The organism is Thioclava sp. PTB-PU3-1 (genome assembly GCF_055666785.1).
In genome coordinates this window covers 114,084-167,634 of the sequence record NZ_JBVNVL010000008.1, presented here as the reverse complement: position 1 = coordinate 167,634, position 53,551 = coordinate 114,084, and the positions used below count along the sequence as shown (strand labels likewise).

Annotated in this window: 47 protein-coding genes (1 of these 47 running past the window's edge); 13 read left to right on the top strand and 34 right to left on the bottom strand. The window is 64.6% G+C overall.

Annotation, left to right across the window (positions count from 1 at the left end; all coding sequences use genetic code 11):
• Positions 1-134 precede the first annotated feature (134 nt).
• From ACZ7GB_RS18240 to ACZ7GB_RS18205, 8 genes are all read right to left on the bottom strand, one after another.
• Positions 135-977, bottom strand: a complete 843-nt coding sequence (locus ACZ7GB_RS18240) for a dipeptide ABC transporter ATP-binding protein (protein ID WP_078520871.1) — start codon at positions 975-977, stop codon at positions 135-137.
• Positions 974-1,807 carry an ABC transporter ATP-binding protein gene (locus ACZ7GB_RS18235; protein ID WP_078520872.1) on the bottom strand — a complete coding sequence of 278 codons (834 nt, stop codon included), beginning with the start codon at positions 1,805-1,807 and terminating at the stop codon, positions 974-976. Before ACZ7GB_RS18235 ends, ACZ7GB_RS18240 begins: the two co-directional genes overlap by 4 nt.
• Positions 1,808-1,811: 4 nt before the next feature.
• On the bottom strand, positions 1,812-2,711 hold the full coding sequence (locus tag ACZ7GB_RS18230; RefSeq protein WP_078520873.1) for an ABC transporter permease subunit: 900 nt from the start codon (positions 2,709-2,711) through the stop codon (positions 1,812-1,814).
• Between the two features lie 5 nt (positions 2,712-2,716).
• Positions 2,717-3,724 (bottom strand): ABC transporter permease subunit, encoded by a 1,008-nt coding sequence (locus tag ACZ7GB_RS18225; RefSeq protein WP_078520874.1) that lies wholly within the window; start codon positions 3,722-3,724, stop codon positions 2,717-2,719.
• A gap of 160 nt (positions 3,725-3,884) precedes the next feature.
• Complete coding sequence (locus tag ACZ7GB_RS18220; protein ID WP_472159864.1) at positions 3,885-5,483, bottom strand: ABC transporter substrate-binding protein; 1,599 nt, start codon at positions 5,481-5,483, stop codon at positions 3,885-3,887.
• A 222-nt stretch (positions 5,484-5,705) separates the two neighbouring features.
• Positions 5,706-6,584 carry a transglutaminase family protein gene (locus tag ACZ7GB_RS18215; protein WP_472159863.1) on the bottom strand — a complete coding sequence of 293 codons (879 nt, stop codon included), beginning with the start codon at positions 6,582-6,584 and terminating at the stop codon, positions 5,706-5,708.
• A gap of 4 nt (positions 6,585-6,588) precedes the next feature.
• On the bottom strand, positions 6,589-9,024 hold the full coding sequence (locus ACZ7GB_RS18210; protein ID WP_472159861.1) for a circularly permuted type 2 ATP-grasp protein: 2,436 nt from the start codon (positions 9,022-9,024) through the stop codon (positions 6,589-6,591).
• A gap of 21 nt (positions 9,025-9,045) precedes the next feature.
• Complete coding sequence (locus ACZ7GB_RS18205) at positions 9,046-12,420, bottom strand: transglutaminase family protein (protein WP_472159860.1); 3,375 nt, start codon at positions 12,418-12,420, stop codon at positions 9,046-9,048.
• 231 nt (positions 12,421-12,651) lie between these two features.
• Between ACZ7GB_RS18205 and ACZ7GB_RS18200 the strand changes: the two genes are divergently transcribed.
• On the top strand, positions 12,652-13,653 hold the full coding sequence (locus ACZ7GB_RS18200; RefSeq protein WP_246831898.1) for a Fe(3+) ABC transporter substrate-binding protein: 1,002 nt from the start codon (positions 12,652-12,654) through the stop codon (positions 13,651-13,653).
• A gap of 87 nt (positions 13,654-13,740) precedes the next feature.
• Here ACZ7GB_RS18200 and ACZ7GB_RS18195 read toward each other — a convergent pair whose 3' ends face one another.
• A complete protein-coding gene (locus ACZ7GB_RS18195) occupies positions 13,741-14,514 on the bottom strand; it encodes a hypothetical protein (protein ID WP_078540622.1) in 774 nt (257 codons plus the stop codon).
• A 195-nt stretch (positions 14,515-14,709) separates the two neighbouring features.
• Between ACZ7GB_RS18195 and ACZ7GB_RS18190 the strand changes: the two genes are divergently transcribed.
• On the top strand, positions 14,710-15,645 hold the full coding sequence (locus tag ACZ7GB_RS18190; RefSeq protein ID WP_472159859.1) for a nucleoside hydrolase: 936 nt from the start codon (positions 14,710-14,712) through the stop codon (positions 15,643-15,645).
• Positions 15,646-15,762: 117 nt separating this feature from the next.
• On the opposite strand, the gene ACZ7GB_RS18185 is transcribed toward ACZ7GB_RS18190, so the two are convergent.
• Both ACZ7GB_RS18185 and ACZ7GB_RS18180 read right to left on the bottom strand, forming a co-directional pair.
• Complete coding sequence (locus ACZ7GB_RS18185; protein WP_078540620.1) at positions 15,763-16,368, bottom strand: peptidylprolyl isomerase; 606 nt, start codon at positions 16,366-16,368, stop codon at positions 15,763-15,765.
• Positions 16,361-16,867, bottom strand: coding sequence for a peptidylprolyl isomerase (locus tag ACZ7GB_RS18180; protein WP_078520883.1), 507 nt, complete (start codon positions 16,865-16,867; stop codon positions 16,361-16,363). Before ACZ7GB_RS18180 ends, ACZ7GB_RS18185 begins: the two co-directional genes overlap by 8 nt.
• Positions 16,868-17,048: 181 nt before the next feature.
• Here ACZ7GB_RS18180 and ACZ7GB_RS18175 point away from each other — a divergent pair, with 181 nt between their 5' ends.
• The 3 genes from ACZ7GB_RS18175 (at position 17,049) to ACZ7GB_RS18165 (ending at position 20,497) form a co-directional block, all read left to right on the top strand.
• Entirely contained in the window at positions 17,049-18,245 is a 1,197-nt protein-coding gene (locus tag ACZ7GB_RS18175) for a phosphoglycerate kinase (RefSeq protein ID WP_078570940.1), read from the top strand.
• 223 nt (positions 18,246-18,468) lie between these two features.
• Positions 18,469-19,362, top strand: coding sequence for a fructose bisphosphate aldolase (locus ACZ7GB_RS18170; RefSeq protein ID WP_472159857.1), 894 nt, complete (start codon positions 18,469-18,471; stop codon positions 19,360-19,362).
• 181 nt (positions 19,363-19,543) lie between these two features.
• Positions 19,544-20,497, top strand: a complete 954-nt coding sequence (locus ACZ7GB_RS18165; RefSeq protein WP_472159856.1) for a hypothetical protein — start codon at positions 19,544-19,546, stop codon at positions 20,495-20,497.
• Here ACZ7GB_RS18165 and ACZ7GB_RS18160 read toward each other — a convergent pair.
• Complete coding sequence (locus ACZ7GB_RS18160) at positions 20,459-21,403, bottom strand: glycosyltransferase family 92 protein (RefSeq protein ID WP_472159854.1); 945 nt, start codon at positions 21,401-21,403, stop codon at positions 20,459-20,461. The genes ACZ7GB_RS18165 and ACZ7GB_RS18160 overlap by 39 nt on opposite strands.
• 266 nt (positions 21,404-21,669) lie before the next feature.
• Between ACZ7GB_RS18160 and ACZ7GB_RS18155 the strand changes: the two genes are divergently transcribed.
• From ACZ7GB_RS18155 to ACZ7GB_RS18140, 4 genes are all read left to right on the top strand, one after another.
• Positions 21,670-21,966, top strand: a complete 297-nt coding sequence (locus ACZ7GB_RS18155) for an FtsB family cell division protein (protein ID WP_152844401.1) — start codon at positions 21,670-21,672, stop codon at positions 21,964-21,966.
• 182 nt (positions 21,967-22,148) lie between these two features.
• On the top strand, positions 22,149-23,174 hold the full coding sequence (gene pdhA, locus ACZ7GB_RS18150; RefSeq protein ID WP_078520888.1) for a pyruvate dehydrogenase (acetyl-transferring) E1 component subunit alpha: 1,026 nt from the start codon (positions 22,149-22,151) through the stop codon (positions 23,172-23,174).
• 14 nt (positions 23,175-23,188) lie between these two features.
• Positions 23,189-24,583 carry a pyruvate dehydrogenase complex E1 component subunit beta gene (locus tag ACZ7GB_RS18145; RefSeq protein WP_472159852.1) on the top strand — a complete coding sequence of 465 codons (1,395 nt, stop codon included), beginning with the start codon at positions 23,189-23,191 and terminating at the stop codon, positions 24,581-24,583.
• A 12-nt stretch (positions 24,584-24,595) separates the two neighbouring features.
• The gene (locus tag ACZ7GB_RS18140) at positions 24,596-25,966 is read left to right on the top strand and encodes a pyruvate dehydrogenase complex dihydrolipoamide acetyltransferase (protein ID WP_472159850.1); all 1,371 of its coding nucleotides are present in this window, start codon (positions 24,596-24,598) and stop codon (positions 25,964-25,966) included.
• A 72-nt stretch (positions 25,967-26,038) separates the two neighbouring features.
• Here ACZ7GB_RS18140 and ACZ7GB_RS18135 read toward each other — a convergent pair whose 3' ends face one another.
• From ACZ7GB_RS18135 to ACZ7GB_RS18060, 16 genes are all read right to left on the bottom strand, one after another.
• Positions 26,039-26,473: a DUF4174 domain-containing protein gene (locus ACZ7GB_RS18135; RefSeq protein WP_472159849.1), complete on the bottom strand. Its 435-nt coding sequence runs from the start codon at positions 26,471-26,473 to the stop codon at positions 26,039-26,041.
• Positions 26,474-26,599: 126 nt separating this feature from the next.
• Positions 26,600-27,406 (bottom strand): serine O-acetyltransferase, encoded by an 807-nt coding sequence (cysE, locus tag ACZ7GB_RS18130; RefSeq protein ID WP_078520891.1) that lies wholly within the window; start codon positions 27,404-27,406, stop codon positions 26,600-26,602.
• 29 nt (positions 27,407-27,435) lie between these two features.
• Complete coding sequence (locus ACZ7GB_RS18125) at positions 27,436-27,780, bottom strand: DUF7742 family protein (RefSeq protein ID WP_078605628.1); 345 nt, start codon at positions 27,778-27,780, stop codon at positions 27,436-27,438.
• A 1-nt stretch (position 27,781) separates the two neighbouring features.
• Positions 27,782-30,247 carry a phage tail protein gene (locus ACZ7GB_RS18120; protein WP_472159847.1) on the bottom strand — a complete coding sequence of 822 codons (2,466 nt, stop codon included), beginning with the start codon at positions 30,245-30,247 and terminating at the stop codon, positions 27,782-27,784.
• Positions 30,177-30,542, bottom strand: coding sequence for a hypothetical protein (locus tag ACZ7GB_RS18115; RefSeq protein WP_472159846.1), 366 nt, complete (start codon positions 30,540-30,542; stop codon positions 30,177-30,179). The genes ACZ7GB_RS18120 and ACZ7GB_RS18115 overlap by 71 nt, the downstream gene beginning before the upstream one ends.
• Positions 30,543-30,699: 157 nt before the next feature.
• A complete protein-coding gene (mltG, locus tag ACZ7GB_RS18110) occupies positions 30,700-31,866 on the bottom strand; it encodes an endolytic transglycosylase MltG (protein WP_472159844.1) in 1,167 nt (388 codons plus the stop codon).
• On the bottom strand, positions 31,866-33,128 hold the full coding sequence (gene fabF, locus ACZ7GB_RS18105) for a beta-ketoacyl-ACP synthase II (protein WP_472159843.1): 1,263 nt from the start codon (positions 33,126-33,128) through the stop codon (positions 31,866-31,868). The genes mltG and fabF overlap by 1 nt, the downstream gene beginning before the upstream one ends.
• Before the next feature lie 121 nt (positions 33,129-33,249).
• On the bottom strand, positions 33,250-34,659 hold the full coding sequence (locus ACZ7GB_RS18100) for a GGDEF domain-containing protein (RefSeq protein WP_472159841.1): 1,410 nt from the start codon (positions 34,657-34,659) through the stop codon (positions 33,250-33,252).
• Between the two features lie 121 nt (positions 34,660-34,780).
• A complete protein-coding gene (gene thpR, locus ACZ7GB_RS18095; RefSeq protein ID WP_472159839.1) occupies positions 34,781-35,353 on the bottom strand; it encodes an RNA 2',3'-cyclic phosphodiesterase in 573 nt (190 codons plus the stop codon).
• Positions 35,354-35,457: 104 nt separating this feature from the next.
• Positions 35,458-35,691 carry an acyl carrier protein gene (locus ACZ7GB_RS18090; RefSeq protein WP_075775036.1) on the bottom strand — a complete coding sequence of 78 codons (234 nt, stop codon included), beginning with the start codon at positions 35,689-35,691 and terminating at the stop codon, positions 35,458-35,460.
• A 215-nt stretch (positions 35,692-35,906) separates the two neighbouring features.
• Positions 35,907-36,644 (bottom strand): 3-oxoacyl-[acyl-carrier-protein] reductase, encoded by a 738-nt coding sequence (fabG, locus tag ACZ7GB_RS18085; RefSeq protein WP_078521048.1) that lies wholly within the window; start codon positions 36,642-36,644, stop codon positions 35,907-35,909.
• Positions 36,645-36,862: 218 nt separating this feature from the next.
• Positions 36,863-37,792, bottom strand: coding sequence for an ACP S-malonyltransferase (gene fabD, locus ACZ7GB_RS18080; RefSeq protein WP_472159838.1), 930 nt, complete (start codon positions 37,790-37,792; stop codon positions 36,863-36,865).
• 79 nt (positions 37,793-37,871) lie between these two features.
• Positions 37,872-38,426 (bottom strand): sugar O-acetyltransferase, encoded by a 555-nt coding sequence (locus ACZ7GB_RS18075; RefSeq protein WP_472159836.1) that lies wholly within the window; start codon positions 38,424-38,426, stop codon positions 37,872-37,874.
• Positions 38,427-38,507: 81 nt separating this feature from the next.
• Complete coding sequence (locus tag ACZ7GB_RS18070) at positions 38,508-38,939, bottom strand: glyoxalase superfamily protein (protein ID WP_472159835.1); 432 nt, start codon at positions 38,937-38,939, stop codon at positions 38,508-38,510.
• 281 nt (positions 38,940-39,220) lie between these two features.
• Complete coding sequence (gene glnA / locus ACZ7GB_RS18065; RefSeq protein WP_078520902.1) at positions 39,221-40,627, bottom strand: type I glutamate--ammonia ligase; 1,407 nt, start codon at positions 40,625-40,627, stop codon at positions 39,221-39,223.
• Positions 40,628-40,698: 71 nt separating this feature from the next.
• Positions 40,699-41,037 (bottom strand): P-II family nitrogen regulator, encoded by a 339-nt coding sequence (locus tag ACZ7GB_RS18060; RefSeq protein ID WP_075775041.1) that lies wholly within the window; start codon positions 41,035-41,037, stop codon positions 40,699-40,701.
• A 186-nt stretch (positions 41,038-41,223) separates the two neighbouring features.
• On the opposite strand from ACZ7GB_RS18060, the gene ACZ7GB_RS18055 reads away from it, so the two are divergent.
• The 3 genes from ACZ7GB_RS18055 (at position 41,224) to ACZ7GB_RS18045 (ending at position 45,950) form a co-directional block, all read left to right on the top strand.
• Positions 41,224-42,789, top strand: coding sequence for an NAD(P)H-hydrate dehydratase (locus ACZ7GB_RS18055; RefSeq protein ID WP_472159833.1), 1,566 nt, complete (start codon positions 41,224-41,226; stop codon positions 42,787-42,789).
• A gap of 162 nt (positions 42,790-42,951) precedes the next feature.
• The gene (locus ACZ7GB_RS18050; protein ID WP_078601262.1) at positions 42,952-44,649 is read left to right on the top strand and encodes a type I secretion system permease/ATPase; all 1,698 of its coding nucleotides are present in this window, start codon (positions 42,952-42,954) and stop codon (positions 44,647-44,649) included.
• On the top strand, positions 44,646-45,950 hold the full coding sequence (locus ACZ7GB_RS18045) for an HlyD family type I secretion periplasmic adaptor subunit (protein WP_472159831.1): 1,305 nt from the start codon (positions 44,646-44,648) through the stop codon (positions 45,948-45,950). The genes ACZ7GB_RS18050 and ACZ7GB_RS18045 overlap by 4 nt, the downstream gene beginning before the upstream one ends.
• A gap of 178 nt (positions 45,951-46,128) precedes the next feature.
• On the opposite strand, the gene ACZ7GB_RS18040 is transcribed toward ACZ7GB_RS18045, so the two are convergent.
• The 4 genes from ACZ7GB_RS18040 to ACZ7GB_RS18025 all read right to left on the bottom strand — a co-directional run bounded on the left by ACZ7GB_RS18040 (position 46,129) and on the right by ACZ7GB_RS18025 (position 51,137).
• Positions 46,129-46,734 carry a HupA family protein gene (locus ACZ7GB_RS18040; RefSeq protein WP_078520906.1) on the bottom strand — a complete coding sequence of 202 codons (606 nt, stop codon included), beginning with the start codon at positions 46,732-46,734 and terminating at the stop codon, positions 46,129-46,131.
• A gap of 26 nt (positions 46,735-46,760) precedes the next feature.
• The gene (locus ACZ7GB_RS18035) at positions 46,761-49,178 is read right to left on the bottom strand and encodes a calcium-binding protein (RefSeq protein ID WP_472159829.1); all 2,418 of its coding nucleotides are present in this window, start codon (positions 49,176-49,178) and stop codon (positions 46,761-46,763) included.
• Positions 49,179-49,462: 284 nt separating this feature from the next.
• Positions 49,463-50,863 carry a surface lipoprotein assembly modifier gene (locus ACZ7GB_RS18030; RefSeq protein WP_472159827.1) on the bottom strand — a complete coding sequence of 467 codons (1,401 nt, stop codon included), beginning with the start codon at positions 50,861-50,863 and terminating at the stop codon, positions 49,463-49,465.
• Between the two features lie 76 nt (positions 50,864-50,939).
• Positions 50,940-51,137, bottom strand: a complete 198-nt coding sequence (locus ACZ7GB_RS18025; protein WP_078550005.1) for a hypothetical protein — start codon at positions 51,135-51,137, stop codon at positions 50,940-50,942.
• A 215-nt stretch (positions 51,138-51,352) separates the two neighbouring features.
• On the opposite strand from ACZ7GB_RS18025, the gene ACZ7GB_RS18020 reads away from it, so the two are divergent.
• Positions 51,353-52,108 (top strand): Crp/Fnr family transcriptional regulator, encoded by a 756-nt coding sequence (locus tag ACZ7GB_RS18020; RefSeq protein ID WP_078520910.1) that lies wholly within the window; start codon positions 51,353-51,355, stop codon positions 52,106-52,108.
• Between the two features lie 6 nt (positions 52,109-52,114).
• On the opposite strand, the gene ACZ7GB_RS18015 is transcribed toward ACZ7GB_RS18020, so the two are convergent.
• Both ACZ7GB_RS18015 and ACZ7GB_RS18010 read right to left on the bottom strand, forming a co-directional pair.
• Positions 52,115-52,846 carry a Crp/Fnr family transcriptional regulator gene (locus ACZ7GB_RS18015; RefSeq protein WP_078605654.1) on the bottom strand — a complete coding sequence of 244 codons (732 nt, stop codon included), beginning with the start codon at positions 52,844-52,846 and terminating at the stop codon, positions 52,115-52,117.
• A gap of 211 nt (positions 52,847-53,057) precedes the next feature.
• Positions 53,058-53,551 carry the 3' portion of a Hint domain-containing protein gene (locus tag ACZ7GB_RS18010; protein WP_472159825.1) on the bottom strand. 46 nt of this gene lie beyond the right edge of the window, so only the last 494 of its 540 coding nucleotides appear in the window; its start codon lies off the right edge, out of view; its stop codon occupies positions 53,058-53,060.

Sequence of the window (53,551 nt, the reverse complement as noted above, 5' to 3'; positions counted from 1 at the left end):
TCGGGCGCGGCCCGGGCTGGTCGCCCGGGCCAACGTATGGGCTGCAACCCCCGCACAAAACGAAAAGGCCCGAGGCGCATCGCCCCGGGCCCATTTCCTAACTCCAAGCGCCCCCCTAAGAAGCCGCCCTGCCCTCAGCTCTCCGCAGCCAAGAACGCCTTGCGGCGCTCGACCCGCTCGCGGATCTTCTCGACATCGGCGATCGGCGTCGCCGCCAGCAGGGTCTTGGTATATTCGTGCTGCGGATTGGCGAAGATCTGATCGCGCGAGGCGTATTCCACCACCTCGCCCGCATTCATCACCATCACCTCATCCGCGAAATAGCGCACGACCGAGAGATCGTGGCTCACGAAGATATAGGACAGGTCGAACTCGTCCTGCAGGTCTTTGAGCAGGTTCAGCACCTGCGCCTGCACCGACAGATCGAGCGCCGAGACCGGCTCGTCCAGCACGAGGATCTGCGGGTTCAGCATCAGTGCGCGCGCAATCGCGATCCGCTGGCGCTGACCGCCCGAGAACATGTGCGGGTAGCGGTTGTAGTGCTGCCGCTCCAACCCGACCTTCTCCAGCATCTCCTCGGCGCGCTTGCGGCGCTCCTTGGCGGGGATGTCGGTGTTGATGATCAGCGGCTCGGTCAGAACCTCGCCCACCTTCTGGCGCGGGTTGAGCGACGAATAGGGGTTCTGGAAAACGATCTGAACCTTGGCGCGCAGCGCGGAGGTCACCTTGGTTTCCTTGATGTCGATCTTCTCGCCCTGAATATACAGGTCGCCCGAATTGGCCGGGTCGATCAGCGTCAGGATGCGCGCCAGCGTGGACTTGCCGCAGCCGGATTCGCCGACGATAGCCAGCGTCTTGCCCTGCTCGAGCGAGAACGAGATTCCGTGCAGCGCCCGGATCGTCTTCGCCCCGCGCAGAAACCCGCCCGAGACGATGTAGTCGCGCGTGATGTCGCGCCCTTCGAGGATCACACTCATTGCACGCCCTCCCAGCCATCGGCGACGGTCAGCAGACGGTCCCCGGTCGCGTTCTCCGGCAGCGCGGCCAGCAGCGCGCGGGTGTAGGGATGCTGCGGGTTCTCGAAGAGTGAGAGCACGTCGGCCTCCTCCAGTTTGCGGCCCTTGAACTGGACCGAGACGCGGTCGGCGGTCTCGGCCACGACGCCCATGTCATGGGTAATCATGATCAGCCCCATGCCGTATTCCTCCTGCAGGCTCATCAGCAGATCGAGGATCTGCTTCTGGATCGTCACATCGAGCGCGGTGGTCGGCTCGTCGGCGATCAGCAGGCGCGGCTTGCAGGCGATGGCCATCGCGATCATCACGCGCTGACACTGCCCGCCCGAGAGTTGGTGTGGGTAGCTGTTCAGCCGCCGCTCGGGATCGGGGATGCCCACCTGCTCGAACAGCTCCAGCGCGCGTTTGCGGGCATGCTTGCCCTTCAGGCCAAGGTGACGCGTCAGCACTTCCTCGACCTGGTAACCGCAGGTGAAGGAGGGGTTGAGCGAGGAGATTGGCTCCTGGAAGATCATCGAGATTTCTTTCCCGATGATCTGGCGACGTTCGCGGCCCGACATTTTCAGCATGTCGCGCCCGTCATAGGTAATCTCGTCGGCGGTGATCGTCGCCGTGGGCGGCAAAAGCCCCATCACCGCGAGCATCGAGACCGATTTGCCCGAGCCGGATTCGCCCACGATGGCGAGCACTTCGCGGCCCGAGACTTCGACATCGATCCCGTCCACGGCGCGGAAGGCGCCTTGGGCGGTGTCGAATTCGACGGTGAGATTGCGGATTTTCAGCAAGGACATTGGCTTAGCTCCGCTTCAGTTTCGGATCGAGCGCGTCGCGAAGGCCGTCGCCCATCAGGTTGATCGCCAGCACGGTCACGAGGATCGCGAGACCCGGGAATGTCACGACCCACCAGGCGCGCAGGATGAACTCGCGCGCTTCCGACAGCATCGTGCCCCATTCCGGGGTCGGCGGCTGTGCGCCCATGCCGAGGAAGCCAAGCGCCGCCACGTCGAGGATCGCGTTCGAGAAGCTCAGCGTGCCCTGCACGATCAGCGGCGCGAGGCAGTTCGGCAGCACCGTGCGGAACATGAGGCGCATATGGCCCGCGCCCGCGACCTGTGCGGCCATGACGTAATCGCGGTTTTTCTCCGACAGCACGGCCGCGCGGGTCAGGCGCGCGAAATGCGGCTGATAGACGATGGCGATGGCGATCATCGCGTTGATCAGCCCCGGGCCGAGCACCGCCACGAAGACGAGTGCCAAGAGCAGCGACGGGAAGGCGAGGATGATATCCATCACCCGCATGATCACGGTATCGACCCAGCCGCCGAACCAACCGGCGAGCAGGCCGAGGATCACCCCCACGGAGAGCGCGAGCAGCACGACCATCACGCCGATGAACAGCGAGAAGCGTGCGCCGAACAGAAGGCGCGAGAGGATATCGCGCCCGACCGCATCAGTGCCCATCAGGAAGGTGCCGTTGGCATCATGCGTCAGCGGCGTCGCCAGAAGCGCGTCGCGGAACTGCGTGTCGGGGTCGAAGGGCGAGATCAACGGTGCCGCAATCGCGGCCAGCGCGATCAGGGCGAACACCACCAGACCGATCACGGCCCCACGGTTTTCTTTGAAATAGAACCAGAACTCGGCGAATTGCGCGCGGCGCGTGCCGGCCGGAATATCGGTTTCGGTCACTTCGGACATGTCACTCACCTATGCCGGATACGCGGGTTAATCAGACCGTAGAGCAGGTCCACGATCAGGTTCACGAACATCACGATCAGCGCGATCATCAACAGCCCGCCCTGCACGGAGGGGTAGTCACGCCGCGAGATCGAATCGACCATCCATTTGCCGATGCCCGGCCAGGAAAAGATCGTCTCGGTCAGGATCGCGCCCGCCATCAGCATACCGACCTGCAGGCCGATCGTGGTGATCACCGGGATCATCGCATTGCGCAGCGCGTGGACGCCCACGACGCGGCGCGGCGGCATCCCCTTGGCGCGCGCGGTGCGCACGTAATCCTCGCCCAGCACTTCGAGCATCGCCGAGCGGGTCTGGCGCGCGATCACCGCGAGCGGGATCGTCGCCAGCACGACCGCCGGCAGGATCAGGTGGCTCAGCGCTGAGGTCAGCGCGCCGGATTGCCCCGACATCAGCGCGTCCCAGATCATGAAGCCCGTGCCATTGGGGAAGTAATACATCAGCGAGATGCGCCCCGAGACCGGCGTCCATTGCAGGATGCCCGAGAACAGGATGATCAGCAGCAGGCCCCACCAGAAGATCGGCATCGAATAGCCCACGAGCGCGGTGCCCATCGTCGCCTGATCGAACCACGAGCCGCGCTTGATCGCGGCCAGCACGCCGATCGGAACGCCGATCACGACGGCGAGGAACATCGCGCAGACGCCCAGCTCCAGCGTGGCCGGGAACAGCGCGAAGAACTCGCCCAGCACCGGCTTGTGGGTAACGAGGCTGTCGCCGAGATTGCCATGGGCGAGTTGCCAGATGAAATCGAGATATTGCTGCCAGAGCGGGCGGTCGAAGCCGAGCTGATGCGCCAGCTCGGCATGGCGTTCGGGGCTAAGCCCGCGCTCGCCTGCCATCAGCAGCACCGGGTCCCCGGGCAGCACCCGAACGAACCCGAAGGCCACGATCGTGATGCCGATCAGCGTGGGGATCAGCCAGAGGATCTTGCCGATTATGAAACGTAACATGTCACCGGTCCTGTTTGCGGTTCTCTTCGGAACCTGTTGGGAGCCCCTGCCCGCCGCACCCAGTTGCGCCAGCGGTCATCGGTCTCCGATGTTTGGCCCCTAAAAGTATTGCGAGGCGCCCGGTCTCCCGGACGCCCCAATCACGCGGGTATTCTCAGGATCACTCCGAGATGTCCACCCCGTAGAAGTCGTGACCGCCCAGCGGGCTCATCACGTAGCCGCTGACTTTGGTCGACATCGGCATGAACACGGTCGAGTGGGCGATGGTGTCCCACGGCGCCTGCTCTTTGAAGACTTCCTGAGCCTCTTTATAGAGCTTGGTACGCTCGGCCTGATCGCTCGATTGACGCGCCTTGGTAATCAGATCGTCGAATTTCTGATCGCACCAGAAGGCCCGGTTCGCACCGCTTTCAGCCGCCGAGCAGCCCAGCAGAACCGCGAGGAAGTTGTCCGGGTCGCCGTTGTCGCCGGTCCAGCCGAGGATCACCGCACCGTCACGGGTCGGATCTTTCGACTTCTTCAGATACTCGCCCCACTCGTAGGAGACGATGTTCGCGGTGACGCCGACCTTGGCGAGATCCGATTGCATCAGTTCCGCGGTGCGGCGTGCGTTCGGCATGTAGGGCCGCTGCACGGGCATCGCCCAGATGTTCATCTCGAGATCTTTGACGCCAGCCTCGTCGAGCATTTTCTTAGCCTGCTCAGGATCGTAGGCGTCGTCCTTGATGTCCTTGTTATAGGACCACATGGTCGGCGGGATCGGGTTCTTGGCAACCTGGCCAGCGCCCTGGAAGACCGCGTCGATGATCGCGTCCTTGTTGATCGCCATGTTCAGCGCCTTGCGGACTTCCGGCTTGTCGAACGGCGCCTGCGTGGTGTTGTAGGCGAGGTAAGCCACGTTCAGACCGGGCTGCTCGTCGACCTTGATGTTCGAGTCGTCCTTGAGCGCCTGAATGTCGGCCGGCGACGGGTACGGCATGATCTGGCATTCGCCCGCCTGCAGCTTCTGCATGCGCACCGCCGGATCGGGGGTGATCGCGAAGATCAGATCGTCGACCGGGGTCTTGCCCTTGAAATAATCCGGGTTCGCTTTGTAGCGGATCACGGCGTCCTTCTGGTAGGCCACGAAGGAGAAAGGACCGGTGCCGACCGGCACGTTGTTGATGTCGGCCTTGCGGTCTTCGCCGGCGAGCTTGTCGGCATATTCCTTCGACATGATCGACGCGAAGTCCATCGCGAGGTCGGCAAGGAACGGCGCGTTCGGCTCGGACAGGGTGAACTTCACCGTGTAATCGTCGACTTTCTCGATCGATTTGATGATCGTCGGCATGTCCATGCCGGCATAGTATTCATAGGAAACGCCCGGCGCGTAAGCGTAATAGGGGTTGTCCTTGTTGCCCTGACGGTCGAACGAGAAAATCACGTCATCGGCGTTGAAATCGCGGCTCGGGGTAAAGCCCTCGACCGAGTGGAATTTCACGCCCTTTCGCAGGTTGAACGTGTAGGTCAGGCCGTCGTCGGAGACGTCCCAGCTTTCTGCCAGGCCCGGTTCGATCTCGGTCGTGCCCGGCTTGAATTCGACGAGCTGGTCGTAGACCGGGTGCGACGAGGCGTCGAACGTCGTGCCCGAGGTATAGGGCGCGGGATCAAAGCCTTCCGGCGACGCTTCCGAGCAATAAACGAGCGTCTTGGCGCCGGCTCCGCCTGCGGTCATCATCACCGCGGCAGCCCCCGCCAAAAGCATCGAGCGAATGGTCATGGTCTGTCCTTCCTGTTGGTTGGTCTTTTCGTGAGTGCTGCCGCCCCCTCCGGTCGCACAGCCGCGACATCGTGGGACGGTTCAAACACAAACTGGTGAGGAGTAAATCGTGCTTTGATCACGTGGTCAATGAATGCCGCGACGTCGCGGGTCACGAGCCAGTGAAGCTTTCGTGCGAATCCTTCGGCGCGCCGCACGATGGCGCGCCGGGGTTGCGCAGGCTCAATCGAGCGGGATCACATCCACCGCCTGCGCGCTTTGCTGACCGCCTGCGCCGCGCATCGCCCCGCGCAGGGGCGGCACGTCGTCATAGTCGCGCCCGTAGCCGACGGTGATGTAATCCTCGCCCGCATATTGATTATTGGTCGGGTCGAACTCGACCCAGCCGGTCTCGGCGCCCGCCCAGGCGCGCACCCAGGCATGCATCGCGTCCGCGCCTTCCAGCCGGGGCTGGCCGGGCGGCGGATAGGTGCGCAGGAAGCCCGAGACATAGCCCGCAGGGATCCCCACCCCGCGCAGGCAGGAAATCATGATATGGCTGAAATCCTGACAGACCCCGTGGCGGTTCGCAAAAGCCTCGGCTGCGGGCGTGTTCACATCGGTCGCGCCCGCATCGAAGCGCATCTCACGATGCAACGCGCGGCCCACCGCCTCGATCGCGCCGCGCGCGGTCTGGCCTGGCTGCAACTGCGCCTGAGCGAACTCCGTCATCTCCTTCGTCGGCGCCGCACGGCGTGAGGCCGCGAGAAAATGATGCGGCGCGTTCGGCGCGAGGCTGCGGAACTGGGCGATCTCCTGCGCCAACTCCTCGCGCGGCGAGGACAGGTCCAGCCCCGGCTCCGCGAGCCCCCGGTCAATCTTGGCGGTGAGGGTCACGCCGATCTCGGCGATCGGCGCGTGCCAGACCGCCGAGGTCATCGTATTGCCGAAGAAATCGCGCGAGTCGTGGCGCTCATCGGGCGGCGGATCGAAGCTGAGCAGTCGCGACGTGACCGTTTGCATCCCCGCAATGTCCGAAGGCAGCACCCGCAGCAGCGTCCGCGCGTGATCGGAGGGCGCGTTATACCGGTAGCTCAGCTTTAACTTCACCTCGTAACGCATTCGCTTACCTCAGATATTTCTGCGACACGAGATCGGAGAGCCGGAACAGGTCCGACCGGATCTGCTGCAACATCTGGGGCGTGACCTCCTCGGGTTCGATCACCGAGAGCTGGGTGCGCAACGGCATCAGCGCGCGCAGCAGATCGCCCGGACGCCCGGCCACCTCGGCCTCGGGAAGCTCATCAAGAAGCCCCTTCAACCGATTGAGATGAAACAGAATTGCGCGCGGGTTGGCGGCGTCGAGCACCAGCAGGTCCAGCACCGTCTCCAGATTGGTGCGCACCCGGTAGCGGCGCTGGTGGGTGATGACGCTGTCGGCCACCTCCACCGCCAGATCGAGCGCACCTTCCGGCGCATCCTCGGCGGTGAAACGGATGAGCAGCGCGGCAATCCCGTCGGCGCGTTCCAGCGCCCGACCGATAGACAGGAAGCGCCAGCCCTCGAAACGATACATGTTCTCGTGCACGAGACCGGAGAACCCGGTGATCTTGCGCAAAAGTACCCCCATCGCGCGCGCCGTATCGTCGCCGGGGCGCGCGGTGCTCACCATCCCGCGGGCGGTCTTCGATAGGTCCTTCAGCGCGAGCCACCCATCGGTCGAGAAGCGGTCACGCACTTTCGACGCACAGGCCTGCGCCGCATCGAGCCGCTGCAAAAGTGCATCCGGCACGGGTTGCGAGATATCGAACCCGTGCGCGCCGAGGAACTCCGCCAGACGAGCCAACCGCGCGTCTTCCGGGCTGCCTGTCGCGGCGAGGCGTAGGTGATAGGCACGGATCACCCGGATCGAGTCCTCGCAGCGCTCGATATAGCGGCCGAGCCAGTAAAGGTTGTCGGCGGCCCGCGCGGGCAGCGTGCCGGGGATCTTGCGGCGGAAGGTGCCGGGCTGGCGCGGCGCCATGCTCGCCGAGGGCACCGGCTTGTCCGAGACAATCCAGACATCGGCCACGGCCCCACCCTGCTGCATCGACAGCGCGGTCGCATCGCCCTCCGGCCCGATCCGGGCATAGCCGCCCTTCATGAACTGCCAGCCCTGCGGCGTGCGCGCCGCAAACACCCGCACCGTCATCGGACAGGGCCGGACCGAGCCGCCGCCCTGACCGTCGTCATGCCATGCGGGTGTCGTGGACAGCGTCACCGCCTCCTGCCCCACCAGATGCCGCCCCTCGGCCTCCAGCCAATCCGCGATCGGCGCCTCCGCACCCGAGCGGAACTGCCCGCCCAGCGCGGTCGCGGCATCCAGATCGAAAGGCAGGTTCACCGCCATCGCGGGTCCGATCATCATGGTCTCGGCATTGGCGCGGACATGGGCGCGCTCGGACGCGCCGCCGCACCACCATGTCGCGATATTGGGCATGGCAAGGGGCTGCCCGGTCAGCACCCGCGAAATCTTCGGCAGGAAGGCCATCAGCGCACGGGTCTCCAGCACGCCTGCGCCCAGCGCGTTGACCATTGCGAGATTACCCTCGCGCACCGCCTCCATCAGGCCGGGCGTGCCGATCTGGGTGTCGGGGTCCATCTCGAGCGGATCGACGAAGCCCGCATCCATCCGCCGCCAGAGCGCGCCCAAGGGTTGCGGCCCCTCGATCGTGCGCACCATCGCCTCGCCATTCTGCACCAGCAGATCCTCGCCTTCGAGAAGCGACAGGCCGAGGTAGCGCGCGATATAGGTATGCTCGTAATAGCTGTCATTGGCCGGGCCCGGCGTCAGGATCGCGGCGCGGCGCATATCGCCCTCGCCCCGCCCCGCAAGCGTCTCCAGCGCGGCGCGGAAATCGCCAAAGAAGGTGGCGAGCTTGTGGATATGATCGCGCGGGAAGCTCTCGGGGAAGATGCGCCCCGTGGCCATCCGGTTCTCCAGCGCAAAACCCGCCCCCGAGGGCGCCTGTGTCCGATCCCCCAGCACGAACCACGACCCGTCCGGTGAGCGCCCTATCTCGAAGGCGAGGAAATGCAGGTAATTCCCCCCCTTGGGCTCCACCCCCACCATGGGACGCATCCAATGCGCGTTGCCTGCGATCAGTTCGGGCGGCAGATGCCCGTTCGAGACGAGATTTCCCGGCCCGTAGAGGTCGGCCATCACCGCCTCCAGGAGATCGGCGCGCTGTGCCAGCCCCTCGCAGATACCCGACCATTCGCTTTCATGCAGGACGACGGGGATATGGCTCAGCGGCCATTCGCGTTCGGCTAGAACGTCGTTGGAATATTGCCGGTAATAGACGCCCGCATCGCGCAGATATTGATTGGCGCGTTCGAAGCGCTGCGGAATCTCTCCCGGCTCGAGCTGCAGGAACTTCTCCACGAAGGGCCGCCAGACGCGCCGCATCGCACCGGAGCGTTCGAACAGCTCGTCGGCCACGCCCGGCACGGGCGCATAGCCCGCCAGAAGCGGGTGCTGTTCGAGCGGGCTCGCAGCGTCGGGCGTATCGGGGCTTTGCATCGGGTCTCCGTTAGGCTCGGATCAACTCAGCCCGACAGGACGTCGCAGGTCAAGCGTCAGGGGGAACTCCGGATGGGGGGTCTCCGGTTCCGGACGATAGGCCCCCGGTGTATGACCGTGCCCCTCGAAGCGCGCCAATCGGCGGGCTTCCGCCTCGTTGCCATTCACCGGGAAGGTGTCGTAGTTGCGTCCCCCCGGATGGGCCACGTGATAGACACAGCCCCCGATCGCCCTGCCCGTCCAGTCGTCATAGATATCGAAGGTCAGCGGCGCATTGACCGGCAGCGTCGGATGCAGCGCCTCGGCAGGTTGCCACGCCTTGAAGCGTACCCCGGCGACCGAGACACCGCTTTCCTGTGTCCGGGCGAGCGGCACGGGACGCCGGTTGCACATTACCTTGTAGCGGTCCTGATGGAGCGAGGTCATCTTCACCTGCAAACGCTCCACCGAGCTGTCGGTGTAGCGCACTGTGCCGCCAATGGCGCCGGTCTCTCCCAGCACATGCCACGGCTCGAGCGCCTGACGGATCTCGAGATGCACGCCTTCGGCCTCGATCTGACCGCAGAAGGGGAAGCGGAACTCCGATTGCGCCTCGAACCATTGCGGATCGAGATCGAAGCCGTGGCGACGCAGGTCGGCGAGAAGATCGGTGAAATCCTCCCAGAGGTAATGCGGCAGCATGAAGCGGTCATGCAGCACCGTCCCCCAGCGCACCGAACGCCCCTCTACCGGCGCATTCCAGCACCGCGCGATGATGGCGCGCAGCAGCAGTTGTTGCGCGAGCGACATGCGCGGGTCCGGCGGCATCTCGAAGCCGCGGAACTCGACGAGGCCAAGGCGACCGGTCGGCCCGTCGGGCGAATACATCTTGTCGATGCAGATCTCCGCCCGGTGGGTGTTGCCGGTGACATCGGTCAGCATGTTGCGCAGCAGCCGGTCCACCAGCCATGGCGGCGGGACGTTCCCGGCCTCGGGCGGATGGATCTGGCTCAGTGCGATTTCCAGCTCATAGAGCGTATCATGGCGCGCCTCGTCGATCCGGGGGGCCTGCGAGGTCGGGCCGATGAAGAGGCCCGAGAACAGGTAGGACAGCGACGGGTGCCGCTGCCAGATCAGGATCAGCGACTTCAGCAGATCGGGGCGGCGCAGGAAGGGGCTGTCGAGCAGCGTCTCCCCCCCGACCACGACATGGTTGCCGCCCCCCGTGCCGGTATGGCGCCCGTCGATCATGAACTTGTCGGCCCCCAGCCGGGACTGGCGGGCCTCCTCATAGATCGCCTCGGTGGTGGCGACGCAATCCTCCCAGCTATGAGCGGGATGGATATTCACCTCGATCACGCCGGGATCGGGCGCGACCCGGATCACGTTGAGGCGCGGATCATGCGGTGGGGCGTAGCCTTCGATATGGATCGGCAGGCCCATCGCCTTGGCGCTTTCCTCGGCGGCGGCGATCAGTTCGAGGTAATCCTCCAGATCCTCGGTCGGCGGCATGAAGACGCAAAGCCGCCCGTCGCGCGGCTCGACCGAGATCGCGGTGCGCACGACGCCGTCGATGGTATCGAGATCCTGCTCGACGATCCGCTGCCCCGGCTCGGCCGATTGCGCCTCGGAGACGGGCTGGCTGTGTTCCTCGGTGGGCTTGTCGACCAGCCCCTTCTCGGCAGCCTTTTCCATCTCGGCATGGAAGTCGGGCAAATCGCCTTTGGGCAGCGAGGTATCGGTGACGTAGTGATAGGGATATTGCGCGGGCGGCACATAGGGTAGCGCGCCCAGCGGCAGACGGAACCCCGCAGGGCTGTCCCCGGGGATCAGGAACAGCTTGCCGCGCCGGGTCTTCCACTTCTCCGAGCGCCAGCGATGGCCGGGCTGCGCCTTGGCCTGCCAGCGCTGCACCGGCAGGATGTAACCCGTGGGCGTCTCCAGCCCGCGATTGAAGACCCGCGCGAAACGCGCGCGATCCTCGGGGTTCTTCAGCTTGCTGTCCTCGGGCGTGACATTCTCCGGCAGATTGCCCTCTTTCAGCATCCATTCGGCCGGGTCTTCATAGGCGGGCTGGGCGTGATCGGGCTCGATCCCCAGATGTTCGGCAATGCCCCGCATCAGCGTGCCTGCCTCTTCCGGCCCCGCGCCGGTCTTGTCGCCCTCCTTGGCGATCAGATCCTCGTCGCGCCAAATCGGCTTGCCGTCGCGCCGCCAGTAGAGCGAGAAGGTCCAGCGCGGCAGGCTCTCGCCCGGATACCATTTGCCCTGCCCGTAATGCAGAAAACCGCCCGGCGCGAAGCGATCGCGCAGCCGCCGGATCAGCTCATCGGCCAGCGCACGCTTTTGCGGCCCCACGGCGGCGGTGTTCCACTCGTCGCTCTCGAAATCGTCGATCGAGACGAAGGTCGGCTCGCCCCCCATCGTCAGGCGCACATCGCCCGCTTTCAGGCTCTCATCCACCTTGCGCCCCAGCGCATTGAGCCGCTCCCATGCCTCGTCGGAAAACGGCTTGGTGATGCGCGGATGTTCGGCCACCCGGTCCACGGTCATGTCGAAGGCGAAACTTACCTCCGGGCTGCCGACCGAGGAAAAGCCCCCCGAGATCGGGGCGGCATTGCGGAAATGGGGTGTGGCCGCCAGCGGGATGTGGCTCTCGCCGGTCAGCAATCCGGATGTCGGGTCCAGACCTATCCAGCCCGCGCCGGGGATGAAGACCTCGCACCATGCGTGCAGATCGGTGAAGTCGTGATCGGTGCCAGACGGCCCATCCAACGCCTCCAGATCGGGTTTCAGCTGGATCAGGTAGCCCGACACGAACCGCGCCGCGAACCCCAGATGCCGCAGCACCTGTACCAGCAGCCACGAGCTGTCCCGGCACGAGCCCGAGCGTTTCGCCAAGGTCTCCTCGGGCGTCTGCACGCCGGGGTCCATGCGGATCGTGTAATCCACCACCTTCGAGATATGCGCATTCAGCGCGACGAGGAAATTGACCGTCCCTTTGATCGTGTAGTCGATCTCGCCGATGAACTGCGCCAGACGCGGGCCTTCCGGCTCGGGGGTGCGGTAGATCGACAGGTCGTCGCGCAGCTCCTCGGGGTAGTCGAAGGGCCATTCCTCGGCGAACTCCTCGGTGAAGAAGTCGAACGGGTTGTAGACGGTCATGTCCGCCGTCAGGTCCACCTCGATCTTCAGCTCGGTCACCGGCTCGGGAAAGACGAAGCGCGCGAGCCAGTTGCCATAGGGGTCCTGCTGGTGATTCACGAAATGCCCGCCGGGCGAGACCTTGAGCGAATGCGAGATCACCCGGGTGCGCGAATGCGGTGCAGGCCGCAGGCGAATGATCTGCGGGCCGAGCGTTACGGGGCGGTCATAGGTGTAATGGGTCAGGTGATAAATGCTGGCATGGATCGCCATAAGTCTCGCTCCCGCAATAAGTCTTCGCGTTTTCACGATGACGGAGGCGGCGCTCCGGTAAAAGCCGCAATTTCAAAAAATGCGCCCTGCCCCTGCCCATTGGTCAATCGAACGCCCAAAAAGCGGGCAGGCAGGCAGCGGCAAAATATTTCCGATCAATTCACTCAGGCATTGACGCGTTCGTGAGCGCCCGCTACCTCTTCGCTCACGAAAACGCGAATGGAGACTTCAATGACCCGGACCCTCGCCCTCGCCCTGATGGGCACGGCCCTCGCCACGCCGACGCTTGCGGATGTGAACATCTACTCCCACCGTCAGCCCGAACTGATCCAGCCCGTGCTCGACGCCTTCACCGAAGAGACCGGGATCGCGGTGAACATCGCCTATGTCGAGAAAGGCATGGTCGAGCGCCTGAAAGCCGAGGGCGACCGCTCCCCCGCCGATCTGGTGCTGACCGTCGACATCGCGCGGCTGAGCGAAGTGGTGAATGCGGACGTGACGCAGGCGGTCGAGGACCCGGCGCTGCAAGACGCGATCCCGGCCGAATTCCGCGACCCGCAGAACCACTGGTTCGGCCTGACCTCGCGCGCCCGCATCGTCTATGCCTCGAAAGAGCGCGTGGCCGATGGCGAAGTGACGACCTATGAAGACCTCGCCTCCGATAAATGGAAGGGCCGCATCTGCACCCGCTCCTTCACCTCGGATTACAACGTCGCGCTGACCTCGGCCTATCTCGCCCATCACGGCGAAGAGGCGACCAAGGAATGGCTCGAAGGGCTGAAGGCGAACCTCGCCAAGACCCCCGAAGGTAACGACCGCAGCCAGGTGAAGTCGATCTGGGCAGGCGAATGCGACATCTCGCTGGGCAACACCTATTACATGGGTCAGATGCTCGCCGATCCCGAGCAGGCGCAATGGGCCAATTCCGTGCGCATCACCTTCCCGGTTTTCGAGGAAGGCGGCACCCATATGAACGTCTCGGGCATGGCGATGACCAAATCCGCGCCGAACCGCGAGGACGCGCTCAAGCTGATGGAATTCCTCGTCTCGGATGAGGCGCAGGAAATCTACGCCCAGACCAACCACGAATTCCCGATCAAGCCGGGCGTTGCGCGCTCCGAACTGGTGCAAAGCTGGGGCGAATTCACGCCGGACACGCTGGACCTCGCGAAACTGGCCGAGCTGCGCCCGACCGCGCTGAAGCTGATCGACGAGGTCGATCTCGACGGCTGATCGCGCTCCCGCATCAAAAACACAGAAAGCGGCGTCCAGCGGGCGCCGCTTTTCTCATTGTCCGGAATTGGAGCGCAACCGCAGCGGTTACTGGGCCGCGATCTGCAGCGCCTCGTCGGGGCCGATGCGCACGCCGTCGATCGCGGCCATTTGCTCCAGATCCTGCTCGTAGCGACGCTGCAGCGAGGCCCGGTCGAGCGGATCGAACTCGGCGATCGGCGTGCCTTGCGGCTGCTGGTGATGGAACCGCGCCAGACGGCGTTTCTGTTTCGGCCCGATCACGACGCCCGAATGGTGCAGGCGCTGCATCATCGCGATCACCGTATCGGCATGGGCGGTCTCAGCATCGGGCGCGGGATCGAGCGAGGCGCCCGGCACCAGCGCGGCCATCGCCTCGCCGATCTTCGAGCCATGCGGCAACACGATGATTTCGCGCGGGTTGAGACCGGCTTTCAGATCGCGCACCACGTTCACCCAGCGGCGCGGACGCGCCATCAGGCGCGGCGTCAACTCTGCGAAGGGCTTGAGCGGACGGCGCGCGGCGAGATCACGCCAGAGCGCCGGGTAATAGTCTTCATAGCTCGGTGCGTAGAGCACCACGCGCCCGACCGAACCGCTCAGCGCCTCGCGGAACCGCTCGGCCCGTTCCTGAGCCCGGGCGAAAAGGTGATAGAGCCCCGCCGCCGCATCGCCGATCAATTGCGAATCGAGGTGGACACGCCCGCCAGCCGCAGCCCCGATCACCGCCGGACCATAGCCTGCGCGGGCCAAAGCGTCCTGCCCACAGCCAAGCGTTCTTGCCATCTGGCCACTCATTCCACCCGAAGCGGGCGCTGCGATGAAGATGTGATGCTGGTTCATGTCTGGGTGTCCTTCCCTGCAGATAGTGGTCTAGAGACCGAATGTGGCCAAATGTGGCCGTCCGCAGGAAAGCTTCGCGGCGAACACACGCATAGGTAATGTCGATTTGGTGTGCCCGAGGGTCATCCCTCCCCATATCTGGACATCGCCGCGCCGCCGCGCCAAGGTCGCGCCGGACCCGCGAAGGAGGCGAATATGGCGCGCAAGATCATCATCGATACCGATCCCGGGCAGGATGACGCGGTGGCGATCCTGCTGGCGCTGGCCAGCCCCGACCTCGAAGTTCTGGGCATCACCTGTGTCGCCGGGAACGTGCCGCTGACGCTGACGTCGAAGAACGCGCGCGTGGTCTGCGAACTGGCCGGGCGGACGGATGTGCCGGTCTATGCGGGCTGCGACCGGCCGCTCGCACGCGACCTGGTCACGGCGGAATATGTCCATGGCAAGACCGGGCTCGACGGGATCGAACTGCCCGAACCTCAGATGGCGCTGCAGGACCAACACGCGGTCGACTTCCTGATCGAGACGCTGCGCGCCCATCCCGCCGGCAGCGTGACGCTCTGCCCACTGGGCCCGCTCACCAATATCGCGACCGCGCTCCAACGCGCCCCCGACATCGCCGAGAAGATCGCAGAGATCGTGCTGATGGGCGGCGCCTATTTCGAGGTGGGCAACACCACGCCCGCCGCCGAATTCAATATCCATGTCGATCCGCAAGCCGCGGAAATCGTGTTCAAATCGGGCGTGCCGCTGGTGGTGATGCCGCTCGACGTGACGCATAAGGCGCTCACAACCCGCGCCCGCGTCGAGGCGTTCCGCAATCTCGGCACGCGCGTCGGCCATGCGGTCGCCAGCTGGACCGACTTCTTCGAGCGGTTCGACATGGCGAAATACGGCTCCGAGGGCGCGCCGCTGCACGACCCTTGCGTGATCGCCTATCTGCTCAAGCCCGACCTGTTCTCGGGGCGGCATATCAATGTCGAGATCGAGACCACGTCCGAGCTGACCATGGGCATGACCGTCGCCGACTGGTGGCGCGTGACCGACCGGGCGCCGAATGCGATGTTCATGGGCGACCTGGATGCGGAAGGGTTCTACACGCTTCTGACCGAGCGGATCGCGCGGCTGTGACGCGCGCAGGGGGCGCTGCCCCCTCTTGGCTGCGCCAATTCACCCCCAGGATATTTGGGCCAAGCCGAAAGTGGCAGCCTGCGCAAGAGAAAGGGGGCCGAAGCCCCCTTGCCCGGTTTACTTGTCTTCCACCGTCGCCTTGACGATGTAATCGGGGTCGTCGACCACGCCGTTGCGCGCCGCGTCGCCCTTCTTGATCTTGTCGACCACATCCATGCCGCTCACGACATGGCCCACGACGGTATATTGCCCGTCGAGATGGGGCGCGGGGGCGAACATGATGAAGAACTGCGAATTGGCAGAGTTCGGATCGGCCGAGCGGGCCATGCCCACGATGCCGCGCTGGAAGGAGATGTTCGAAAACTCCGCAGGCAGGTCGGGCAGATCGGAGCCGCCCATACCGGCCATCGACGTATCTCCGCCCTTCTTGCCGAATTGCACATCGCCCGTCTGGGCCATGAAGCCGTCGATCACGCGGTGGAAGACGACATCGTCGTATTTGCCTTCCTTGGCGAGCGTCATCAGCCGTTCGGCGGATTTCGGGGCCTTGTCGGTGAGCAGGTCGATCACGACCTTGCCCTCGGTCTGACCGCCGATCTGCAGGACGAGCTTCGGCCCGCCGGTGTCGGCCACGCCCGAGCTGTCCTGTGCAAAGGCAGCGGGGGCTGCGACGACGAGGCTTGCGGCGGCGGCGAGAACGGTACGGCGCAGGATATTACGCATCGGCGGCCACCTTCACCGAGATCATCCGGTCGGGGTTCTGCGGCGGCTCGCCGCGCGCGATCTTGTCGACATTGTCCATCCCTTCGATCACGCGGCCGTAGACCGTGTATTGACCGTTGAGGAAATGGTTGTCCTTGAAGTTGATGAAGAACTGCGAGTTGGCCGAGTTCGGGTTCTGCGAGCGCGCAGCGCCCAGCGTCCCGCGATCATGCGGCAGCTTCGAGAATTCCGCCGGAAGGTCGGGATATTGCGAGCCGCCCGTGCCCGCGCGGCCCGGATTGTAGTCCTTTTCCATATTCGCGTTCGCGACATCGCCGGTCTGGGCCATGAAGCCCTCGATCACGCGGTGGAAGGCCACGTTGTCATAGGCGCCGTCGCGGGCGAGTTGCTTCATGCGCTCGGCATGTTTCGGGGCGACGTCGCTGAGAAGCTCGATCACGACCGGCCCGTCCTTGAGCTCGATGATGATCGTGTTCTCGGGATCCTTGATATCGGCCATTGGGTCCTCCGTTGAAAATTTGGGCCGACCATAGGAGCGAGGCCCTTGCGCGGCAAGGACAAAGCGCCGCAGTTCGGTCAGCCGTGTTGACGCGACCCATCGCCGCAGGCATGAAGAACGCAAGCCGCGGGAGCGGGCCACATTCACGATGGTCCCCTGCGCCGATAGGGAGAGTGATTTCATGGCTTGGAAAACCCTCGACGAGGTCGATCTGGACGGCAAGGTCGTGCTGGTGCGCGTGGATATCAACGTGCCCGTGGAGAACGGAAAAGTGACCGATGCCACGCGCATCGAGAAGATCGTGCCGACCGTGCAGGACATCATGTCGAAGGGCGGCAAGCCGGTGCTGCTGGCGCATTTCGGTCGCCCCAAGGGTCAGGTCGTGCCCGAGATGAGCCTCGAGCCGCTGGTGCCCGCGCTGGAGAAGGCCTTCGGCTTCCCGGTGAAATTCGCCAAGGACTGCGTCGGCGGCCCCGCCAAGGAAGCCGTGGGCGCGCTGCAGAAAGGCGAGGTTCTGCTGCTGGAGAACACCCGCTTCCACGCCGGCGAAGAGAAGAACGATCCGATGCTGGCCGCCGAGATGGGCGCGCTTGGCGAGGTCTATGTCAACGACGCCTTCTCGGCCGCGCACCGCGCGCACGCTTCGACCGAAGGCATTGCGAAGATCCTGCCCGCAGCCGCCGGTCGCCTGATGGAAGCCGAGCTGAAGGCGCTCGAGGCGGCCCTCGGTGACCCCGAGCGTCCGGTGACGGCGGTCGTGGGCGGCGCGAAGGTCTCGACCAAGCTCGACCTGCTGGGCAATCTGGTGGCCAAGGTCGATCACCTGATCATCGGCGGCGGCATGGCGAACACCTTCCTCGTGGCGCAGGGCATCGATGTCGGCAAATCGCTGGCCGAGCGCGACATGGCCGACACGGCGAAAGAGATCATGGAAAAGGCCAAGGACGCGGGCTGCAAGATCCACCTGCCCGTCGACGTGGTCGTGGCGCGCGAGTTCAAGGCGGGCGCCGAGAACGAGACCGTGGCCAATGACGCCTGCCCGGCGGATGCGATGATCCTCGATGCCGGTCCGAAATCGGTCGAGGAAATCACGAAAGTCTTCGAGAACTCGCGCACACTGATCTGGAACGGCCCGCTCGGCGCGTTCGAGATCGCGCCCTTCGATGCGGCGACCAATGCGGCGGCGGCGAAAGCGGCAGAACTGACCCGCGACGAGAAGCTGATCTCGGTCGCGGGCGGTGGCGATACGGTGGCCGCGCTCAACAAGGCCGATGCGGCGAAGGACTTCTCCTATATCTCGACCGCGGGTGGTGCCTTCCTCGAATGGATGGAAGGCAAGGTCCTGCCGGGCGTAGCCGCGCTCGACCAGCAGAACTGAGCTTCGCGCCCTGTGACAGGGCGCAGAGACCGATCGGGCCGGGGCTGCGAGAGCGCCCCGGCCCTTTTCATTTGCGCGTCTTTTCGCGGCGCGGGACGCCGCGCAGCGGCGAGGTCACGCCAAAATTCACGCCATTTCGCGATGTTAGCGTCACCAGCGTTGCATCGCCCCGGCGCGGAAACTATCCCTTCTGGCAACACCATATCCCGCAGGAGGAATTCCCATGTCCAACGCCAAGCAGACCGAACAGATGCGCGAGGGCAACGGCTTCATCGCAGCCCTCGACCAATCGGGCGGCTCCACCCCCAAGGCGCTGCGGCTCTACGGGATCGAGGAAGACGCCTATAACGGCGAAGAGGAAATGTTCGACCTGATCCACGAGATGCGTGCGCGGATCATCAAATCCCCCGCCTTCACCGGCGAGAAAGTGGTCGGCGCGATCCTGTTCGAACAGACGATGGATCGCAAGATCGACGGCACGCCCACCGCAACTTACCTCTGGGAAAAGCGCGGCGTGGTGCCCTTCCTGAAGATCGACAAGGGGCTGGAGGCCGAAGAGAACGGCGTGCAGCTGATGAAGCCGATCCCGGGCCTCGACGATCTGCTGTCGCGCGCGGTCAAGGCGGGCATCTTCGGCACCAAGGAGCGTTCGGTGATCTCGGCGGCCAATGTCGGCGGCATCAAGGCGATCGTCGATCAGCAGTTCGAGCTGGGCATGCAGGTGCTGAGCCACGGCCTGGTACCGATCCTCGAGCCGGAAGTGACGATCTCGATCGCCGACAAGGACGAGGCCGAGCAGATGCTGCTGGCCGAGATTCTGAGCCATCTCGACACGGTGCCCGAGGGCAAGCAGGTGATGCTGAAGCTTTCGCTGCCGACCGAACCGAACCGCTACAAGCCGCTGGTCGATCACCCGAAGGTGCTGAAGGTCGTGGCGCTCTCGGGCGGCTATTCGCGCGACGAGGCGAATGAGAAGCTGTCCAAGAACACCGGCATGATCGCGTCCTTCTCGCGCGCACTGACCGAGGGCCTCTCGGCCCAGCAGTCGGAAGCGGAGTTCAACGCGATGCTGGAAGAGGCGATCACCTCGATCCACGCAGCCTCGGTGGCGGGGTAAGATCGGTTAACCGATCAGGGGGCTCTGCCCCCACTCCCTGCGGGAGTTCCCCCGGGATATTTGAACCAAGCCGAAGCGGGGCGTCGGGAGGCGGCCCGCTTTTTGCATTGCACGCGACCTTGCGGCGTCACGCCGGGACACGCTAAAGCTGAACACCCCAGACAGGAAAGGTGCAGGCTCCGTGCAACGACATGTCGTTCTGTTTCGTCGCATGGCGCGGCCGCTCGCGCAGCGTGGGTCGGCCTATATGCGGGCCGAGCAGCTGGTCGAATTGCTGAGACCCCATCTCGATCCGGGGATCACTCTGTCTGTACGTCCGTTCCATGCGCTCGTGATGCCGCCGATTGCGATGCGCGCCGTGGCGCGCAGCATTCCGCGCGGCGCGCTGTGTATCTTCGTGAAATCCGCGGCAAAGCATCTCACGCGCGCGCATCTGGCCCCGCTGCGCAAACGCGGGATCACCGTCGCGCAGGATGTGGTCGACATGAAGCTGCGCCATGTGCGGCCCGAATTGTTCGACCTGCTGATTGCGGCCTCGCTGCGCGGCCAACAGGCGCTGCGCGACCTTTGCGCGGACAAGGGACTGTCCTGCCCGGTCGAGTTGCTGCATCACCATTTCGACCCACGCCTGCAGGCGCTGCCGCTGCCCGAGCGGTCCGGTTTCTCCTGCGGCTATATCGGGCGACCGGACAATGCGATGATCCCCGAGGCGATCCGCGCCGAGGTTGAGACGGTCGATATCTCGGTGGTCGAGGATTTCGAACGCGCCCTGCCTCGGATCGGGAGATTCGCGCTGCATTATGGGGTGCGCCCCGAGAGCCAGACCGCGCATGGCGTCAATCGCGGCTACAAACCGTTTACGAAGGGCTTCACCGCCGCAGCCTGCAACGCGAATATCCTCGTCAATCGCGATGTCGACGATGCGGTGGAAATGCTCGGTGCGGATTATCCGTTTCTGACCGACCCGACGCCCGAGAGCATCACCGAGATGTTCCGGCTGGCACAGGACAGCTATGGCGGGCCGCTCTGGCGTGATGCGCTGGACCGGATGGAGGCGATGCGCGCGACGGTCGAACCGGCCGCCCTCGCGCGGCAGTTAACCGAGATTATTACCCGCGCCGCCCCGCTGGGCTGAGAGCGCGTCATAATACGCCACCGCCTTGCGATCCTCGACCGGCGCGCGTTCGATCTCGGCGACTTTAGCAAGCACGCGTTTGCGGTAGCCCTCGGCACCACCGAAATTGATCGGGCCGCGGGCGAGTTTGGTCTCCAGCTCGGCTTTCGACAGGAGGTAGTAGTGGTTCAGCTGCAGCGGGCTGGAGGTGAAGAAACTCTCCTGCTTGCGCGCGCGGTTCGACACCACCTGCCCCGCCGCGTTGGCGGTGCGGTCGCCCATATCCACGGTCTCGAAACTATGCACGCCCACGGCGGAAACGCGGGCCGGATCGACGATGCATTTGAAGCGCAGAAGATCGCTGTCGCGGGCGTAGGGAACAGGCGCGCGGTCGGTGAAGGCGCGCGTCACCCAGCCGTCGGGGCGCGTCTCGTGGCCCGCATGGCCGAACATGTGCCAGGGCAGCGAGATGTTGGAGTGATCGCCATGCTGCGTGATCGCCTCCATCAGGCTCAGCCCGGGATCGGGGACGAGGAATTCGTCGATATCGATGAAGGCCATCCGCTCGAAATCGGCGCCGAAGGTCGTCACCGCATGGGCATAGGCCGCGACCTGCTGCGAGATGCGGCGCTCCGTGGCCGGGTCGTAGCCCGCCATGCGCCAGGGGGTCACGGTGACGGACGTCGCGAAGGGCGACGCCGCGATCCTGGCCAGCGTGTCGTCAGTGCATCCATTGTCATAGAGAAAGACGTGGCGCGCGCCGGCCGCCGTATGAAATTCCAGCCATTCGAGAATGTAGTCGCCCACGTTCTTCACGATGGCGACGAGGGCCAGCCCCTCGCGCCCTTCGGCTGCGGGCGGCGCGGTGATGCCGAAGAGCCGCATCTTCTTCGACCCGATCGCCTTGATGAACCCGGAGATGCTCACATGCGCGCCTTTCCTGCTGCGAAACCTGCCTAGCCAGATGCGCGCGCCGGGGCAAGTCTGCGCGCATACGGGCGACCGAATGCGAGAAGGACCGCCCGATGCGCAACCCGGAGCGCAACGCCGTGCGAAATCTTTGCAGAATTGATCATCCGGGGGATTCCAATGACGAATCACATGTGACATGATTCAAGGCACAGGGCCCGTCAGAGGCCGTGGCGCGGGTCTGGGGGACAGGCACGCGACCAGCGAAGAAGCGAGGCAGGACAATGGTGATGAGACGCCCCACGATCGGGCCTCTGATTTTCGTGACCGTGGCGGTGGTGCTGGGCGCCTATTTCGCCTTTGCCGCCGTGCAGGGGCGTTACGGCATTCTCAGCCGCGTGCAGATCGAAGCGGAGATCGACGCCAAGCGCGCCGAGCGCGATGCGCTGCGCGCCAAGGTCGACCGGATGGCCAACCTGACCCATCGCCTCTCCGACGATTACCTCGATCTGGACCTCCTCGACAGCCGGGCGCGCGAAGTGCTGGGCGCGATGCGCTCGGACGAGATCGTGATCCGCTGAGAGGCTTACAGGCCTGCCCATTTTCGCGGCACAAACATCGCTCGAAAACCGCCTCACCGGCCCTAGTTGAAACGTGAGCGCCATTCCTGCCCTGCGATACCGCAGGGTCATTGCCTTCGGCCCGGCATTGCTGTAAGGAATGGTTTAACGCTAAACTATTCCGGCCAAGGGAGGTCTGACCAATGGCAGCACGGAAAGGCTCGGCGAGCGGCGCCAAAGCGGGCGCGAATGTCTCGGCCGAGGAACTCAAGCAATATTACCATGACATGCTGCTGATCCGGCGCTTCGAAGAGAAGGCGGGTCAGCTTTACGGCATGGGTCTGATCGGCGGCTTCTGCCACCTCTATATCGGGCAGGAAGCGGTGGTCGTCGGCCTCGAGGCTGCGGCGAAGGAAGGCGACAAGCGCGTCACCTCCTATCGCGATCACGGGCACATGCTCGCCTGCGGGATGGACCCGAAAGGCGTGATGGCCGAGCTCACGGGCCGCGATGGCGGCTATTCGAAGGGCAAGGGCGGCTCGATGCACATGTTCTCGAAAGAGAAGCATTTCTACGGCGGCCACGGCATCGTCGCGGCGCAGGTGCCGATCGGCGCGGGCCTCGCCTTCGCGGATAAATACAAGGGCAACGACAACGTCACCTTCACCTATTTCGGCGATGGTGCGGCGAACCAGGGTCAGGTCGCAGAGACCTACAACATGGCGCAGCTCTGGGATCTTCCGGTCGTCTTCGTGATCGAGAACAACCAATACGCCATGGGCACCAGCGTGAAGCGCGCGACCAAGTCGCCCGACTTCTACGAGCGCGGCATCGCCTATGGCATCGCGGGCGAAGAAGTCGACGGGATGGACGTGCTGGCGGTGAAGCAGGCCGGCGAGAAGGCCGTCGCGCACTGCCGCTCGGGCAAGGGCCCCTACATTCTCGAGATCAAGACCTATCGCTATCGCGGTCACTCGATGTCGGACCCGGCGAAATACCGGACCCGCGAAGAGGTGCAGAAGATGCGCGAAGAGCGCGACGCGATTGAGCATATCCGCCAGCTTCTGCTGACCGGCAAGCACGCGACCGAGGACGAGCTCAAGCAGGTCGACAAGGATATCAAGGCGATCGTCAACGGCGCCGCCGATTTCGCCAAGGAGAGCCCCGAGCCCTCCGCGGATGAACTTTACACCGACATCTATACCGATGTCGCGCCGCAGAACGCCTGAGGGGGGAAAGACAGATGGCAACCAAGATTCTGATGCCCGCGCTCTCGCCCACGATGGAAGAGGGCACGCTGGCGAAATGGCTCAAGAAAGAGGGTGACGAGATTTCGGCCGGTGACATCATCGCCGAGATCGAGACCGACAAGGCCACGATGGAATTCGAAGCGGTCGACGAAGGCACGCTGGGCAAAATCCTCGTCGCGGAAGGCACTTCCGGCGTGAAGGTCAACGACCCGATCGCGGTGATGCTGGAAGAAGGCGAAGACGCCTCCGCCGCCGAAGAGGCCGAAGCGCCCGATACCGGGTCGGACGCCGCCGAAAGCGACGACGAAGGCGAGCCCGCGAAGGCTCCCGCTCAGGCGAAATCCTCGGATGAGGGCGACGACATGCCCAAGCCGGACACCACGCCGGATTGGCCCGAAGGCACGCCGATGAAGACGCAGACCGTCCGCGAGGCGCTGCGCGATGCGATGGCCGAGGAAATGCGCTCCGACGACTCCGTCTTCGTGATGGGCGAGGAAGTCGCGGAATACCAAGGCGCCTACAAGGTCACGCAAGGGCTGCTCGACGAGTTCGGCGACCGCCGCGTGATCGACACCCCGATCACCGAGCATGGCTTCGCCGGTCTCGGCGTCGGTGCGGCCTTCGGTGGCCTGCGCCCGATCGTCGAATTCATGACCTTCAACTTCGCCATGCAGGCGATGGACCAGATCATCAACTCGGCGGCGAAGACGCTCTACATGTCGGGCGGCCAGATGGGCGCACCGATGGTGTTCCGCGGCCCGAACGGCGCGGCAGCCCGCGTGGCGGCCCAGCACAGCCAGGATTACGGCGCATGGTATGCCAGCGTTCCGGGCCTGAAAGTGGTGCAGCCCTACTCGGCAGCCGATGCGAAAGGCCTGCTGAAATCGGCGATCCGTGACCCGAACCCGGTGATCTTCCTCGAGAACGAAATCCTCTATGGGCGTTCGTTCGAGGTGCCGGATCTGGAGGACTTCACCATCCCCTTCGGCAAGGCGAAAATCTGGCGCGAAGGCGCGGATGTCACCATCGTCAGCTGGGGCATCGGCATGAGCCACGCTCTGGAAGCGGCAGACAAGCTCGAGAAAGAGGGCATCGACGCGGAAGTGATCGACCTGCGCACCCTGCGCCCGGTGGATTACGACACGGTGCTCGCCTCGGTGCGCAAGACCAACCGCTGCGTGACCGTCGAGGAAGGCTTCCCCGTGGCAAGCTTCGGCAACCACCTGTCGGCCGTGATCATGGAGCGCGCCTTCGACTGGCTCGACGCGCCGGTGATCAACTGCACCGGCAAGGACGTGCCCATGCCCTACGCGGCGAACCTCGAGAAAATGGCGCTCGTGACCTCGGACGAGGTCGTCGATGCGGTCAAAAAAGTCACCTACCGGTAAGGGGATAGCGCAATGGCAACCCAGATTTTGATGCCCGCCCTGTCGCCCACGATGGAGGAAGGCACGCTCGCGAAATGGCTCGTGAAAGAGGGTGACGAAGTCTCCTCTGGCGACATCATCGCGGAGATCGAGACCGACAAGGCCACGATGGAATTCGAGGCCGTGGATGAAGGCGTGATCGGCAAAATCCTCGTCTCGGAAGGCACCTCGGGTGTGAAGGTCAACGACCCGATCGCCGTGCTGCTGGAAGAGGGCGAGGATGCCTCCGCCGTGGACGAGGCCGAGAGCCCCGTTCCCGGGGAAGCACAAGCCGAAGCCGCCGAAGATGCGAAAGAGACCAAGGACGCCGACAACGCGCCCGCCGAAAAGACCGGCGCGAAAGCCGGTGGCTCGAAAGGTGCGAGCGCCGCACCGAAGACGGAAAAAGCGCCTGCCGCGCCGCAGGATGCGGATGGCAAGCGTGTCTTCGCCTCGCCGCTCGCACGCCGCATCGCCGCCGACAAGGGCGTCGATCTGGCCGCGCTCAAAGGCTCGGGCCCGAAAGGTCGTATCGTGAAGGCCGATGTCGAAGCCGCCCAAGGTGGCAAGGCAGCCCCGGCCAAGGCGGACGCTCCGAAAGCGGAGGCTGCGGCCCCTGCCCCGGCAGCGGCATCCGTCTCCTCCTCGACCATCGCGAAGATGTATGAGGGTCGCGAATACGAGGAGATCGAGCTTAACGGGATGCGCAAGACCATCGCCGCGCGTCTCACCGAGGCCAAGCAGACGATCCCGCATTTCTATCTGCGCCGTTCGGTCAAACTCGACGCGCTGATGAAATTCCGCTCGCAGCTCAACAAGCAGCTCGAGGGGCGCGGCGTGAAGCTGTCGGTCAACGACTTCATCATCAAGGCCTGCGCGCTGGCGCTGCAATCGGTGCCGGATGCGAATGCCGTCTGGGCCGGTGACAAGGTGTTCAAGCTGAAGCCCTCGGACGTGGCCGTCGCGGTCGCAATCGAAGGCGGGCTGTTCACCCCGGTGCTGAAGGATGCGGAGATGAAGTCGCTCTCGACGCTTTCCGCGGAGATGAAGGACCTCGCCACCCGTGCCCGCGACCGCAAGCTTGCACCGCATGAATATCAGGGCGGCAGCTTCGCGATCTCCAATCTCGGCATGTTCGGGATCGAGAATTTCGACGCGGTCATCAACCCGCCGCATGGCGCGATCCTCGCCGTCGGCGCTGGGATCAAGCAGCCGGTCGTGAATGCCGAAGGCGAGATCGAAGTGGCGACCGTCATGTCGATGACGCTCTCGGTCGATCACCGTGTGATCGACGGCGCGCTCGGTGCGGAGCTGATGAAGGCGATCTGCGAGAACCTCGAGAACCCGATGCTGATGCTGGCCTGAGGCCACGCCATTTGCTGAAAATGACAGAAGGCCCGGACCGCTAGGTCCGGGCCTTCGTTTATCCTCAACAGATTAGTCGTCTCGCATCTCACGCTGACGCATCGGCATCGCATCAATGGTGGAGAACAGCGTCTCCGCGGAGATCGGTTCCGCGCGGTCCATCTTCACCCCGCCGTCCTTACCGATCAGCAGCATCCGAAACCCGTCGACCCCGAACTTGCCGCGCAACGCGCCAGCCTTTTCCGGTGTCGTGTCGGCGAGAACGGTGATGTCACGTTCCGAAATTCCCGCAGCCTGTGCATTCACCATTTTCCGCGCTGCGCGAAGCTGCGGATCCGCGTCGGACGCGGCGAAGATCAGCACCACGCGGCGATCCCAGCGATACGACGCGAGATCGCTCTGATCCGCTGGCAGCGTCTGAAAGTCGACACTCGCGCTGGCACTCGCAAGTCCCACCGGCGCGCAAACGAGAAGGGCCGCGAGCCCGGTCATCCAAATCGGTTTCATTTCGCACTCCTGTGATCTGTCACGAGAGCTACGCCCTGCGCCCCTGCCCGGGTTCACTTTAGCCAGGTGCCAGATATGAAAAAAGCGGGGCCGAAGCCCCGCCTGTCTATTCCATGAGAGATGCGCTCACTTGCTGTGCAAAAGCTGATCCATCTCGCGCGCGGGACGGTCGCAGCCCGCCTCGCCGACGATCTTCGCGGGCACCCCGGCCACGGTCTTGCAGCACGGCACGTCTTCCAGCACCACCGAGCCCGCCGCGATCCGGCTGTAATCGCCGACATGGATATTGCCGAGCACTTTCGCGCCAGCCCCGATCAGCACACCATTGCCGATCTTCGGGTGACGCTCTTCGTCTTCCTTGCCGGTCCCGCCAAGCGTCACCGAATGCAGCATCGAGACATTGTCGCCCACGACAGCCGTTTCGCCGATCACGATCGAATGGGCATGGTCCATCATGATGCCGCGCCCGATCTTCGCGCCGGGATGGATGTCCACGCCGAACAGCTCGGAGGTCCGCATCTGCACGAAATAGGCCATGTCGCGGCGACCGTTCGTGAACAGCCAATGCGCGATCCGGTAGCTTTGCAGCGCCTGAAACCCCTTGAAGAACAACAGAGGCTGGATCAGCCGGTGGCAGGCTGGGTCGCGCTCGTGCACGGCCACCAGATCGGCCCGCGCCGCCTGCCCCAAAGCGGGATCGGCAGCGAAAGCTTCCTCGGCGATCTCACGCAGAAGCTGCTCGCTCATCTCCGCCGAGGCCAGTTTCATCGAGAAACGATAGGCCAGCGCCCGTTCGAGCGTCGGATGATGCAAGAGCCCGGCATGGATCAAGGACCCCAGAAGCGGCTCGTCACGCACCGCAGCCCGCGCCTCGTCGCAAATCTGCGTCCAGACCGGATCGACGGTTGCAACCTTGGCCATCTGCTTGTTCATCGGATTACTCCCTCTTCGCGCGCAAGAACTTAACACATAGGCTTTCCGGCGAATAGAGGAAGGGGCATTTCGTCATTTCGCTTAAGGGGCTGTCGCGTCAAGCGCCACGCGGCCATCCCCGCACAGACATAGCCCAGCGCCTGCAGATAGCGCGGATCGCCCGGCCCCGCCTTCGCCCGAGGCAGGCCCAACGCCATGCTCAGGACCGAGCCGTTCCCCCAGTGCGGATGCGCGCGGCGGAATCGCTTGCAATAGAGGTCCGCCGCGTGAACCCGATCGAGGAGTCGCAGAAGCTGGTCCGGACGCTGCTCATCGGGCCAAAGCATCACCACCCGCGCGAGCGCCATCAGATCGCCGTCCAGCACCGCGCGCATCTCACCCGGTCCAGGTCAGCCGTGCTGGCAACCCCGGCCCGAAGACATCCGATATCTGCGCCACCTCGAAGCTCGGCGCGCCGATCATCCCGTCTTCCTTGCGCTCTGCCGCGCCATAAGTCCAATCCGGTGCGCTTACGACAACCTCGCGCCGGATCGCCTGCCCCTCAAACACCCGCACCCGATAGCGCTCCGACACCTCGCCCAAAGGCACGTCCAGCGCCTCCCAGTCGTCGCCCCCGATCCGCGTCCGCCGCACCCAACTCAGCCGCAGATCCCCGCCCAGCGACTGCGCGCACAAATGACAAGGCGACAAGGGCCGCAGCCCGATGCCCGCAAAGGCTTGAACCGTATGAATATAGGAGGGATCATCATAGCCACGACCGGCAGGCCCCACCCGGTAGTGACGCGCCTGATTTCGCGCCGAGGGCGACACCTCGATCTGGCGCGGCGTCCCGTCGAGCAGCACGACCACCGAGCCTTCCGGCCAAGCATCGGGCATGAGCGCATCGCTCCCCGCCTGCCCGCGCAAGCGCAACGAGACGTCCCAGACGCCCGGCTCGACCGGCTCGGCGGTCCGGAACTGGAACACCTCCCAGCGATCCGACGAGCCATCCCCGATCGCCATCGCGTTGAGCCCCGCCAGCACGCCCTCTTCGCTCGCGCTTTCCAGGGCCCCCGACAACATCTTCACGCGCAAGCTCGGCCCGCGATCCCAGAGCCCGCTCTGCGCACGCGACAAGATCGTTTGGGTCACCCCAATCGCAGCTTGGGTTTCGACCTTGGCATTCAGCGCATAGCCCGCATCCTCCAGCGCCGAATACAGCGCGGCCGCTCCCGGCCAAGGGCTCGACGTGACTGCCAGATGCGGCGCGTAAGCGTCTTCCGCGCCTGTCAACAACGGCAAATCAAGGAATACTGGTGTGACCGGCACAGGCGGCGTGAAGCTCTCGATCCGCGCAACCTCGTCGGTCTCTTCCGAGGCCTCATAGATTCCCGGCTCGACCCGGACCGCCTCCACACGGATCGCCTCCGCACGCTCCATCCGGTCGATCCGGTAGCGCCGCGCGCCCTCCTCGGTCTGCAGCAGCACGACATCCCCCGGCCCTAGCCACCCCATCGACGGCGGAAGCGTGAACTGCGCCGTATCGCGCGCCACCCGCGCCTCCGAGAGCCAGCGGTTCACGACACGCATTCCCTCCGCCCGCGTCAGCGCCAGGGGCGCCTCGCTCGCAGAGGCGGGGCCGTTTTCCTCGTCGGGGAAAATCGCCTCCACGGCGCGGGCCTCGAAGCTACCATCGGCCTCGACATAGGCCAGTCGTACGCGCCCCGCGATCTCCGCCTCCGGCGCACGGCGCGTCTCAAGGCTCTGATCGTCGCCATCCAGCGCCAGCAGCGGAGGCGCCACCTCCGCATCGACCGACGCATCACGCATCCGGAACACCAACTCCCCGTCGCGCTCCACCGCATCGAAACCGTAGATCAGGCTCAGCGACTGCAGCGCACCGCGCGGTGTGATCCCCCCGGGCATCGCATATCCGCGCACCACCCCATGCAACGCGCTCACATCGAACACCTCGACCCCCGCGAGCGCACAAATCTCGCCCACGACATGCGCCAGAGGCTGTGCTGTCGCCCGCCCAGAGATCCAATGCCCCCGCGCGTAGTTCGCCGCGTCGTCCCATACCTCCGGCAGACCGGGAAATTGCGGATAGGGTCGGACATCCCACGCCCAGACATGGGCGCGCGCCATATCCACCATCGTCCCGCCGTAATATTCCGAGAGCGGATTGTTGGCCGCATCCCCCCAATATTCGGTCATCGCCCGCAGATATTGCATCTGGATGTAATCATCGCGCCGCCCATCCGAGTAATGCGGCAGCGCGCTTTCCGAGCTTTTCGGATCGAGGAACTTGTTCGGCTCGTTCGTCCCCTTGTCGATGGCCGCACAACCCATTTCATCGACCCAGGCCGCGTCGAATTGCGGCCCGCGCAGCGACTCCGGCTCATAGGCCGAGAAGGCCTGCGCGGTCGCCCCGTTCGGCCAGACGAGCCGACGCCGCCCCGCCTCCCAGTCGGGCCTGCGGTCGGGCGGAGAGCAGGCCAAGATCCCGCTCTCCCCCATCACCATCACATCGCGCACCTGATCGAAGGTCTCACCGACCAGCGCCACGCGCCGCGCCCTTCCGGGGTCGAGCGGGCGTGCGCCTTCCACCTGCGCACGCACCCACTCGGCCCCGGCCCGCGTCTTGCCCGCGCCGCGTCCGCCCATGATCACCCAGGACTTCCAATCCCCTTCGGGCGGAAGCTGATGATCCAACGCCCAGAACTCGAAGATCCAGGGCAGCGCGAGCAATGCATTGTCGTCGAGCCCGTCGAGAAACGCCTCGACGCTCTCAGGCGTCGCGGAGGCGAGCCAAGCGGCGCCCGATTTCAGCTCTGGCGGCATCGAAGTCGAGCGCGCCATCGCGTCCGGCGGCGACACCTGCCAGCTGTCTGCGGAGTTTCTCGACACGCGATCGTTCCTCCATCACCAAATGAAAAGCGGTGCGGAGGTCCTTGACCGCCTGCACCGCCGCTTTCGCCTCGGATATGTCGCCACGCCGCACCCCCTGCAGCGCCTGCGCCAGCTCCTCGGCCACGTCCCGATAGAGCGCTTCGGTCTGATCCAGAAGATCGACCGGCGCCCCCGCCTCGTTCACTTTGTTGTCTTGCATCACTGACGAACCCACCCGTTCCAAGTTGGTCCGTTCGAGAGACATGAAAAAACGCCGTCGGGTTTCCCCGCGGCGCTTGCCCACTTCTCCTAGCGTGCCAAATCTCTACCCGAGAGCGTTCGCAAAGTCAAGCTCTAAATTCTGGGTTGTGCACTCCAGTCAAAAAAGAACCCCGGCGAAAACCGGGGTTCTTTCTGAGTTATCAGTTGCTTGACGCATCTTCCTGACGCTGTTTCTCGATCTCGCGCCACTTCGCCACGTTCTTGTTATGCTCCTCGATCGTGCTCGAGAACGCATGTCCGCCGGAGCCATCGGCCACGAAGAACAGGTAGTCGGTCGAATCGGGATGCAGCGCCGCCTCGATGGCCGCCTTGCCCGGATTCGCGATCGGTCCGGGCGGCAACCCGTCGATGACATAGGTGTTGTAGGGCGTCGCCTTGCGCAGCTCGGACTGGCGCAGACCGCGGCCCAGCACCCCCTTGCCCTCGGTCACGCCGTAGATCACCGTCGGGTCGGTCTGCAGACGCATCCCCTTCTCGAGGCGGTTGATGAAGACGCTCGCCACTTCCGGGCGCTCTTCGGGCACACCGGTTTCCTTCTCGACGATCGACGCCATGGTCAGCGCCTGCTGCGGATCGTCATAGGGCAGCCCCTCGGCGCGTCCGTCCCAGGCGTCGGCGAGGATTTTCGACTGGCGATCGGCCATCAGACCGATCAGCGCCTGCCGGTCGGCCCCGCGCGTCACCTCGTAGCTGTCAGGTGCGAGCGTGCCTTCGCCCGGCACCCCGTCGATCTTGCCCGACAGGAAGCTCGCTTCCTGCAGACCCTGCACGATCTGCCAGCTGGTCACACCATCGACCACCGTCACGCGGGTGCGGACATCGGCACGGTCGGCCTTGTCCTCGAACCCTTCGGGCGGCTTCTCGCTCTCGGGATTGTACTCCGCGACCTTCTGGTAATCGCCCGTGGTCGGGTCCAGCTCGCGCAGCAGCACTTCGTTGCCGTTCACCCCGATCCGGAACACCAGTTCCGACCCGCAGGTCGACGGACCACCGGAGGTGATCTGACCGACGATGGACTGCATCGAGGTGTTCGGCTCGATCAGGTAGGAGCCGAATTTCAGCTTGTCGGCCTTTTCCTCGTACTGCGCGCCCGTGCGGAACAGATAGGAGGACGAGATCGCCCCCTTGTCTTTCAGAGTAGACGACACGCCCTGCAGGCTTTCGCCCGGCGCGACGCGCAGGCACATCGCCTCGGCCAGCGGGCCGGGCTCGACATATTGGTTCTTCGCCCAGGCGACCAACCCGCCAAGCGCGACGAGAATAACGATCAGCAGCGTCAGGAAATTCGAGACGATGTTACGCCACATCAGCTATCCACCTTGCCCATCACGAGGCTCGCATTGGTGCCACCGAAGCCGAAGCTGTTGGACAGCGCGACGTCGATCTTGCGCTTGACCGCAGCCTTCGGCGCGAGGTCGATCACAGCCTCTTCCGGCGGATTTTCCAGATTCAGCGTCGGCGGTGCGATCTGGTCGCGGATCGCGAGGATCGAGAAGATCGCCTCCACAGCGCCCGCAGCCCCCAGAAGGTGGCCCACCGAGGACTTGGTCGAGCTCATCGTGGCTTTCGAGGCCGCATCGCCCAGCAGGCGCTGCACCGCGCCCAGCTCGATCACGTCGGCCATGGTCGAAGTGCCATGCGCGTTGATGTAATCCACCTGATCGGGGTTCAGATCGGCACGCTCCAGTGCAGCTTTCATCGCGCGGAAGCCGCCATCGCCATCTTCGGACGGCGCGGTGATGTGATAGGCGTCGCCCGACAGGCCATAGCCCAGCACTTCGGCATAGATCTTCGCGCCGCGCGCCTTGGCGTGCTCGTATTCCTCCAGCACGACGCAGCCCGCGCCCTCGCCCATCACGAACCCGTCGCGATCGGCATCCCACGGACGGCTCGCAGCTTCCGGCTCGTTGCCGCGCTTCGTGGACAGCGCCTTGCACGCGTTGAAGCCCGCGATGCCGATCTCCGAGATCGGGCTTTCCGCGCCGCCCGCGACCATCACATCGGCGTCGCCCAGCATGATCAGACGCGCCGCATCGCCAATGGCATGCGCGCCGGTCGAGCAGGCGGTGACGACCGCATGGTTCGGGCCCTTGAAGCCGAAGCGGATCGAGACCTGCCCCGAGACGAGGTTGATCAGCGCCCCCGGAATGAAGAACGGGCTGACGCGGCGAACGCCCTTTTCCTTGATCAGAACGGCCGTATCCGCGATCGAGCTGAGACCGCCGATCCCCGAGCCGATCATCACACCGGTGCGCAGACGGCTCTCTTCGTCCTGCGGCTCCCAGCCGGAATCCTTCACCGCCTGCGTCGCCGCCGTCATCCCGTAGAGGATGAAATCGTCGACCTTGCGCTGCTCTTTCGGCTCCATCCAGTTATCGGCATTGAACGTGCCGTCGGACCCGTCGCCCAGCGGAATCTCGCAGGCGTATTTCGTGGTCACATTGGACGCATCGAAGCGCGAGATCGCGCCCGCCCCCGATTGTCCCGCGATAAGCCGCGACCAGGTCTCCTCGACGCCGCAAGCCAGCGGCGTGACCATTCCCAGACCCGTGACTACTACCCGACGCATGCCCGACCTCTTTCTCAGCCAAATATCTTGGCAGACCTGATACACGGGGGCGCGCAAAGGCGCAATCATAACCCATTGCGACGGGCGGGTTACCGTTCAGGACGGACGGCGCGTGAGGGGGCTAGCGTTGCGGGGCGCGAACCGGTTCAGTCTGCCGTGCCGGGAGCGTCGGCACAGCCGTCGGCGCCCGCCCCGCGCTCAGGGGCGGCAGCGTCAGCGCGGTGCAGCGCATCTGAGTGGTGGGCGGCGCCAGCAACACCCGGTCGCGCCCGCCATTCTTCGCCGCGTAGAGCGCCCCGTCGGCGCGCGCATAGAGGCTCCGCAGCTCCTCGCCGCGCTCCCATTCGGCCACCCCGATCGAGACAGTGACCTGCAGCGCCGCGCCGTACTGATCCTCGAAACGCAGTCCCGCCACACAGGCGCGCAGCCGCTCCGCCACTTCGAGCGCCTCGACCAGCCCCGCCCCCGGCAGGATCACCGCGAATTCCTCGCCGCCGACCCGCGCCATCGTATCCTCCAGCCGCAGCTGCGCCCGCATCGCCCGCGCCGTGCGGCGCAGAACGCGATCGCCCAGAGAATGCCCGCCCAGATCGTTGATCTGCTTGAAATGGTCGAGGTCGACCATCAGCGCCGTGAAAGGCACCTGCTCGCGCATCCCCTGCGTGTAATACTGCGCGAAACGCCGCCCGAGCATCTCCCGGTTGAACAGCCCCGTCAGCCCATCGCGCATCGCCCGGTTCACCAGTTCCCGCTCGGCCTTGCGCCGTGCATGATCCACCCGCTCCAGCGAGACGGCCATCAGGATGATCAGCCCGATATTCACCCCCACGATGGTCGCGACCAGCAACAGCAGCTCCGCGCGCACCTGACTCCCCTGATCGCTGAGCAGGTAGAAGGTGCCCAGCAGGAAGGGCGCGACGACCCCCAGAAGCATCTGCGCCCGTGCCTGCCGCCCCGAGGCATGCTCGTTGAGCAGCACCCGCATCACCCCACGATCGCTGCGGCAGATGAGCCCCGCATAGGCAAGACACATGATCGCCAGCGCCGCCCCGATCGACACGCCCTCCGCCAGCCGGCTGGTCGCGATACTGTGCGACAGCAGGTACATCAAAGCCCCGCCGAACACCGTCAGATAGGCAATCGTTCCAAACAGATAAGCACCCGCCTCCAGCGCGAAGAACCCCGCCGCGGTGATCGCCAAGAGCGCGGCCGCGCCTCCCCCGATCGCCCCCGCTCCGCTCAGGTCATAGACCTCCGCAACGTTCGAGAACAGGCACAGCAACAGCGTTCCCGCCGCCAGCCCGCGCGCCACATTCGGTGCCTCGCGCCGAAACGCAATCGCGCCCGCCATCGCCAGAATGGCCAACGCCGTCCACGCGCCCATCGCGTTCCACGACGTGAGCGCGCGCACGACCATATCCTCGCCCGACAGCGCGGTGGCCATCTGCGCCAGCAGAGCCAACCCCGCAAGCGCGGCGGCGAAAACCAAAAGAGGACGGATCAGAACCCGAGCCCGGCGAAACACAGACATAACGTGACCTCAACTGCGCGGGCAGAAGGGCATTTTTCATAAGGCACCCGCGACCTCTCCAAGGGACGCCTAATTCGTTAACGAAGGGTTAACAGCCGCGCGGGCACGATTGCACTTTCGGTCAAGTCTTCGCGAATTGCACAGATTTTTCATCCGGATAGCGCATCAAAACGTCATGCCGCGGCGGCCCGTGTCCCAGCGTGGACTGGATCAACGCCACCTGCGCGGGCGCGAAAGCGGGCAGCTTCACAGCGCCTTGCGCCGCCATGAGTCGCCCCAGCCGCAGCAAATCCCCCGGGGATGCGCGCTTGCCGAACCGCGCCAGGGTGACATGCGGACGAAACCGCCGCCGCGGCAGGTCGATCTCTGCCAGACGCGCGGCGCCCATCACCGCGCGGTGCCAACGGTCGAGGTTGGGATCGGCCTGCACGCCCAGCACCAGCGCCTCCGGTCGCGCGGCACTGCCGAAAATCTCCAGCCCCGCCAGCGCCACCTCCGGCCCGGGCGCCCAGTCGATGGCCCGCAGCCCCTCGTCCAGCGCCTCGAGCTGGCCTGCGTCGATCTCGTCGAGAAAGGCCAGCGTCAGATGCAGGTTCTCGGGCTGCACGATCCGGCCCGCGCCGAGCGCCTGCTGCAACCGCTCGATGGCCTCGATATGCGCCTCGGGCAGCTCGATCGCGACGAAACTACGCATCTTCCCTCCCCCGAACGCACGCGCGCTTTGCGCAAAAGAAAAGCGGCGCTCCGGTTCCCCGAAGCGCCGCCCTTAACTCTCTCTCAGCGTCAGCCGTAAAAGGCTTACTGCGCTTCCGAGATGAATTTCACCGCATCGCCGACGGTCTGAATGTTCTCGGCGGCGTCATCGGGGATCTCGATGCCGAACTCTTCTTCGAAGGCCATGACCAGCTCGACCGTGTCGAGGCTGTCCGCACCGAGGTCGTCGATGAACGAGGCGCTCTCAGTGACCTTGTCCTCTTCCACGCCGAGATGCTCCACGACGATCTTCTTCACGCGATCAGCGATGTCGCTCATGTCAATTCCTCAAAGTTTATAGGGCCTAGCCCGTTCATGCTTGCTCGAATACGAGCGTCTCAACCCGCGCGCCCCGGGTCAACCCGAAGACCGCAATTCAGAGCCGTGGCTTTTACGCCCGGCCCGTCTGCAGCGCTCTTAGCGATTGCCGTGGCTCATGGCAAGACGTTTCTCTATCCTATCAAAGGCCTTCGTGCCCTAGGGTCACAAAGACGTCAGGCCATCGTCCCGCCGCCGTTGACGTGCAGCACCGCACCGGTGACGTAGCCCGCCTCGGGACTTGCGATGTAGCGCACCGCAGCCGCGATTTCTTCCGGCGTGCCCATGCGCCCGGCCGGGATACCCGACAGGATCGCGTCCTTCTGAGCCTCGGTGAGCTTTTCCGTCATCGGCGTCTCGATGAAGCCCGGCGCCACGCAGTTCACCGTCACGCCGCGCGTCGCGACTTCCTGCGCGAGCGATTTCGACGCGCCGACAAGACCCGCCTTGGCAGCCGCATAGTTCACCTGACCGGGATTGCCGGTCTGCCCGACGACGGAGGTGATGTTGATGATCCGGCCCCAGCGCGCTTTCATCATCGGGCGGAGAACCGCACGCATCAGGCGGAACGCCGCCGTCAGGTTCACGTCGATCACCGATTGCCAATCCTCGTCCGACATCCGCATCGTCAGCTGATCACGCGTGATGCCGGCATTGTTCACGAGGATATCCAAGCCGCCCATCGCCTCGATCGCCGCTTTCGGCAGCGCCTCGACCGATTCCGGATCGCTCAGATTCGCCGGGCAAACATACGCGCCCTCGCCCAGCTCGGCGGCCAGTGCCTCGAGCGGCTCGACCCGCGTGCCCGACAGTGCCACCGACGCACCGCCCGCATGGAGGGCCCGCGCGATTTCGGCGCCGATCCCGCCAGAAGCCCCGGTGACAAGCGCGCGTTTGCCTTTCAGATCGAACATCATGCTACCTCTTATCTAAGTTGGCGCTCTCTTAGCAGCGAAAGCGCCGTTAGGGAACTCTAAGTGCTACACGCCATAGTTGCGCACGTCGGGGCGACAGCCCATCGCGATCACAAACGTATGAAAAGCCGACCAATTCGCTTTCGAACCGGTCGGCCTGCGCTTCCTCTTGACGAAAATATCCAGGGGGTCCGGGGGAGGATCCCCCGGCGTAGCCCTCAGCCCTTCAGCGCGGCGATATCCTCCGGCGTGCCGACCGCGCGGCAGGTCACCTCTTTCGCGATCCGGCGGATCATGCCCGACAGCGCCTTGCCCGCGCCGATTTCCCAGATCTCGTCGACGCCCTGACCGGCCATCCACGCCACGCTCTCGCGCCAGCGCACCGAGCCCGTGACCTGCTCGACCAGCAGCTCGCGGATCAGGGCCGGGTCGCTCACCGCCTCGGCGCGAACATTGGCGACCAGCGGCACGACAGGCGCCTTGATCTCGACGCCTGCCAGAGCCGCATCCATCGCATCCGCGGCGGGCTGCATCAGCGCGCAATGGAACGGCGCGGAGACCGGCAGCATCACGGCGCGCTTCGCGCCCGCTTCCTTGGCGAGTACGGTTGCGCGCTCGACCGCCGCCTTGTCGCCCGAGATCACGACCTGGCTCGGATCGTTATCATTCGCGGCCTGACAGACCTCGCCCTGCGCCGCCTCAGCCGCGACTTTCGACGCCGCCTCGAAATCGAGCCCGAGGATCGCGGCCATCGCGCCCACACCCACCGGCACCGCCGATTGCATCGCATCGCCGCGCACGCGCAGCAGGCGCGCGGTGTCGGCCAGGCTCAGCGACCCCGCCGCACAAAGCGCCGAATATTCGCCCAGCGAGTGACCCGCGACATAGGCCGCGTCAGTCACCGCATAGCCTTCGGCCTCCAGCGCGCGCAGGGCTGCGATCGAGGTCGCCATCAGCGCGGGCTGCGCATTGGCGGTCAGCGTCAGCTCGTCCTGCTCGCCTTCCCAGATGAGCGTGCTCAGCTTTTGCCCGAGCGCGTCATCGACCTCTTCGAACACCGCTTTCGACGCGGGATAGGCGTCGGCCAATGCCTTGCCCATGCCGGTGACCTGTGCGCCCTGACCGGGGAATACGAATGCGCGGCTCATGCCTGATCCTCCTGATTGATCTTTGGTTTCCCTTAGCGAGAAGGGCGCGGCGGGGCAAGTTCGCTGCCCCTCTCCCCCCTCAAGCCTTACCGATGATCCGCGCCGGGTTACCCGCGACCGTGGCGCCCGCAGGTACGTCGCGCGTCACCACCGCGCCCGCACCGATCAACGCGCCATCGCCCACCGTGATACCCGGCAGGAGGATCGCGCCGCCGCCGATCCAGACATCTTCGCCGATCCGCACGGGCCGCCCGAACTCCAGCCCCGTCCGGCGCGTCTCCGGATCGCGGGGATGATCGGCGGTCAGGATCTGCACCTTCGGCCCGATCTGTGTGCGATCGCCGATCGTGACCGCAACCACATCGAGAATGACACAGTCGTAATTCAGGAAAACCCCGGCCCCGAGCCGGATATTGCTGCCGTAATCGCAATGAAATGGCGGGCGAATGCGCGCGCCCTGCCCCACGTCCGCGAACAGCTCCGTCAGCAGCGCGTGGCACTCTTCGGCACTATGCGCGACGGTGGCGTTGAACCGATCCATCCACGCAGCGGCCCGCGCCATGTCGGCTTCGATCTCCGGGCCCTCGGCGCGATACAACTCGCCCGCCAGCATCTTGTCTTTCTCCGAGCGCATGATCCCTCCCCGCCATATCGCCGGATGATCCTGCCCCAGCCGCGCGCAAAGAAAAAGGGGCGCTAGATGCGCCCCTTCTGCTCAGTCCAGTTCGAGATGCGCGACCCCGTCGGAGCGCCGCCCGATCGAGCGCCCATCTGCGCCGATGGTCGCGCGCACGCGCCGCCGCATCGAGGAAAACGCCGGGCTTTCAATGACATCGACCGGCTCGTCCAGCGCGATCTCGATGTCGTAATGGCTCTCGCCCTTGCGGCGCAGCGCATGGACGCGCCCGCTCACCGGATGGCCCAGATAGCGCCCGCGCACCGCATCGCCCAAGGCATAGCCCTTCGCTTGCGCTGCCGGTTCGGCACGTCGCAGCGCCGCCACCATCGTGTTCCAGTCGGCATGACCCGCCGCCTGCGCGGTCAGCTCATAGGCTTTCGACAGCGCAACGGGAGTACCCGCCTGCGCCATTGCATCGGCCAGACGGCGCGCCTGCGCCTTCACGTCTTTCACTGTGTTCACAGTCATCGTCTCGTCTCCACGGGGATGATCCACCGCTTCGGGGCCCGCATTGCCGAAGAGCCCCCGAAAGAATGGAGAGCGATCGTGAACCGGATTTCACCAAGGGTCACACCCCGCGGGCGGCAGGCATCCGGCAGCCAAGGCCCGACAGATGGGCGGCGCAGGTGCGTCTGTCAAGTGGCGGGGCCTTACCCCGCGTCGGGCGATGCGAAAGCGCCATATCTCAGGCCCCAAAGCGAAAGGGGCGCCCAAACGGACGCCCCTTCCCATCACTGTCCCTCTCCCGTTTAGCAGGAGTAGTAGTACTTGTATTCCACCGGGTGGGGGGTGTGCTCGAACGCGTACACTTCTTCCCACTTCAGTGCGATGTAGCCCTCGATCTGGTCCTTGGTGAACACGTCACCGGCCAGCAGGAACTCGTGATCGGCTTCCAGCGTCTCGAGCGCCTCACGCAGCGAGGCGCAAACGGTCGGGATCGAGGCCAGTTCTTCCGGCGGCAGATCGTAGAGGTCCTTGTCCGAGGACGGGCCCGGATCGATCTTGTTCTTGATGCCGTCGAGACCAGCCATCAGCAGAGCCGAGAAGCACAGGTAGGGGTTCGCCGACGGATCGGGGAAACGGGCTTCGACGCGCTTTGCCTTAGGGGATTCAGCCCACGGAATACGGACACAACCCGAGCGGTTGCGAGCCGAATACGCGCGCAGAACCGGAGCCTCGAAGCCCGGGATCAGACGCTTGTAGGAGTTGGTCGACGGGTTGGTGAAGGCGTTGAGCGACTTCGCGTGCTTCAGGATACCGCCGATGAAATACAGCGCTTCCTGCGACAGGTCGGCGTATTTGTCGCCTGCGAAGAGCGGCTTGCCGTCTTTCCAGATCGACATGTTCACGTGCATGCCGGTGCCGTTGTCGCCCGCGATCGGCTTCGGCATGAAGGTCGCCGATTTGCCATAGGCGTGCGCCACGTTGTGGATCACGTATTTGTACTTCTGGATGTCGTCGGCCTGCTTGGTCAGCGTCCCAAAGATCAGACCCAGCTCGTGCTGGCACGAGGCCACTTCGTGGTGGTGCTTGTCGACCTTCATGCCCATGCGCTTCATGGTCGAGAGCATTTCCGAACGCAGGTCCTGCGCGTCATCCACCGGGTTGACCGGGAAGTAGCCGCCCTTGACGCCCGGACGATGGCCCATGTTGCCCATCTCGTAATCGGTGTCGGTGTTCCAGGCCGCGTCGAGCGCGTCGACCTCGTAGGAGACCTTGTTCATCGAGACCGAGAACTTCACGTCGTCGAAGAGGAAGAATTCCGCTTCCGGACCGAAGAAGGCCGAGTCACCGATGCCCGAGGCGACGAGATAGGCTTCGGCCTTCTCGGCGGTGCCGCGCGGGTCGCGGGCATAGGGTTCGCCGGTGTCGGGCTCGACCACGGTGCAGTGCACGCACATGGTTTTCTCAGCGTAGAAGGGGTCGATATAGACCGAGGACGCGTCGGGGATCAGTTTCATGTCGGACTGATCGATCGACTTCCAGCCCGCGATCGAGGAGCCGTCGAACATGAAGCCTTCTTCGAAGAAATCTTCGTCGACCTCGGTATGCATCAGCGTCACGTGCTGCAGCTTGCCGCGCGGATCGGTGAAGCGAACGTCGACGTATTCGACGTCTTCGTCCTTCATCAGTTTGAGAGCGTCCTTGATGCTCATGTCACATTACCCTTTCGTTGAGCTTGGGTTATCCCCGGACCCGCAACGAGGCCCGGCGGGAATGGCGGAAGTTACAGCGCGTCGTCGCCCGACTCGCCGGTGCGGATACGGATCGCCTGCTCCATCGGAGAGACGAAGATCTTGCCGTCGCCGATCTTCTCGGTGCGCGCGGCATTCGTGATCGCTTCGATGGCGGCGTCGACGAGGTCGTCGGGCAGCACCATCTCGATCTTCACCTTGGGCAGGAAATCCACGACATATTCGGCGCCGCGATAAAGCTCGGTATGGCCCTTCTGGCGCCCGAACCCTTTCACCTCGATCACCGAAAGGCCCTGAATACCAACTTCCTGAAGCGCTTCTTTCACTTCATCGAGTTTGAAGGGCTTGATGATCGCCTCCACCTTTTTCATGCCGCCGACTCCTCCGTCAGGTCTTCGTTCCGACCCCCTCAGACCACTTTCCCAAAGCCCCCGCAATCGGCTAGGCTGGACGGGAGCGAAAAGGGGATCGGAATTCCGAAAGCCGCGCCCGCAATTCGTGCAAGTAGCACAAAAAAGCAGCAGTTTGAAAACGATTCCTTTGAAGACCCGAGGACCATGCCCGAAATCCTGACCGCGAGCCAAATGCGCCAATGCGAACGCGCCGAGATCGAGAGCGGCGCGGTGACGGGCCTTGAACTGATGGAGCGCGCCGGGGAAAGCGTTGTCACGGCAATCTTCTCGCGCTGGCCCGATCCAGGGCCCTCGCAGGCGGTGGTGCTGTGCGGTCCGGGCAACAATGGCGGCGACGGCTATGTGATCGCGCGGCTTCTGGCCGAGCGCGGCTGGACCGTCGCCTGCTACGCCTATGGCGACCCGACCCGCCTGCCCCCCGATGCACAGACCAATCACGACCGCTGGGCGCAGATCGGCGCGGTCCTGCCGTGGGACGATGCCGCGATCGAGGGCCGGATCGACGATATGGAGGGCGGGTTGGTGATCGACGCTTTGTTTGGCACCGGCCTGACCCGTCCGATGCCCGACGACACCGCGAAAACATGGCGCGGGATTTATCCGCGGCGCTTTTCCAACCCCTCGGGACCGCGCCCGCGCTCCGTTGCGGTCGATATTCCCAGCGGGATTTCCTCCGATAGCGGGCGCAATCTCGGCGGCGCTTTCCCAGCCGATCTGACCGTCAGCTTCCACCGCGCGAAATGCGGCCATTACCTCGACCCCTCGGACGGGCCCGACCAGCCCGGCGGCGGCGCGTCCATGCGCGGCGACCTCGTCGTGACCGATATCGGCCTGCCGCAGCATGCGACCCCTGGCGCCGCGCAGCTGATCGACCGCCCGTCGAATTTCCTGATGAAGCAGTCGGGCCACAAATACAGCCACGGCCATGCACTGGTGCTCTCGGGCGGCGCGGGCAAAGGCGGGGCGGCGCGGATGGCGGCGCGGGCGGCGCTCAGGATCGGCGCGGGGCTGGTGACGCTCGCCTGCCCGCCCAAGGCGCTGGCCGAGAACGCAGCCCATCTCGACGCAATCATGCTGAACGCCCTGCCCGACGCCTATTCCTTACGCGGGATGCTGGGCGACGAGCGGCTAAACGCGCTCTGCCTCGGCCCCGGTCTCGGCATGGCGCGCGCGCAGGAGATGGTGCCGGCGGCGCTTTGGGGCAAACGCGCGACGGTGCTCGATGCCGATGCGCTCAGCGCCTTTGCCGACGATCCGAGCGTGCTTTTCGGCCAGCTTCACGCGACCTGCGTGCTGACCCCGCATCCGGGCGAATTCAAAAAACTTTTCCCCGATCTGGCCGAGAAGCTGTCAGGCGACGATCCAAGCTACTCCAAGCTGGAAGCCACCCGCGAAGCCGCCGCGCGCGCGGGTTGTACGGTACTGCTCAAAGGGGCCGACACCGTGATTTCGGACCCGAACGGGCGCGTCGCGCTGCATTCGGCGACGCAGGACCGCGCGGCGCCGTGGCTTGCGACCGCAGGCGCGGGCGATGTGCTGGCGGGGTTGATCGCGGGGCTGCTTGCGCGCGGGTTCAAACCCTTCGACGCCGCGACCTCCGCGGCATGGCTCCATGTGGAGGCCGCGCGCAGCTTCGGCCCCGGCCTGATCGCCGAGGACCTCCCCGAAGCGGTCCCGCAGGTGCTGCGCGCGCTGATGGCGCAGGGCTGACACCACCTGCGCGCCCGGCTGCCCGCGCAGCTTTTTCGACCCGCCTCGCGCAAAATTGACATCAATCAATGATACCCCTCACCGCGTCGTGAAAATGAACCCGGGGATACGCAACTTTGGGGTATTGGCGTGGGACTTTCTTCTTCGGGCGCGCGGTCGGAAATGCGGCGCGCTTTTTCCGGGAGCCGGGGGCTGATCGGCTCGGCTGTTCTGTTCAGCTTTTTCACCAATCTTTTGCTGCTGACCGGGCCGCTTTTCATGCTGCAGGTCTATGACCGGGTGATCGGTTCGCGCTCGGAAGAGACGCTGGTCGCGCTGTTCGGCCTCGTGGTGTTCCTCTACCTGTTCTACACCGTTCTGGAGTTCGTCCGCGCCCGCGTGATGGCGCGGGTCGGCGCACGGCTTCACGCCAACCTCTCCGACCGGGTCTTCCGCGCCTCGCTGGAGCGCGCAGCACTCGGGCGCACCGACAAGGGCGCGAGCGCGTTGCAGGACCTCGATGCGGTGAAAACCGTCTTCGCCTCGCCGGTGCTGCTGTCGCTCTTGGACATTCCGTGGACGCCGGTCTTCGCCGCCGCGATCTTCATCTTCCACCCGCTTCTGGGCTGGCTGGCACTGGCGGGCGGCGCACTTTTGATCGTGACCTCGCTGCTCAACCACTGGCTCACCCAGACCCGCCTGACCGAGGCGCAGGGCACCTCTTTCGCGGGCAACCAGATCGCGCGGCAGGTCGAGGACGGGGCCGATTACCTCTGGGCGCAGGGCATGGGAGAGACCATGCGCGCGCGCTGGCAGGACACCCAGACCGAAGGTCAGCGCAAGATGCTGCGCGCGGCCGACTGGACCGGCGCGTTCGGCGCATTTTCCAAGGGCTTCCGGATGCTGCTGCAATCGGCGGTGCTGGCCGTAGGCGCCTATCTGGTGCTGCAACATGAGATGACGGCCGGCGCGATCATCGCGGGCTCGGTCCTGCTGGGCCGCGCGCTGGCCCCGGTCGAGCAGGTGCTGGGCCAATGGACGCTGCTGCACCGCGCGCGCAACGGCTGGGCTTCGCTGCGGGCGTTTCTGGGCTCCGTGCCCGAGGCGCGTAAGCCGACCGAACTGCCCGCCCCGACGGGCGATCTGTCGGTGCGCGGCGTTTCGGTCTCGCGCAAGCGCGGCGAGCGTCCGATCCTGTATAACGTGAGCTTCGATGTCGCGCCGGGTGAAGCCATCGGCGTGATCGGCAAGAGCGGCTCGGGCAAGACGACACTGGCGCGGGCGCTTGTGGGTCTCGTGTCGCCCACCGCGGGCGAAGTGCGCCTCGCCGCCGCCAAGCTCGACCAATACAGCCCCGAGCGGCTGGGCCAGTTCATTGGCTACCTGCCGCAGGTGGTGAAGACCTTCGACGGCACCATCGCCGAGAACATCGCGCAGATGGCCCAATCGCCGGATGCCGAGCGGGTCGTGGCCGCCGCCAAGAAAGCGCATATCCACGAGATCATCCTGCAACTGCCCAAGGGCTATGACACCCATATCAGCGCGCGCGACGCGCAGCTCTCGGGCGGCCAGCGCCAGCGGCTGGGTCTGGCCCGTGCGCTTTACAACGATCCGGTGCTTCTGGTGCTCGACGAGCCGAACTCGGCGCTCGACTCCGAGGGTTCCGAGGCGCTGAACGCCGTGGTGAAGGCGATGACCGAGGAAGGCAAATCCGTCGTGCTGATGACCCACCGCACCAATGCGATCAAAGCCTGCTCGCGCCTCGTGATCCTCGAGAGCGGCCAGATCACCGCTCAGGGGCCGCGCGACGAGGTCATCCAGTCGATGATCAAGAACGCGCAGGACGTGCAACGCATTCTGACGATGAGGGCCGAGAAATGAGCAAATCTCCCGATTTCGCAAATAGCCGCCTTCTGCTCGCCGCAGGCTTCGGCGCGATCACCCTCCTCGTCGGCGGCATGGGCGCCTGGAGCGTCGGCGCGAAGATCAACGGCGCGGTCGTGTCCCGCGGCGTGGTCAAGGTCGAGAGCGAACGGCAGGTGATCCAGCACCCCGACGGTGGCGTCGTGGGTGAAATCCTCGCCCATAACGGCGATCAGGTGCATGCAGGCGACGTGCTACTGCGACTCGACGGGACCTTCCTGCGCTCGGAACTTGCGATCGTGCAGGCGCAGCTACTGGAGATCGCGGTGCGCAAGGCGCGTCTCGCCGCCGAGCGCGACGATCTGGCAAAGGTCGACTTCACGGTCCTGCCCGACTTCCCGATGCTCGACCCCGAGCAGGTCGCCCAGCAACGCGAGGGCCAGAGCAACCTCTTTGCCGCGCGTCAGGCGACGATGGCCAAGAAGATCAACCAGCTGCGCGAGCAACAGCAGCAGATCGAAAAGCAGATCGAAGGCGTCGAGGCGCAGCGCGTCTCGCTGATGGAGCAGCTCGACCTCGTATCGCAGGAGCTGGAGGACAAGCAGAGCCTCTATGAGCGCAAGCTGATGGAAGCCTCGCGCGTGCTCGCCACCCAGCGCGAACACGCCAAGCTGACCGGCGAAATCGGGCGGCTGAACTCGGTCATCGCGGAAGCCCGCGTGCGGATCTCGGCGCTCGAGATCGAGGTCGTGGGCCTGTCCGAGGATCGCCGCGAGGCCGCGATCACCCAGCTGCGCGACCTGCAATATAACGAGATTTCGCTGGTCGAACGCGAAAACACCCTGCGCGAGAAGCTCGCACGGCTCGACGTGCGCGCGCCGGTCGATGGCGTGGTGTTCGGCTCGCAGGTCTTCGCGCTGCAATCGGTCATCCAGCCCGCTCAGCCGATGATGTTCCTCGTGCCCAGCGATCAGCCGCTCTACGTCTCGGTCCGCGTCGATCCGACGAGCATCGATCAGGTCTATTCCGGTCAGCAGGTCTCGCTGCAATTCTCGACCTTCAATCGCCGCACCACGCCCGCGATCCCGGCCGAGGTGCTGCGGGTCTCGCCCGATGTGCAGACCGACGAGGCGAACCGCGAGACCTATTACGAGGCGACGGTGGAGCCCGATCCAGAGGCTCTGGCCGCCCTGCCCGAGGTCAAGCTGATGCCCGGCATGCCGGTCGAGGCCTTCCTCAAGACCGACGCGCGCACGCCGCTGTCATACCTGACCCAGCCGCTGACGGTCTATTTCAACCGCGCCTTCCGGGGGGAATGAGGGGGGGGGCCGCTTCAAGCAGCATCACGAACGATAAAGATAAGCGGCCCGGCGGATACATCGCCGGGCCGTTCATCTTGATCAGTAGCAGAGCGTTGCGCCACGAGGGAGGAAAGAGAAAGGCCCGGCGGATCGCTCCGCCGGGCCCTTCCGGTACCACTGATGAAAGTGGGGGTGGTCAGGGCGTTTGCGTGGTGATGAACGCTCCGGTGAACGCATCGTTCGTCACCCCGTCATCAAGCGTGCCGTCTGCATAGCCAGCAATATTGTCGGGCAGCGTTGCTCCGCTCCCGCCGACGAATTCGCCGTCGAGCAAAATCGAGGTGGTGTAATCGGTGCCGCCGTTGGAGAGCGTCCCATCGAGGCTGCCTCCGAAGGTATCGGCCGTCCCGACAACGCCGCTATCGGTGATCGTCCCGCCGGAAAGCGTAAGCGAGCCGGTATAGGCGTCCTTCGTCGAGTGCTGGAAATTCGTCGCCGAGCCGGTGACCGTCCCGCCCGAGAAATTCGCGTCGAGCGATAGCTCGCCGATTAACGTCCCGCCGCTGTCAAGGTCGCCCTTGACGTAACCGGTGTAGCTGGCCGTACCCGAATTCGGCACATCGTCGCGTCCGCCAGTCACATCCCCGGTACTCAGATCCACGACCCCAGCCGCCGCCGTATCGGCGCGCGCCACGAGTTCCGCATAGGTGGGGGCGGTGTTAACCGTGGTTCCGCTGCCGCCGCAGGCCGAGAGAGTGGCGGCCGCAGCCGCCAGTGCGATGAAAGTTACTTTGTTGTTCATTCGTATTGTCCTTCTAGAAACCCGGATCAGACGCTCACGAGCGTCATGTCGGCGACAAATTGATCGACGGTTGTGAAATCATCCTCGGTGATCAGGCTCACATCCACATCGCGCAGGATCATCCGGTCGTCACCTGCGGTGATTTGAGTGCCCGTCGTGCGGTAGCTGGTGATCTCGAGGTCGGCGAAGGTCAGCCCCCCGTCGAGTGCGATCATGTCGACCCCGTCTTCGAAGTCGTAGACGATGTCGAGCGTGGTGCCCTCTGCGAAGACGAACCCATCCGCGTCCAGACCGCCATAGAGACGGTCGAGCCCGGCACCCCCGTCGAGCAGGTCGGTGCCCGCAAGGCCGTAGAGGATATCGTTTCCGCCCAGCGCCGTGATGATGTCGTCGCCCGGGGTCCCCATCAGCGTCTCGCTCGCATCGGTACCGATGATCTCGTTGGGGCCCGTTGTGCCCGGATCATCGCCCGCACCCGGGTTGGCCAGAAGGAAGTCTTCCTCCATGACGAGGCCCTGGCTCGGCCCGAGATCGCCCGCCACGTCGGTCAGCGTCGCGATCAGAACCGGGTCGGCACCGGCTTCGGCACCATCCGTGTCGAGGTAGATTTCAAGATCGGTCCCGTTCACCACTTGCGAGATGTTGTCGGCGAAATTCGTGTCCGAGACACCCAGACCGATCAGGCCGATCGCATCGGTGCCGACTTCGAAATCGCTGATCGTGCTCGCGGTCAGCGGCACACCCTCCACCGAGGAGCCGTAGCTGAGGACGAAGAGATCCGTGCCCGCACCGCCCGTGAAGGCGTTCGAGCCGATCCCGACAAGGAAATCATTCCCGTCCGTGCCGACGACATCAGCTCCGACCGCGTAGGGCGTGACCAACTCGTAATCCATCAGCAATTCGGCGCTGTAGATCGTCGCGGGCTTGATGTCGCCCTTGATGTAGACCGCCATATCGAAGCCATCGGAATAGTTCATCCCGTTGACCGACACCTCGCCGGGCTTGTCCTGCCAGCCCGAGCTGACCGAGAGCGGCTGGGCGGGATAGCCCCAATCAAGCAGGTTGATCACCGTCTGGGTCTCTGCGCCGACCTCGTATTTCACCTCGTCATTGGTGGGAGGCGGCTCGTCGCTCGGGTCGATCGGGATCACCACCGAGGGCAGATCCTGCCCATATTTGTCGGTCTTCAGACGCCAGCGCGGACCGCTATCGGCATATTCGGTGCCATCTACGTTCAAGACCGGCTCGAAGGGTTCGCGGTCCATCGTGGTGTACCACGCGTTGGTGAAGCCCGCCGCCCCATCCTCGGCCCCGATCGTCGCGAGATCGCTCGCTGCCCATTGCTGCGCCAGAAGATCGTCGCGCAGGATCGTGCCCGCCTCGTAGAGCGTGCCATCCCCCGCATAGTAGTCATCGGCGGTGATCCAGACCTCACGGGCACCCTGCCCGTCAAGGTTGTAGTCCGGCACGATGATATATTCCGGCAACGTGCCGATCGCGGCCTCGTTCTCGAAATCCTCGGGACGGATCTGGTCGTTGGGGTTGTTGGTGATCGTGTGATGCACGACCAGCTCGGCCTCGGTCACGTGGTAGATGTTACGCAGCGAGGTGTAGGGGTTATACTCGCTCCACTCGTCGGGCAGGTCCATCGTCGCTTCAAGACGCACATCATTGGGCTTCTTGATCGTGTTGCCCCAGCGATAGAGCAGCTTTCCGTCATCCTTCAGCGTCACCGAGTAGTCACTGCTGACCGCGATATTGCTGTCGATCTCGGTCTCGTTGGCAGAGAGGATATCCTTGATGTCGACCTTGCCGTCACCATTGGTGTCGGTGATCGTGATGCCTTCATATTCTCCCTCGAGCAGGCCGCGCACCGACTTCCCATCATACTCACCGCCGACGATGAAAAGCTCGTCGTCGAGCGGATAGAGCGCCTCGGTATCCCCCGGGAAACGCTGGTCCGACAGGATGTTCTGCATCACGACGTAATGCTCGGTCGAGGCCTTCACCGTGTTGCCGCCCAGACCCGCGAGCCAGGTGCCATAGACGGCGGGCGTCTTGAACGTGTCGGTGGGTGAATCCGAGATCACGAGACCAAGCTGATTGCCCTCGGAATCGTAGATATCGCCCGCCCAGCCCTCGGCATAGTCGCCATCGAGCTCTTTCTGCTCGGCATTCTGAAAATCACTGACGTAATAGCCGAATTCGCTGTCGATCGGATAAAGCGTCACCCCCTCCTTGGTGATCTTGGTATCCTCGGGATCGTTCGGATCGTCGACGGTATCAAAGACCGCCTGCGGGTCTTCGGAGTTCCCGACCGTCATCCCGTCGAAGGTCACCGTGATATCCGCCGTGCTGAAAACATGCGACGAACGGAACATCGGGTCGGTGTTCAGCGGTTCGTCCCAATCGTCGACGTTACTCGGGTCAATTTGTGTCGCCATATCTGCGTCCCCTCTATCCATATGAGCGAACCGATGACCCCTCAGGCACCTGCCCTCCCGTCATCCGCCGCGTCCCCACGTCAAATGGCGTCCAGTCAGGAAATAGAGACTTATCTCTCTGATTTCACTGCGAATTTACCGTCAGCCACGGCTCACATTCCCGTGAGTTCTTCGTGATTCGCATTGATGTGTGTCAACGAAATCGAGAGGAGATGGGCAGCGTGGCCATTTAGTTGCAGAAATCGCAATATTTACAGATGAAAGCCCCAAACCGGGGCGCGAGGTCAGAAATTCGACCGCAGTCCGAGCCGCAATTTCACCTGCGAGCTGTCGTAGAAATCGACATTTGAGCGGGTCTCTTCGCCCTCCAGCCGCAGGGTGGGCGAGATGCCGTAGAACTCGAGCTTCGGGAACCCGAATTGCAGCGCCAGCCGCCCGCGCGTGTCGCGCCGTGCGCCGGGCCCGTAAAGCGTCGCGTCATAGTCGCGCCGTTCCAGTTCCAGCGCCGCGCCGACGGTGACGGAGCCGGCCAGCGGCTTGGCGAAATCGTAAGACACGCCCGCAAGCATCGCCCGATGATCGATCTCGACCGCCTCCGAGGACGCGTCGCGCAGGGCAAAGGACAGCCCCAGCCGATCCCCTCCCTCAAGCCGCCGGTGATGGCTCAGGCTCGCGGTGACGACATTCGCCGAGTTGCGGAAACTGTCGAGGCGCAACTGCCGTTCGCCAGAGAGCGTCACCTGCGTCAGCGAACGCCGCGGATCGCCCCACTGCGCGCTGCCCGAAACCCGCAGATAGTCGCTCAGGTCGTCGCCGCCATACCAGTTCTTGCCCACGAGGAGATCGAGGCGATAGCGCAACGGCGCATCGGCCGGGCTGAGCGCCTGCCCCAGCGTCGCCTCGACCGCGTTGAACGCGTAATCCGAGCCACGCGCATCGGGCACCGTGTCCTTCGCATCGCCCGACAGGACCACCTGTTTGGTGTAGCTCTGCGCCCCGAAACTCGCGGGCAACTCCCCAAACCCTGCGAATTTGTAGCGCGCCTTCAGCGACAGCGAAATCTCGTAGCCCGACAGCGCCTTCGCATCGGGATTGAGCGTGAAGTCGATACCGCCGATATCGATGGTATCCGCGAGACTGCCATTGTTGACATTGCTCGACGCGCCCGCGTCGAAAGCGACGGAGAAGCTCCATGGATTGGCCGCGGACAGGACGCGATAGTCCCGCACGCTCGACGCGCGCACCGCATCACTGGGCGCCATTTCGATCGCGCGGCGTTGCCAGAGCTGGGCTGCGAACGGATGCCCGAGATCGTAGCTCGCCGCCGCCATCTCGACCGCGCTGACATATTTTTCCTGCTGCGTCCGGGCCTGCGCATTGGCGCGGGTGGCCGCCGCCTTCGCCCCTGCCGCGTCGCCCTGCCTGCGCAGCGCCCGCGCCAGCACGACAAGCGCGCCCACATCGTCTGGATTGCGCGCCAAGCGCGCGCGCGCCGCTGCCTCCGCCGCGGGCCAATTGCCCGACCGCAGCACCTGCAACAGCGCCGCGTCGGTGATAGCGTCAGCGACGGGAGCCTCCGCGACCGCGGGACCGGGCCCCAAGACAAGCAGCAGGGCCATCGCCCCGCCGCACAGAAAACGCCAGGCGCGCCGCAGTTTGCGCCCGTCGATATGGCCTTCGGTCATTGTCACCCCTTTGAGGTCGCGCGCCCCAGACAATGCGGGCGGCGAGATGCATCAGCCCCTCGCCGCCCGTGTCAGATTATTGCGACGCTTGCTCGCGCGAACGATCTTGCGTGTTCGTGTTGGTGTGCGTACCCGAGGTGTCCGTGGTGTCCGTCGAAGTGCCCGCCGGGGCCATCATAGCCTCATCGGTCATGTCGGACGCTGCCGGACCGGTCATCGTCTCGCAGCCAGCCAGAGCCGCAGTCACGCCAAGAATGATAAGCAGGTTTTTCATCTGTCTCTCCTTTGTTGCAAGATATTTTACCGTGACTGTTCAGCGTGATTCTTTGATGCCGATCAACGTGCTACCCGTGCCGCGCGATTTTTCCTGCAACTTCATGATGAGAGGCGCAGAAAAGAGCGGCACATTCCCGGCTTTTCGACCTCGTAGCTCTCGCATCCCGATCTGACCCGGACTAGAATCCTTCCCGCGACAGGGAGAGGAGACGCATGAACGAGCATCCGAAATCCGGACAGCCGGTCGAGATCGAGGGCGTGGTGGCGCAGGGCAAATTGCAGCGCCTGCTCGACGTACTCCCGGAGGATTTGCGCAGCGAGATGATGCCGCTCTGGCAAAGCATTCGCTTTTCGCCGGGCGATGTGCTGATCGAAGACGGCGAGGTCGCGGACCGGATTGGCTTCGTGACCGACGGGTTTCTCGCCATGTCGAAAACCCTGCAGGACCGGCATCGCCACATCATCGGGCTGATCACGCCGTCGGACATGTTTGGGCGCGCCTTCAACGGCCCCTCCGGCTACCGGATCGAGGCGCTCAGCGACGGGGCGGTTCTGACCTGCGACCGACAGAAATTCGAAGCGATCATCGCCCGCTCGCATGAGGCGGAGCGGCTGTTCCTGCTGAGCATTCTCGACGAGCTCGACGCCGCGCGCGAGTGGGTGATGGTGCTGGGAAGCTCGAAAGTCGTTGAGCGGCTCGCCTCGCTCCTGATCATCCTGAGCCGCCACAAATACCGGACCCTGGAAGGCACCGCGCATGCGCCCATCCAGCTGAATCTGCATATCCATATCAAGCGGGTCGATATAGCGCATCTGCTGGGCACCTCGCCGGAATCGCTGAGCCGGGCGTTTCACCAGCTCGAGCGCACGGGCGCGATCCGGATCGTCACGCCTTACGATGTCGAGCTCGCCAATCTGGAGAGGCTTATCGAAATCTCGGGAAATTCGCTGGAGATGCGCGACGAGTGAGCGCGCTCACTGGTGCAGGATCTCCTCCAGGCCTTCGGACAGGGCCTCGAGGTCGTTCAGGCGGAATTGCCTAGCGTTCAGGATATCGATCAGCCCGTCTTTCTGGAACTGATGCAGCGAGCGGCTGACCGTCTCCTGCGTCGTGGCGATGAGATCGGCGATGTCCTGACGCGGCAGCAGCATCGTCAACACGCCCCCCCCGTCAGGCAGTGCTTTCCAAGGCATGATACTGGGTGCCAGCAGAAGCAGCGCGCGCAGTCGGCTCGCAGGTCCATAGGCACCCAATAGCAAGCTCAACCGCCGCGCTTTCTCGGTCCAGTTTTCCGCCTGATGACAAAGGGCCCGGCGCAATTCGGGCTCCTGCTCGATCAGCTGAGCGAAATTGGCCGACTCGAACAGGCAAAGTCTGGTGTCGATCACGGCTTCGATCGCGGTGTCCCGCGTGCCCCGGATGATCTGCCCGATGCTGTCGCCCGGAACGACGAGCCCCGTGATCTTGCGACGCCCCGCGAGCGAATGGCTCTGCATCCGCAACATGCCGCTCTGAACCAGCGCGATGTGGTGGCAGGAGACATCTTCCTCGCAAAGCCGGTCATTGGCCGCGACGGAGATCGTGCGCGCCCGTTGCGCGACCCGGGCGAGGGTTCGATCCGAGAGGGATCCGCAAACGCCATGGTTACGTCCAGCGCAACCCGCGCAATGCAAGATCGCCTCTGCATTTCGCAAAGGTGCCGTCATCAAAATCTCCGAACAGATTTAACCACGCGTTTCGCAGCGAAACTGCGTACTCGTCCCCTAGTGCATAATAAGACTATGCAAATGACATATCATCCTGTCAACACAAGCGCGTGATCAGGCACGTTTATGTCAAATCACTATCGCAGATGTGACGAGACGACGCCTCGCAACCCTCTGAGACTTATGAAGATTGTCGGGAATTCCGCGTCGATCAGGCGTCGACGCTTGCCACTGCGGCGGCCATTTCCACACCATCGACATAGATCACTTCGGGCGTCTCGAATTCCAGCACGAAGAGCCGCGCGCGGCCTTGGCCCAGCGTGACATAGTGGCCGTCGACGACAGATTGCGCGGGCAGAAGCGCCTCGCGCTTGCCGTAGATCACCTGTACCCGCCAGTCGCGCATCATCAGCTGCGCGCCCTGCGCAATCAGAAGTGGTGCCCCGGGCCGATCATGGCCAAGCGCGCCGGGCGAGATGCGGATCAGTGCGCCCACATAGTCACCGGCCCGCAACGCCTTAAGTTTGCATGTCCCGCTGCGCGTCACGATCCGGTCGCCGGGTTCGAGAAACTCGATCGGGATGGCCCCGTCGAGCGTGTAGACCCGCGCCCCGGCGGCGATCCCCGCGCTGAGATCCGGCTTCGGCTTGCGCGCCTCGGGCGGCGATACGCGCTCTGTCACGTTCGGGCCAGCCGGACCCGGAA

Coding starts and splice junctions, on each gene's coding strand:
- ACZ7GB_RS18240 (WP_078520871.1), bottom strand. CDS start 977: ATGAGTGTGATCCTCGAAGGGCGCGACATCACGCGCGACTACATCGTC.
- ACZ7GB_RS18235 (WP_078520872.1), bottom strand. CDS start 1,807: ATGTCCTTGCTGAAAATCCGCAATCTCACCGTCGAATTCGACACCGCC.
- ACZ7GB_RS18230 (WP_078520873.1), bottom strand. CDS start 2,711: ATGTCCGAAGTGACCGAAACCGATATTCCGGCCGGCACGCGCCGCGCG.
- ACZ7GB_RS18225 (WP_078520874.1), bottom strand. CDS start 3,724: ATGTTACGTTTCATAATCGGCAAGATCCTCTGGCTGATCCCCACGCTG.
- ACZ7GB_RS18220 (WP_472159864.1), bottom strand. CDS start 5,483: ATGACCATTCGCTCGATGCTTTTGGCGGGGGCTGCCGCGGTGATGATG.
- ACZ7GB_RS18215 (WP_472159863.1), bottom strand. CDS start 6,584: ATGCGTTACGAGGTGAAGTTAAAGCTGAGCTACCGGTATAACGCGCCC.
- ACZ7GB_RS18210 (WP_472159861.1), bottom strand. CDS start 9,024: ATGCAAAGCCCCGATACGCCCGACGCTGCGAGCCCGCTCGAACAGCAC.
- ACZ7GB_RS18205 (WP_472159860.1), bottom strand. CDS start 12,420: ATGGCGATCCATGCCAGCATTTATCACCTGACCCATTACACCTATGAC.
- ACZ7GB_RS18200 (WP_246831898.1), top strand. CDS start 12,652: ATGACCCGGACCCTCGCCCTCGCCCTGATGGGCACGGCCCTCGCCACG.
- ACZ7GB_RS18195 (WP_078540622.1), bottom strand. CDS start 14,514: ATGAACCAGCATCACATCTTCATCGCAGCGCCCGCTTCGGGTGGAATG.
- ACZ7GB_RS18190 (WP_472159859.1), top strand. CDS start 14,710: ATGGCGCGCAAGATCATCATCGATACCGATCCCGGGCAGGATGACGCG.
- ACZ7GB_RS18185 (WP_078540620.1), bottom strand. CDS start 16,368: ATGCGTAATATCCTGCGCCGTACCGTTCTCGCCGCCGCCGCAAGCCTC.
- ACZ7GB_RS18180 (WP_078520883.1), bottom strand. CDS start 16,867: ATGGCCGATATCAAGGATCCCGAGAACACGATCATCATCGAGCTCAAG.
- ACZ7GB_RS18175 (WP_078570940.1), top strand. CDS start 17,049: ATGGCTTGGAAAACCCTCGACGAGGTCGATCTGGACGGCAAGGTCGTG.
- ACZ7GB_RS18170 (WP_472159857.1), top strand. CDS start 18,469: ATGTCCAACGCCAAGCAGACCGAACAGATGCGCGAGGGCAACGGCTTC.
- ACZ7GB_RS18155 (WP_152844401.1), top strand. CDS start 21,670: ATGGTGATGAGACGCCCCACGATCGGGCCTCTGATTTTCGTGACCGTG.
- pdhA (WP_078520888.1), top strand. CDS start 22,149: ATGGCAGCACGGAAAGGCTCGGCGAGCGGCGCCAAAGCGGGCGCGAAT.
- ACZ7GB_RS18145 (WP_472159852.1), top strand. CDS start 23,189: ATGGCAACCAAGATTCTGATGCCCGCGCTCTCGCCCACGATGGAAGAG.
- ACZ7GB_RS18140 (WP_472159850.1), top strand. CDS start 24,596: ATGGCAACCCAGATTTTGATGCCCGCCCTGTCGCCCACGATGGAGGAA.
- ACZ7GB_RS18135 (WP_472159849.1), bottom strand. CDS start 26,473: ATGAAACCGATTTGGATGACCGGGCTCGCGGCCCTTCTCGTTTGCGCG.
- cysE (WP_078520891.1), bottom strand. CDS start 27,406: ATGAACAAGCAGATGGCCAAGGTTGCAACCGTCGATCCGGTCTGGACG.
- ACZ7GB_RS18125 (WP_078605628.1), bottom strand. CDS start 27,780: ATGCGCGCGGTGCTGGACGGCGATCTGATGGCGCTCGCGCGGGTGGTG.
- ACZ7GB_RS18120 (WP_472159847.1), bottom strand. CDS start 30,247: ATGGCGCGCTCGACTTCGATGCCGCCAGAGCTGAAATCGGGCGCCGCT.
- ACZ7GB_RS18115 (WP_472159846.1), bottom strand. CDS start 30,542: ATGTCTCTCGAACGGACCAACTTGGAACGGGTGGGTTCGTCAGTGATG.
- mltG (WP_472159844.1), bottom strand. CDS start 31,866: ATGTGGCGTAACATCGTCTCGAATTTCCTGACGCTGCTGATCGTTATT.
- fabF (WP_472159843.1), bottom strand. CDS start 33,128: ATGCGTCGGGTAGTAGTCACGGGTCTGGGAATGGTCACGCCGCTGGCT.
- ACZ7GB_RS18100 (WP_472159841.1), bottom strand. CDS start 34,659: ATGTCTGTGTTTCGCCGGGCTCGGGTTCTGATCCGTCCTCTTTTGGTT.
- thpR (WP_472159839.1), bottom strand. CDS start 35,353: ATGCGTAGTTTCGTCGCGATCGAGCTGCCCGAGGCGCATATCGAGGCC.
- ACZ7GB_RS18090 (WP_075775036.1), bottom strand. CDS start 35,691: ATGAGCGACATCGCTGATCGCGTGAAGAAGATCGTCGTGGAGCATCTC.
- fabG (WP_078521048.1), bottom strand. CDS start 36,644: ATGTTCGATCTGAAAGGCAAACGCGCGCTTGTCACCGGGGCTTCTGGC.
- fabD (WP_472159838.1), bottom strand. CDS start 37,792: ATGAGCCGCGCATTCGTATTCCCCGGTCAGGGCGCACAGGTCACCGGC.
- ACZ7GB_RS18075 (WP_472159836.1), bottom strand. CDS start 38,426: ATGCGCTCGGAGAAAGACAAGATGCTGGCGGGCGAGTTGTATCGCGCC.
- ACZ7GB_RS18070 (WP_472159835.1), bottom strand. CDS start 38,939: ATGACTGTGAACACAGTGAAAGACGTGAAGGCGCAGGCGCGCCGTCTG.
- glnA (WP_078520902.1), bottom strand. CDS start 40,627: ATGAGCATCAAGGACGCTCTCAAACTGATGAAGGACGAAGACGTCGAA.
- ACZ7GB_RS18060 (WP_075775041.1), bottom strand. CDS start 41,037: ATGAAAAAGGTGGAGGCGATCATCAAGCCCTTCAAACTCGATGAAGTG.
- ACZ7GB_RS18055 (WP_472159833.1), top strand. CDS start 41,224: ATGCCCGAAATCCTGACCGCGAGCCAAATGCGCCAATGCGAACGCGCC.
- ACZ7GB_RS18050 (WP_078601262.1), top strand. CDS start 42,952: ATGCGGCGCGCTTTTTCCGGGAGCCGGGGGCTGATCGGCTCGGCTGTT.
- ACZ7GB_RS18045 (WP_472159831.1), top strand. CDS start 44,646: ATGAGCAAATCTCCCGATTTCGCAAATAGCCGCCTTCTGCTCGCCGCA.
- ACZ7GB_RS18040 (WP_078520906.1), bottom strand. CDS start 46,734: ATGAACAACAAAGTAACTTTCATCGCACTGGCGGCTGCGGCCGCCACT.
- ACZ7GB_RS18035 (WP_472159829.1), bottom strand. CDS start 49,178: ATGGCGACACAAATTGACCCGAGTAACGTCGACGATTGGGACGAACCG.
- ACZ7GB_RS18030 (WP_472159827.1), bottom strand. CDS start 50,863: ATGACCGAAGGCCATATCGACGGGCGCAAACTGCGGCGCGCCTGGCGT.
- ACZ7GB_RS18025 (WP_078550005.1), bottom strand. CDS start 51,137: ATGAAAAACCTGCTTATCATTCTTGGCGTGACTGCGGCTCTGGCTGGC.
- ACZ7GB_RS18020 (WP_078520910.1), top strand. CDS start 51,353: ATGAACGAGCATCCGAAATCCGGACAGCCGGTCGAGATCGAGGGCGTG.
- ACZ7GB_RS18015 (WP_078605654.1), bottom strand. CDS start 52,846: ATGACGGCACCTTTGCGAAATGCAGAGGCGATCTTGCATTGCGCGGGT.